The organism is Amycolatopsis sp. NPDC114505, from assembly GCF_055633615.1.
Genome location: NZ_JBVKDV010000002.1, coordinates 2,271,793 through 2,327,377, shown reverse-complemented (window position 1 = coordinate 2,327,377; position 55,585 = coordinate 2,271,793). Strand labels below are relative to the sequence as shown.

At 71.3% G+C, this 55,585-nt stretch carries 54 protein-coding genes (2 of these 54 running past the window's edge); 25 read left to right on the top strand and 29 right to left on the bottom strand.

What is annotated here, in order from left to right; translation table 11 throughout:
- A protein-coding gene (locus ACZ7OU_RS28840; protein WP_470257540.1) for an ATP-binding protein crosses the window boundary here: on the top strand, positions 1 to 571 show its 3' end. 4,895 nt of this gene lie to the left of the window's left edge; only the last 571 of its 5,466 coding nucleotides appear in the window; its start codon lies beyond the left edge, outside the window; its stop codon occupies positions 569 to 571.
- A gap of 40 nt (positions 572 to 611) precedes the next feature.
- On the opposite strand, the gene ACZ7OU_RS28835 is transcribed toward ACZ7OU_RS28840, so the two are convergent.
- Both ACZ7OU_RS28835 and folP read right to left on the bottom strand, forming a co-directional pair.
- Positions 612 to 1,361, bottom strand: coding sequence for a dihydrofolate reductase family protein (locus ACZ7OU_RS28835; RefSeq protein ID WP_470257539.1), 750 nt, complete (start codon positions 1,359 to 1,361; stop codon positions 612 to 614).
- Complete coding sequence (gene folP / locus ACZ7OU_RS28830; RefSeq protein WP_470257538.1) at positions 1,358 to 2,227, bottom strand: dihydropteroate synthase; 870 nt, start codon at positions 2,225 to 2,227, stop codon at positions 1,358 to 1,360. Before folP ends, ACZ7OU_RS28835 begins: the two co-directional genes overlap by 4 nt.
- 196 nt (positions 2,228 to 2,423) lie before the next feature.
- Between folP and ACZ7OU_RS28825 the strand changes: the two genes are divergently transcribed.
- Entirely contained in the window at positions 2,424 to 3,743 is a 1,320-nt protein-coding gene (locus tag ACZ7OU_RS28825) for a M14 family zinc carboxypeptidase (RefSeq protein WP_470257537.1), read from the top strand.
- A gap of 1 nt (position 3,744) precedes the next feature.
- On the opposite strand, the gene ACZ7OU_RS28820 is transcribed toward ACZ7OU_RS28825, so the two are convergent.
- Together ACZ7OU_RS28820 and ACZ7OU_RS28815 are read right to left on the bottom strand one after the other, a co-directional pair.
- On the bottom strand, positions 3,745 to 4,776 hold the full coding sequence (locus ACZ7OU_RS28820; protein ID WP_470257536.1) for a class I SAM-dependent methyltransferase: 1,032 nt from the start codon (positions 4,774 to 4,776) through the stop codon (positions 3,745 to 3,747).
- Positions 4,777 to 5,031: 255 nt separating this feature from the next.
- Positions 5,032 to 5,817 (bottom strand): PadR family transcriptional regulator, encoded by a 786-nt coding sequence (locus ACZ7OU_RS28815; RefSeq protein ID WP_470257535.1) that lies wholly within the window; start codon positions 5,815 to 5,817, stop codon positions 5,032 to 5,034.
- A 289-nt stretch (positions 5,818 to 6,106) separates the two neighbouring features.
- On the opposite strand from ACZ7OU_RS28815, the gene ACZ7OU_RS28810 reads away from it, so the two are divergent.
- Positions 6,107 to 7,591 (top strand): sialidase family protein, encoded by a 1,485-nt coding sequence (locus tag ACZ7OU_RS28810; RefSeq protein ID WP_470257534.1) that lies wholly within the window; start codon positions 6,107 to 6,109, stop codon positions 7,589 to 7,591.
- Positions 7,592 to 7,677: 86 nt separating this feature from the next.
- On the opposite strand, the gene ACZ7OU_RS28805 is transcribed toward ACZ7OU_RS28810, so the two are convergent.
- A complete protein-coding gene (locus ACZ7OU_RS28805) occupies positions 7,678 to 8,286 on the bottom strand; it encodes an MmpS family transport accessory protein (RefSeq protein ID WP_470257533.1) in 609 nt (202 codons plus the stop codon).
- Between the two features lie 158 nt (positions 8,287 to 8,444).
- On the opposite strand from ACZ7OU_RS28805, the gene ACZ7OU_RS28800 reads away from it, so the two are divergent.
- From ACZ7OU_RS28800 to ACZ7OU_RS28790, 3 genes are read left to right on the top strand one after another with little or no spacing between them, the layout of a single operon-like run.
- Positions 8,445 to 9,644 (top strand): sensor histidine kinase, encoded by a 1,200-nt coding sequence (locus tag ACZ7OU_RS28800; RefSeq protein ID WP_470236945.1) that lies wholly within the window; start codon positions 8,445 to 8,447, stop codon positions 9,642 to 9,644.
- A 9-nt stretch (positions 9,645 to 9,653) separates the two neighbouring features.
- A complete protein-coding gene (locus tag ACZ7OU_RS28795) occupies positions 9,654 to 10,313 on the top strand; it encodes a response regulator transcription factor (protein WP_470257532.1) in 660 nt (219 codons plus the stop codon).
- Between the two features lie 43 nt (positions 10,314 to 10,356).
- Positions 10,357 to 10,872 carry an STAS domain-containing protein gene (locus tag ACZ7OU_RS28790; RefSeq protein ID WP_470257531.1) on the top strand — a complete coding sequence of 172 codons (516 nt, stop codon included), beginning with the start codon at positions 10,357 to 10,359 and terminating at the stop codon, positions 10,870 to 10,872.
- A 4-nt stretch (positions 10,873 to 10,876) separates the two neighbouring features.
- On the opposite strand, the gene ACZ7OU_RS28785 is transcribed toward ACZ7OU_RS28790, so the two are convergent.
- From ACZ7OU_RS28785 to ACZ7OU_RS28775, 3 genes are all read right to left on the bottom strand, one after another.
- Complete coding sequence (locus ACZ7OU_RS28785; protein ID WP_470257530.1) at positions 10,877 to 12,172, bottom strand: MFS transporter; 1,296 nt, start codon at positions 12,170 to 12,172, stop codon at positions 10,877 to 10,879.
- A gap of 77 nt (positions 12,173 to 12,249) precedes the next feature.
- Complete coding sequence (locus ACZ7OU_RS28780; protein WP_470236949.1) at positions 12,250 to 12,756, bottom strand: flavodoxin domain-containing protein; 507 nt, start codon at positions 12,754 to 12,756, stop codon at positions 12,250 to 12,252.
- A gap of 109 nt (positions 12,757 to 12,865) precedes the next feature.
- Positions 12,866 to 13,996 (bottom strand): nitric oxide synthase oxygenase, encoded by a 1,131-nt coding sequence (locus tag ACZ7OU_RS28775; RefSeq protein ID WP_470238972.1) that lies wholly within the window; start codon positions 13,994 to 13,996, stop codon positions 12,866 to 12,868.
- Between the two features lie 438 nt (positions 13,997 to 14,434).
- Here ACZ7OU_RS28775 and ACZ7OU_RS28770 point away from each other — a divergent pair, with 438 nt between their 5' ends.
- On the top strand, positions 14,435 to 15,439 hold the full coding sequence (locus ACZ7OU_RS28770; protein WP_470257529.1) for a CobW family GTP-binding protein: 1,005 nt from the start codon (positions 14,435 to 14,437) through the stop codon (positions 15,437 to 15,439).
- 70 nt (positions 15,440 to 15,509) lie between these two features.
- The gene (locus ACZ7OU_RS28765) at positions 15,510 to 15,791 is read left to right on the top strand and encodes a hypothetical protein (RefSeq protein ID WP_470257528.1); all 282 of its coding nucleotides are present in this window, start codon (positions 15,510 to 15,512) and stop codon (positions 15,789 to 15,791) included.
- Between the two features lie 5 nt (positions 15,792 to 15,796).
- Here the strand turns inward: ACZ7OU_RS28765 and ACZ7OU_RS28760 are convergent, their stop codons facing one another.
- From ACZ7OU_RS28760 to ACZ7OU_RS28750, 3 genes are read right to left on the bottom strand one after another with little or no spacing between them, the layout of a single operon-like run.
- Positions 15,797 to 16,252, bottom strand: a complete 456-nt coding sequence (locus ACZ7OU_RS28760) for a GNAT family N-acetyltransferase (RefSeq protein ID WP_470257527.1) — start codon at positions 16,250 to 16,252, stop codon at positions 15,797 to 15,799.
- Between the two features lie 10 nt (positions 16,253 to 16,262).
- On the bottom strand, positions 16,263 to 17,267 hold the full coding sequence (gene ligD, locus ACZ7OU_RS28755; RefSeq protein ID WP_470257526.1) for a non-homologous end-joining DNA ligase: 1,005 nt from the start codon (positions 17,265 to 17,267) through the stop codon (positions 16,263 to 16,265).
- Entirely contained in the window at positions 17,264 to 18,343 is a 1,080-nt protein-coding gene (locus tag ACZ7OU_RS28750; protein WP_470257525.1) for an ATP-dependent DNA ligase, read from the bottom strand. The genes ligD and ACZ7OU_RS28750 overlap by 4 nt, the downstream gene beginning before the upstream one ends.
- 53 nt (positions 18,344 to 18,396) lie before the next feature.
- On the opposite strand from ACZ7OU_RS28750, the gene ACZ7OU_RS28745 reads away from it, so the two are divergent.
- Together ACZ7OU_RS28745 and ACZ7OU_RS28740 are read left to right on the top strand one after the other, a co-directional pair.
- Positions 18,397 to 18,903: a DinB family protein gene (locus tag ACZ7OU_RS28745; protein WP_470257524.1), complete on the top strand. Its 507-nt coding sequence runs from the start codon at positions 18,397 to 18,399 to the stop codon at positions 18,901 to 18,903.
- Positions 18,903 to 19,826, top strand: coding sequence for a squalene cyclase (locus ACZ7OU_RS28740; protein ID WP_470257523.1), 924 nt, complete (start codon positions 18,903 to 18,905; stop codon positions 19,824 to 19,826). The genes ACZ7OU_RS28745 and ACZ7OU_RS28740 overlap by 1 nt, the downstream gene beginning before the upstream one ends.
- Here the strand turns inward: ACZ7OU_RS28740 and ACZ7OU_RS28735 are convergent.
- Positions 19,823 to 20,983: a DUF1015 family protein gene (locus ACZ7OU_RS28735; RefSeq protein WP_470257522.1), complete on the bottom strand. Its 1,161-nt coding sequence runs from the start codon at positions 20,981 to 20,983 to the stop codon at positions 19,823 to 19,825. The two genes, ACZ7OU_RS28740 and ACZ7OU_RS28735, sit on opposite strands and share 4 nt — an antisense overlap.
- A gap of 125 nt (positions 20,984 to 21,108) precedes the next feature.
- Here ACZ7OU_RS28735 and ACZ7OU_RS28730 point away from each other — a divergent pair, with 125 nt between their 5' ends.
- The gene (locus tag ACZ7OU_RS28730) at positions 21,109 to 22,623 is read left to right on the top strand and encodes an MDR family MFS transporter (protein WP_470257521.1); all 1,515 of its coding nucleotides are present in this window, start codon (positions 21,109 to 21,111) and stop codon (positions 22,621 to 22,623) included.
- On the opposite strand, the gene ACZ7OU_RS28725 is transcribed toward ACZ7OU_RS28730, so the two are convergent.
- Entirely contained in the window at positions 22,620 to 23,510 is an 891-nt protein-coding gene (locus ACZ7OU_RS28725; protein ID WP_470257520.1) for a TIGR03854 family LLM class F420-dependent oxidoreductase, read from the bottom strand. The two genes, ACZ7OU_RS28730 and ACZ7OU_RS28725, sit on opposite strands and share 4 nt — an antisense overlap.
- Before the next feature lie 9 nt (positions 23,511 to 23,519).
- The gene (locus ACZ7OU_RS28720; protein WP_470257519.1) at positions 23,520 to 23,957 is read right to left on the bottom strand and encodes a MarR family winged helix-turn-helix transcriptional regulator; all 438 of its coding nucleotides are present in this window, start codon (positions 23,955 to 23,957) and stop codon (positions 23,520 to 23,522) included.
- 64 nt (positions 23,958 to 24,021) lie between these two features.
- Between ACZ7OU_RS28720 and ACZ7OU_RS28715 the strand changes: the two genes are divergently transcribed.
- Positions 24,022 to 24,414 (top strand): DUF5313 domain-containing protein, encoded by a 393-nt coding sequence (locus ACZ7OU_RS28715; protein ID WP_470236960.1) that lies wholly within the window; start codon positions 24,022 to 24,024, stop codon positions 24,412 to 24,414.
- Between the two features lie 16 nt (positions 24,415 to 24,430).
- Positions 24,431 to 25,366, top strand: a complete 936-nt coding sequence (locus ACZ7OU_RS28710; protein WP_470257518.1) for an RluA family pseudouridine synthase — start codon at positions 24,431 to 24,433, stop codon at positions 25,364 to 25,366.
- Between the two features lie 22 nt (positions 25,367 to 25,388).
- Here ACZ7OU_RS28710 and ACZ7OU_RS28705 read toward each other — a convergent pair whose 3' ends face one another.
- Positions 25,389 to 25,967 carry a hypothetical protein gene (locus ACZ7OU_RS28705; protein ID WP_470257667.1) on the bottom strand — a complete coding sequence of 193 codons (579 nt, stop codon included), beginning with the start codon at positions 25,965 to 25,967 and terminating at the stop codon, positions 25,389 to 25,391.
- A gap of 239 nt (positions 25,968 to 26,206) precedes the next feature.
- Between ACZ7OU_RS28705 and ACZ7OU_RS28700 the strand changes: the two genes are divergently transcribed.
- On the top strand, positions 26,207 to 26,782 hold the full coding sequence (locus ACZ7OU_RS28700) for a dihydrofolate reductase family protein (RefSeq protein WP_470236962.1): 576 nt from the start codon (positions 26,207 to 26,209) through the stop codon (positions 26,780 to 26,782).
- A 34-nt stretch (positions 26,783 to 26,816) separates the two neighbouring features.
- Positions 26,817 to 27,443: an alpha-ketoglutarate-dependent dioxygenase AlkB gene (locus tag ACZ7OU_RS28695; protein WP_470257517.1), complete on the top strand. Its 627-nt coding sequence runs from the start codon at positions 26,817 to 26,819 to the stop codon at positions 27,441 to 27,443.
- Positions 27,444 to 27,700: 257 nt separating this feature from the next.
- Here the strand turns inward: ACZ7OU_RS28695 and ACZ7OU_RS28690 are convergent, their stop codons facing one another.
- Both ACZ7OU_RS28690 and ACZ7OU_RS28685 read right to left on the bottom strand, forming a co-directional pair.
- On the bottom strand, positions 27,701 to 28,978 hold the full coding sequence (locus ACZ7OU_RS28690; RefSeq protein WP_470236964.1) for a cytochrome P450: 1,278 nt from the start codon (positions 28,976 to 28,978) through the stop codon (positions 27,701 to 27,703).
- Positions 28,979 to 29,031: 53 nt separating this feature from the next.
- Complete coding sequence (locus ACZ7OU_RS28685) at positions 29,032 to 30,693, bottom strand: peptide-N4-asparagine amidase (RefSeq protein WP_470257516.1); 1,662 nt, start codon at positions 30,691 to 30,693, stop codon at positions 29,032 to 29,034.
- Between the two features lie 131 nt (positions 30,694 to 30,824).
- Between ACZ7OU_RS28685 and ACZ7OU_RS28680 the strand changes: the two genes are divergently transcribed.
- The gene (locus ACZ7OU_RS28680; RefSeq protein WP_470236966.1) at positions 30,825 to 31,820 is read left to right on the top strand and encodes a LacI family DNA-binding transcriptional regulator; all 996 of its coding nucleotides are present in this window, start codon (positions 30,825 to 30,827) and stop codon (positions 31,818 to 31,820) included.
- Between the two features lie 9 nt (positions 31,821 to 31,829).
- On the opposite strand, the gene ACZ7OU_RS28675 is transcribed toward ACZ7OU_RS28680, so the two are convergent.
- Positions 31,830 to 32,447 (bottom strand): hypothetical protein, encoded by a 618-nt coding sequence (locus tag ACZ7OU_RS28675; RefSeq protein ID WP_470257515.1) that lies wholly within the window; start codon positions 32,445 to 32,447, stop codon positions 31,830 to 31,832.
- Positions 32,448 to 32,640: 193 nt separating this feature from the next.
- On the opposite strand from ACZ7OU_RS28675, the gene ACZ7OU_RS28670 reads away from it, so the two are divergent.
- Positions 32,641 to 33,846: an MFS transporter gene (locus ACZ7OU_RS28670; RefSeq protein WP_470257514.1), complete on the top strand. Its 1,206-nt coding sequence runs from the start codon at positions 32,641 to 32,643 to the stop codon at positions 33,844 to 33,846.
- Between the two features lie 2 nt (positions 33,847 to 33,848).
- Complete coding sequence (locus ACZ7OU_RS28665; protein WP_470257513.1) at positions 33,849 to 34,247, top strand: DUF4279 domain-containing protein; 399 nt, start codon at positions 33,849 to 33,851, stop codon at positions 34,245 to 34,247.
- Between the two features lie 86 nt (positions 34,248 to 34,333).
- Here the strand turns inward: ACZ7OU_RS28665 and ACZ7OU_RS28660 are convergent, their stop codons facing one another.
- The 3 genes from ACZ7OU_RS28660 to ACZ7OU_RS28650 are packed head-to-tail and all read right to left on the bottom strand — an operon-like array spanning position 34,334 to position 39,506.
- Entirely contained in the window at positions 34,334 to 35,224 is an 891-nt protein-coding gene (locus ACZ7OU_RS28660) for an ROK family protein (protein WP_470257512.1), read from the bottom strand.
- On the bottom strand, positions 35,221 to 38,079 hold the full coding sequence (locus tag ACZ7OU_RS28655) for a glycoside hydrolase family 2 protein (protein WP_470257511.1): 2,859 nt from the start codon (positions 38,077 to 38,079) through the stop codon (positions 35,221 to 35,223). The genes ACZ7OU_RS28660 and ACZ7OU_RS28655 overlap by 4 nt, the downstream gene beginning before the upstream one ends.
- Positions 38,076 to 39,506 (bottom strand): APC family permease, encoded by a 1,431-nt coding sequence (locus ACZ7OU_RS28650; RefSeq protein ID WP_470257510.1) that lies wholly within the window; start codon positions 39,504 to 39,506, stop codon positions 38,076 to 38,078. Before ACZ7OU_RS28650 ends, ACZ7OU_RS28655 begins: the two co-directional genes overlap by 4 nt.
- A gap of 138 nt (positions 39,507 to 39,644) precedes the next feature.
- Here ACZ7OU_RS28650 and ACZ7OU_RS28645 point away from each other — a divergent pair, with 138 nt between their 5' ends.
- A complete protein-coding gene (locus tag ACZ7OU_RS28645; RefSeq protein WP_470257666.1) occupies positions 39,645 to 40,814 on the top strand; it encodes an ROK family protein in 1,170 nt (389 codons plus the stop codon).
- A gap of 218 nt (positions 40,815 to 41,032) precedes the next feature.
- Here ACZ7OU_RS28645 and ACZ7OU_RS28640 read toward each other — a convergent pair whose 3' ends face one another.
- Positions 41,033 to 41,263, bottom strand: a complete 231-nt coding sequence (locus ACZ7OU_RS28640; RefSeq protein WP_364615465.1) for a hypothetical protein — start codon at positions 41,261 to 41,263, stop codon at positions 41,033 to 41,035.
- A 312-nt stretch (positions 41,264 to 41,575) separates the two neighbouring features.
- Between ACZ7OU_RS28640 and ACZ7OU_RS28635 the strand changes: the two genes are divergently transcribed.
- The 5 genes from ACZ7OU_RS28635 to ACZ7OU_RS28615 all read left to right on the top strand — a co-directional run bounded on the left by ACZ7OU_RS28635 (position 41,576) and on the right by ACZ7OU_RS28615 (position 45,390).
- Positions 41,576 to 41,767 (top strand): hypothetical protein, encoded by a 192-nt coding sequence (locus tag ACZ7OU_RS28635; RefSeq protein ID WP_470236973.1) that lies wholly within the window; start codon positions 41,576 to 41,578, stop codon positions 41,765 to 41,767.
- Positions 41,768 to 41,838: 71 nt separating this feature from the next.
- Positions 41,839 to 43,323, top strand: coding sequence for an MFS transporter (locus ACZ7OU_RS28630; protein WP_470257509.1), 1,485 nt, complete (start codon positions 41,839 to 41,841; stop codon positions 43,321 to 43,323).
- Positions 43,324 to 43,325: 2 nt separating this feature from the next.
- Positions 43,326 to 43,883, top strand: a complete 558-nt coding sequence (locus ACZ7OU_RS28625; RefSeq protein WP_470257508.1) for a TetR/AcrR family transcriptional regulator — start codon at positions 43,326 to 43,328, stop codon at positions 43,881 to 43,883.
- A 156-nt stretch (positions 43,884 to 44,039) separates the two neighbouring features.
- Positions 44,040 to 44,600 (top strand): snapalysin family zinc-dependent metalloprotease, encoded by a 561-nt coding sequence (locus ACZ7OU_RS28620; protein ID WP_470257507.1) that lies wholly within the window; start codon positions 44,040 to 44,042, stop codon positions 44,598 to 44,600.
- A 142-nt stretch (positions 44,601 to 44,742) separates the two neighbouring features.
- Entirely contained in the window at positions 44,743 to 45,390 is a 648-nt protein-coding gene (locus ACZ7OU_RS28615) for a hypothetical protein (protein ID WP_470257506.1), read from the top strand.
- 128 nt (positions 45,391 to 45,518) lie between these two features.
- Here ACZ7OU_RS28615 and ACZ7OU_RS28610 read toward each other — a convergent pair whose 3' ends face one another.
- Genes ACZ7OU_RS28610 through ACZ7OU_RS28590 form a run of 5 tightly spaced genes read right to left on the bottom strand, consistent with a single transcriptional unit; the run spans position 45,519 to position 52,150 of the window.
- The gene (locus ACZ7OU_RS28610) at positions 45,519 to 47,192 is read right to left on the bottom strand and encodes a carbohydrate-binding protein (RefSeq protein ID WP_470257505.1); all 1,674 of its coding nucleotides are present in this window, start codon (positions 47,190 to 47,192) and stop codon (positions 45,519 to 45,521) included.
- Positions 47,193 to 47,221: 29 nt separating this feature from the next.
- Complete coding sequence (locus ACZ7OU_RS28605; protein ID WP_470257504.1) at positions 47,222 to 49,105, bottom strand: glycoside hydrolase family 127 protein; 1,884 nt, start codon at positions 49,103 to 49,105, stop codon at positions 47,222 to 47,224.
- Between the two features lie 29 nt (positions 49,106 to 49,134).
- Positions 49,135 to 49,932, bottom strand: a complete 798-nt coding sequence (locus tag ACZ7OU_RS28600) for a carbohydrate ABC transporter permease (protein WP_470257503.1) — start codon at positions 49,930 to 49,932, stop codon at positions 49,135 to 49,137.
- Positions 49,929 to 50,855 (bottom strand): carbohydrate ABC transporter permease, encoded by a 927-nt coding sequence (locus tag ACZ7OU_RS28595; RefSeq protein ID WP_470257502.1) that lies wholly within the window; start codon positions 50,853 to 50,855, stop codon positions 49,929 to 49,931. The genes ACZ7OU_RS28600 and ACZ7OU_RS28595 overlap by 4 nt, the downstream gene beginning before the upstream one ends.
- Before the next feature lie 2 nt (positions 50,856 to 50,857).
- Entirely contained in the window at positions 50,858 to 52,150 is a 1,293-nt protein-coding gene (locus ACZ7OU_RS28590; protein ID WP_470257501.1) for an ABC transporter substrate-binding protein, read from the bottom strand.
- Positions 52,151 to 52,321: 171 nt separating this feature from the next.
- Here ACZ7OU_RS28590 and ACZ7OU_RS28585 point away from each other — a divergent pair, with 171 nt between their 5' ends.
- Positions 52,322 to 53,317: a LacI family DNA-binding transcriptional regulator gene (locus ACZ7OU_RS28585; RefSeq protein WP_470257500.1), complete on the top strand. Its 996-nt coding sequence runs from the start codon at positions 52,322 to 52,324 to the stop codon at positions 53,315 to 53,317.
- 1 nt (position 53,318) lies between these two features.
- On the opposite strand, the gene ACZ7OU_RS28580 is transcribed toward ACZ7OU_RS28585, so the two are convergent.
- Both ACZ7OU_RS28580 and ACZ7OU_RS28575 read right to left on the bottom strand, forming a co-directional pair.
- Positions 53,319 to 55,184, bottom strand: a complete 1,866-nt coding sequence (locus tag ACZ7OU_RS28580; protein WP_470257499.1) for an RICIN domain-containing protein — start codon at positions 55,182 to 55,184, stop codon at positions 53,319 to 53,321.
- Positions 55,185 to 55,496: 312 nt separating this feature from the next.
- Positions 55,497 to 55,585, bottom strand: the final stretch of a protein-coding gene (locus tag ACZ7OU_RS28575; RefSeq protein WP_470257498.1) for a dihydrofolate reductase. Its footprint extends 370 nt past the window's final position; 89 of the gene's 459 nt are visible here — the last part of the coding sequence; the start codon falls outside the window, past its right edge; the stop codon is at positions 55,497 to 55,499.

Sequence of the window (55,585 nt, the reverse complement as noted above, 5' to 3'; positions counted from 1 at the left end):
GGCGATCAACGCGGCGTCCGGCAACCGGCCGCTGGTCGTGCTGGCGAACCTGTCCGGGTTCGACGGCTCGCCGGAGTCGCTGCGCAAGCTGCAGCTGGAGTACGGCGCGGAGATCGGCCGGGCGATCGTCAACTTCGAGGGCCCGATCGTGTTCACCGTGATCTCGCGCTACCACGGCGGCGCGTTCGTGGTGTTCTCCAAGGCGCTCAACCCGAACATGACGGTGCTGGCCCTGGAGGGTTCGTTCGCCTCGGTGCTGGGCGGCGCCCCGGCGGCGGCGGTGGTGTTCGCGGGCGAGGTGGCCAAGCGCACGGCGAACGACCCGCGGGTGACCGAGCTCCAGGCCCGGGTCGCGGTGGCCGACGCTCCTTCCCGGGCGGCGTTGAACGCCCAGCTCGCCGAGGTCCAGTCGTCGGTCCGCGCGGAGAAGGTCAGCGAGATCGCGGCGGAGTTCGACAAGGTGCACAGCATCCAGCGCGCCGTCGAGGTCGGCTCGGTGGACGCGATCATCAGCACCGCCGAGCTGCGGCCGCGGATCATCGAGGCCATCGAGCACGGCTTGAAGAAGTAGCGTCCCGGGGCCGGTCACCGAGGTGGCCGGCCCCGGCTCGTCACGGCACCAGGTACCGGGTCAGCAGGCTCGCGCCGTCGGTCAGGACCGTGGCCAGCTCCAGCCGAAGCGGGTCGAACGCGCCGCCGACCGCGGCGCGGTCCGCCGTCCCCGCCACCAGGTACGGCGCGACCGTCAGGCGGAACTCGTCGACCAGGCCCGCTTCGGCCAGTGACGCGAACAGCTTCGGCCCGCCTTCGCAGTCGATCCGCCGCAGGCCGCGCTCGGTCAGCGCGGCCACGGCGACGTCGAGTGCCACCGCGTCCTCCCCCGCGACGACCACCTCGGCGCCCGCCCGCCGCCAGGCGGCGCGCAGGTCCTCCGGCGCCCGCTCGCACGTGAGGACGATCGTCGGCACGGCCGCCCGGGTCAGCACCGGCGAGTCCGGCGGCAGGCTGCGCCCCGTGGTGACGACCGCGATCGGCGGGATCGGCTCGAGGCCGTGCCGCCGGCGCCGGTCCGCGGTCTCCGGGTCCGGGTGGACGCCCTCGAACTCCTCGATCACCGCGGTCCCGGCGCCGAGCAGGACGACGTCGGCGAGGTCGCTGCCCAGCTTGAACACGACCCGGTCGGGCTCGGTCGACAGCGGGCGCGAGCGGCCGGCGACCGTGATCGCGCCGTCCGTGCTCGACACGAAGTTGACGACGAGCCACTTCGCGACGTCGGGGAAGCGGTAGAGGGCTTCGAGGTCGCCGGTACCGAGCTCGCGGCCGGCCTCGACCGGCCAGATCTGGCGGATCTGCTGGTTCACAGCCACCGCACCGCGTTCTTCGGCGGGCGGGTGCCGATGATGCTCGCGATCATCTCGACCGTGTGCCGCGTCTCGCGGACCTGGTGCGCGCGGAACATCGCGGCACCTTGCGCGGCGGCGTGCGCGGTGGCGGCGAGGGTGCCGGTGACCCGGTCGTCCATGCCGACGTCGAGCGTCTCGCCCACCACTCCCTTGTTGGACAACGCCATCAGCACCGGCCACCCGGTGGCCACGAGCTTGTCGACGTTCCGCAGGATCGTCAGCGACTGGTAGGTGTTCTTCGAGAAGTCGATGCAGGGGTCGATCATGATCCCCTCGCGCGGGACGCCCTTCGCGACCGCCCGTTCGGCGAGGTCGGTGGTGTCGGCCACGACCGACGCGACGACGTCGTCGTACCGCGGCTTGATCGGGTCGGTGCGCGGGTCGAGCCCGTCGACGTGGGCGCAGATGTACCCGGCGCCGTGCTCGGCGGCGACGTCGAGGATCTCCGGCTCGTAGGCGGCCCAGTTGTCGTTGATCAGGTCCGCGCCGACCCGGCAGACGGCGTCGGCGACCTCGGCGCGGTAGGTGTCGACGCTGATCACGACGTCGGGGAACGCCGCGCGGATCCACTCCACGGTCGGCACGACGCGGCTGATCTCCTCCGCCACGGTCACCTCGGGGCCGGGGCTGGCGGGCACGCCGCCGATGTCGATCACCGCGGCGCCGTCCTCGATCGCCTTGCCGACGGCCGCGCGCGCCCGGTCTTCCTCGTACGTCACCCCGTTGTCGTAGAACGAGTCCGGGGTCCGGTTGACGATCGCCATCACCAGCGCGTGGTCGCTGGTGAGCCGTCTCCCCCGGAAGACGAGGTCGTGGATCGGCATGCGCTCTCCGTTCAAGATCGGGTCTGGGCCCCTTCCGAGCATAGTGAGACGGGTGGCCCGGGGCCCGCCGCGACCGGTTTCGCGACTTTCGGGGGTATGGCGGGTTTGTCCCGGACCGACACACTGTGCGTGCCGGTCCGGTGACCGAGAGCCCCGGGCCGGAACTCCATCCGTGCGGCCGTGAGGAGATCCCCCGATGGCGTCAAGGTCCCTGTCCCGGCTCGCGTGCGCGGCAACCGGGGTCGTGCTGTCCGCGCTGCTCGGCGGCACCGCGGCCGCGCAGCCCGCCGACACCCCCGTGTTCTGGCGCGTCCCGGCGACCGCCACCCAGGCGGCCACGCTGACCGAAGCCGGCTTCGACGTCGAAGAAGGCGACGCCGGAGCGGTGTACGTCGTCGGCGGCAAGGCCGTCGCCGCCCGGCTGCAGGGGCTGGGCTACCGGCCCACCTTCTACGACACCGTCTACAAGGAACTCCCGGCGCAGGCGAACTCCCTGGCGGCCGACACCTTCTACGGCGGGTACCGCACCGTCACCGCGCACGAGAACCACCTCACCGCGGTCGCCGCGGCGCACCCCGACCTGGCCACGAAGTACACGATCGGCCAGTCGTGGAAGAAGACGAAGGGCCAGGGCGGCCACGACATCCAGGCCATCTGCCTGACCAAGAAGCAGACCGGCGACTGCACGCTGTCGACGACGTCGTCGAAGCCGAAGTTCTTCCTGATGGCCCAGATCCACGCGCGCGAGCTGTCGACCGGCGAGCTCGCCTGGCGCTGGATCGACTACCTCGCCGACGGCTACGCCACCGACGCCACCGCGAAGTCCATTTTGGACACGACCGAGGTGTGGGTGGTGCCGATTTCCAACCCCGACGGCGTCGACATCGTCGCCTCGGGCGGCAACTCGCCGAAGCTGCAGCGCAAGAACGCGAACAACACCCGCGGCGGCTGCACCGGCACGAACATCGGCATCGACCTGAACCGCAACTCGACGTTCAAGTGGGGCGGCGACTCCAACTCGGCGTGCGCCGAGACCTACCAGGGTGTGAGCGCCGGCTCCGAGCCCGAGACGCAGGCGCTGGAGAAGCTGGCCCGCGCGATCTTCCCGGACCAGCGCGGCACCGGGAACAACGACCCGGCGCCGTCGACCGCCAAGGGCACGATGATCACGTTGCACAGCTACGGCAACGACATCATCATCCCGTGGGGCTTCACCCAGTCGACCTCGCCGAACGACGCGCAGTACCGCAGGCTCGGCGCGAAGTACTCCGCGTCGAACGGCTACCTCGTCGGCACCAACGAGGAGACCGTCGGCTACGACACGAGCGGCACCACCGACGACTTCACCTACGGCGAGCTCGGCGTCGCCAGCGTGACGTTCGAGGTCGGCGGCTCGAGCGGCACCTGCGGCGGCTTCCTGCCGCGCTACACCTGCGTCGACAGCACGTTCTGGCCGAAGAACAAGGGCGCGCTGGTCACCGCCGCGAAGGCCGCGGCGGCGCCGTACCAGCAGTGAGTCAGGGCCGGCAGGCGTAGATGCAGTTCTGCGGACGCGGGGAACCGAGCACGTCGACGTGCCGGAACCCCGCGTCCGCGAGCATTTCCCTCGCCGTTTCGGTGCCCCACATCGCCCCGAGCGCGGCGCCGCCCTCGGCCAGCGACGTCGTCGTGCAGTACATCAGGCTGATCGAGTAGCAGAGCGCGGCCAGCGGGTTGCCGACGTTGTTCGCGACGTGGCTCGAGAAGTTGGTGTCCACCATGAAGAACAGGCCGTCTTCGGCGAGGGCGCCGTGGATCCGCCGCAGTACGACGTCCGGGCGGTCCTGGTCGTGGATGGCGTCGAAGGCGGTGATGACGTCGAACTCGCCGGTCAGCTCGGCGGCGTCCCCGACGGCGAACTCGGTGTTCGGCAGCCCGTCCGCGGTCTCGCGCGCCTGCTCGACGACGTTCGCGTTGATGTCGACGCCGGTGAACCGCGAGGCGGGGAACGCGCGGGCGGCCACGGCGATGGCGTTGCCGGTACCGCAGCCCAGGTCGAGCACGCGCACCCCGGCGGTGAGCCGCTCCTTCAGGCCGGGGACCGCGCCGAAGAACCCGTCGACGAGGTGTTCGCGGTAGACGTGCTTCCAGCTGTCGCCGGTCTTGGCGCCGAGGGTTTCGAGGTAGGGCCCGTACGCCGCCCTCGGGACGCCGCCGCCGTCGGCGAAGCTGCGTTCGAGGTCGGGCAGGATGCCGGTGAACGCGGTCAGGGTCAGCAGCGACGGCATGAGGTTCGCCGACGTCTCGCCGAGCAGGAACTTCGCGTGCTCGGGCGGGAAGGTGTAGCACCCGGCATCGAGGGTGAAGATGCCGCCGGTGACCATGGCGCCGAGCCACTCGCGGACGTACCGCTCCCGAAGCCCGGCACGCTCGGCGAGCTCACCGCTGGTGGCGGGCCCTGCGGCGGCGGCTTCGAAGAGCCCGGTGCGGTGGCCGACGCCGATGAGCATGGTGAGCGCGCTGCCGGTCATGGTCGCGGTGAGGTGCGCCGCGAAGTCCGTTTCCTCCATGCGGCCCGAGCTTACCCGCCGGGCGTACCGTCCGATGTGGACGGTCATCCCGCGGGCCATGCGTGCCGGCACCGATCGGCCCACCGCCGGTAGACCGAACCGGCCGGACCAGGTACCGGCCGGCCAGCGCGAGCGGTCACCGGCAGACCTCGCCCCGACAACCGGACCAACCGACCGGCACGGACGGTCACCGGCAGACCCGCCGGACCAGGCTCGGCGAAAGCGAGGCAGGTCCGGCGGGCCGCAAGCGGCCGGTCAGGCGTCCTCGTCCTCCAGGCCCGCGTCCGCGAGGACCGCGTACACCCGCCTGCGGGCGTCGGCGAGGATCTTCTTCACCTCGGCGACCTGGGCCTCCGTTCCGCTGTACCCGACCTGCGCCGCCGCTCCGGACAGCTCCCCCAGCGCGTGCCACAACGCCGCGAACCGGTCGGCGCCCGGCTCCTCCTCGGGCTCCTCCCAGAGCGCCGCGAACTCGGCCTCCCGCCCGGCGACGTGCTCGCGGCCGGCGTCGGTCAGCTCGGCTACCCGCCGCCCGGCCGTCTCGACCGTGTGGACCAGGCCCTCGTCCTCCAGCTGCTGCAGGATCGGGTACACCGAACCGGGGCTCGGCCGCCACCGCTCGTTCGTGCGGCGCCGGATCTCCTGCATCAGCTGGTAACCGTGCCGCGGCTCCTCCGCGAGCAACGCCAGCACCGCCGGCCGCACCGGACGGCTCGGGGCGCGCCCGCCGCCACGGAACTCGCGTACCCGCTGGAACGCGCTGCCCACGCCGTCCCAGCCGCCGGGGCCGCCGAAGGACCCCGGCCCACCGGGGAACCCGGGAAAGCCCGGCGGCTGCGGTGGGTGCGGCGGGTGTGGCGGTGGCGGCGGGAACCCACCCGGAGGGCCGCCGCGCGCCAGGTCGGGGCCGCCGTCCCAGCCCTCGCGCCCCGGCACGTCGTGGTCCGGGTGCCCGAAACCGTGGTGCCCCGCGGGCCCGTGGCCACCGAAACCGCCGCCGAAGCCGCCGAACATCCGTCCCGCTCCCGCGCTCATCTCCATGACCGTCTCCTTCGCTCGCCGTATCGCCGACACTACGACGATATATCGCCGTCCGATCGACGGCAACCCACCAGCGAGCGAGCAGACCTCAAGCCCCGGTTGTCGCGATCGTCGACGCCACCGAACGCACCCGCCGCGCCGGGCTTGTCCCACAGGCCGCGTTCACCTGACGTTTCCCTCCCGGCAAGGTGTAAGTCGTTATACGCCGGGTTGTACGGGTCTTGTACGGGCCGCGTCGACGCTACCGCCGAGACGTAGGACGTAGAACGAATCCGTAGGGAGAAAACCCGTGAAGATCACCCGGATCGCCAGAGGCCTGCTGGCCGGGCTGCTGGGGTGCGCCGCCGTCGCCGTCCCGGCGGCCTTCGGCGCCGCCACCGCGCAGGCCGACGTCGCCAGCACCTTGGTGTTCACCAAGAACACCGAGGGCCACGACTGTTACCGCATCCCCACCATCGTCAAGGCGAACGACGGCGCGCTGCTCGCCTTCGCCGAAGGCCGCAACGACGGCGCCAGCGTCTGCAACGACCTCGGCGCGATCGACCTCGTCATGAAACGCTCCACCGACGGCGGCAAGACGTGGAGCGCGCTGCAGAGCGTCATCAAGGCCAACGGCGACACCAAGGGCAACCCGGCCCCGATCGTCATCCCGGGCAGCAACCGGGTCGTGCTGCTCTCGACGATGCAGTGCTACACGAACCCCGACTGCGGCCGCGTCCCGCGCGTGTCCCTCAGCGAGGACAACGGGAAGACGTGGGGCGCGCCGAAGGTGCTGACCACCGAGCTCGGCTTCGCCGCGGCGCCGAGCTGGCTGGCGACCGGGCCGTCGCACGGGATCGTGCTCACCCGCGGCGCGCACAAGGGACGGCTCGTCGCCGGAATGAGCTACTCGAACATCGGCGCACTGGTCTACAGCGACGACAACGGCTCCACCTGGCATCTCGGGGCCACCGACAAGCCCACCGCGAGCACGATGAACCCGCAGGAGATCAGCGTCACCGAACTGGCGGACGGGCGGGTCTACGCCGCCGCGCGCAACCAGGCGAACGACGGCGACAAGTGCCTGCTGGACGGCACGCACAACCGGGCGTACGCGATCAGCTCGGACGGGGGCGCGTCCTTCAGCACGAAGTTCACCTTCGCCACCGACCTCGTCGCCCCGACCGTGGAGGGGTCGACGGCGCGGATGAGCGCCGCCGACACCGGCGGCAAGTACGACCGGATCGTCTTCGCCGCACCGTCCACTTGCGACCGTCGCAAGGAGCTGCGGATCCACTCCTCGTTCGACGAAGGCGCCAACTGGACCGGCACCGCCGGCAGCCTGCTCGTGTGGGGCCAGGACGCGGCGTACTCCGACATGGTGCAGCTTTCGCAGTCCTCGGTCGGCGTGCTGTTCGAGGCGGGGCCGACGGGGCACGCCAACGACACGATCCGCTACGCCGCGGTGACCGACACGCAGCTGGGCGCCCCCGCCTGCGGTGGCGGCTACAGCGTCATCGACTCGGCGCCGCTCGGCACGGCGGGCACGGTCTACCTGTCCTACAACGCCGCGAACGGCCAGAACTGCGTCGCCGCGATGAAGAGCACGTCCGCCGGGACGGCCACGCAGACGTCGGCCTACCTGGAGGTCCAGGGTTCCGCGCGGGCCACGGACTCCGGCTCGTTCTCCTACTTCGCCGGCCCGGTGTCGGCGGCTGCGGCGGACAAGTGCGTCAAGTGGGGCGGCGCGACCGACGGCCAGGCCTACAACAGCGAGTTCGAGCACTGCGGCTGACCCGCGAAGGGTGGGACCCGCCCCCGGGCCGGGTCCCACCCTCCTCCCGCGCCGCCCGGCCCCCTCGCCCGGGCGGCGCGGGAGGTTCAGAAGCCGGTGCAGCTGGCGACCGCGGCCGGACCGGACGCGGTCGCCGTCTTCGTCTGCTTGCCGTCGACGACGACCTTGCACGTGATCGAGCCGCCCTCGGGACCGGTCGTCGCGGCGAACTGGGCGCCTTCGAGGAACCCGGTCGCCTCGACGGTCTTCGTCCACGGCACCGGCGCCGACGGCTCGGTGTCGATCAGGATGGTGTGCTGGTCGAACGTGCTGTAGACGACGGTGACCGACGGCGCGTCCCCGGTCACCTCGTAGGTGACGGTGTGGTGCTGGATGGCCTGGTCGTTCACATCGCTGATGGCCTTGCCGATGACCACCACCCACAGGATGCTCACCACCAGGCCGAGCACCGAGACGACGACGCCGGCGATCGACAGTCCCTTGTTGGTGGCCTTGCCGGCCCGCACCCGGGCCACGCCGACGGCGGACAGGATCAGGCCGAGCACCACGAGCGGCCAGGCGACGACCCCGACGAACGGGATCGGCGAGAACACCAGCCCGACCAAGCCGAGCACGAAGCCGGCCGTGCCGAGACCGTTGCGCGGCGGCGCGGCCTGCGGAGCCGGGTACTGCTGGATCGGGGTGTAGTCGGTCATCGGGGTTTCCTTTCGCCTCTGCTGACGGCGAGCAGGAAACCAGCGGCGGGGCGGCGCGCGCGTCGTCCGCGGGCCTCGACCCCGTACGACGAAAGTCGTCATCGCGGTTCGCGCGAACCAGCGGAACGGCTGAGGGGGCCGCCCGTAGGCTTTCCCCCATGGGACGGTCCGTGCTGGGCGTGGTGTGCACGGTGCTCGCGGTCGCCGCGAGCCTGGTGAGCGGGATCGCGAACGTGTCGCTGGAGCTCAGCGTCGCCGGCAGCGACGACATCCACCCGACCGCCGGCGCGCTCCTCGGCTGGTTCTTCGGGATCGGCGCGGCGATCATGCTGGTCTGGCGGCACCAGTTTCCCCTGGTCGTCACCGGGATCGCGATCGCGCCCCCGCTGCTGCTGCGCGCGGACTCGCTGGCCGCGCTGATCGCCCTCGCCGCGCTCACGACGTACTTCACGGGCTGGTGGCGCTGGAGCGCGGCGACGCTCGTGTTCGCCGCGACCGGGCTGGCGGTCTGGCGCGACGTCGGCCGCGACGCGGAGCTGTCGCTGTCCGAGGCCTGGATTCCGACCGGGTCGGCCGGTGCCGAGCTGACCGGGATCATCCTGACGGCGGCGGTGTACACGGCGATCCCGCTGACTCTCGGGATCGTCCGGCACAGCATGGCCGAGACGCGGCGGCGCACCACCGAGCAGGCGGCCCTGCGCGACCAGGTGGCGCGCCGCGAGGAGCAGGCGCGGATCGCCCGCGAGATGCACGACGTCCTGGGCCACCGGCTGTCGCTGCTTTCGCTGCAGGCGGGCGCGCTCGAGGTCACCAGCGGCACCGCCCCGGACACGGCGGAGGCGGCCAAGACCGTGCGGACCACCGCGCGGCAGTCGCTCGACGACCTGCGCCAGGTCATCGGCGTGCTGCGCGGACCGGGTTTCGCCGACCGGCCCGGCGGCGGACCGGCGGAGCCGCCCCAGCCGACGCTCGCGGACATCCCCGACCTCGTCACCGGCGCCCGGCAGGCCGGGCTCGCGGTCAACCTCACCGTCCTGCTCGACCAGGCCGCCACGGCACCGGCCCCGCTCGGCACGGCCGCCTACCGGATCCTCCAGGAGGCGCTGACCAACGTCCTGCGGCACGCGCCGGGAGCGCCCGCGGAGGTGTCGGTGCGCGGCGGCCCGGGTGCCGGGCTGCTGATCGAAGTCGTCAACGCGCTGCCGCCGCACCCGGTGCCCTCGCCCGGATCGGGCACCGGGCTCACCGGCGTCAACGAGCGGATCACCTTGCTCGGCGGCACTCTGGCCGCGGGACCGGTCGACCAGCGGACCTTCGCGCTGAGGGCCTCGCTGCCGTGGGTACCGGCCGCGCCCTAGGATCGGCGGGTGAGCGTGCGCGTACTGCTCGTCGACGACGACCCGCTGGTCCGCACCGGGCTGTCCATGATCCTGGGCAGCGCCCCCGATCTGGAGGTCGTCGCGCAGGCCGGCGACGGTGACGAAGCCGTCCAGCAGGTCGCGCGGCACGCGCCGGACGTCGTGATCATGGACATCCGGATGCGGCGGATGAACGGTCTCACCGCGACGGCGGCGGTGCTCGCCCAGCCGCGGGCGCCGAAGGTGTTGATCCTGACGACCTTCGACCTCGACGAGTACGTTTTCGAAGCGCTCGCGGCCGGTGCCAGCGGATTCCTGCTCAAGGAAGGCTCGCCGCAGGAGATCATCGAGGCCGTCCGGGTCGTGGCGAACGGCGACGCGATGCTGTCGCCGCGCACGACGAAGCAGCTGATCGGCCAGTTCGTGGCGGCGCGGGCCAACCCGCGGCGCGCCAAGGCCCAGGCGAAGCTCGAACTGCTCAGCAACCGCGAACGGGAAATCGTCACGGCGGTCGCCCGCGGCAAGCCGAACGCGGACATCGCGGCGGAGCTGTTCCTCAGCGAGGCGACGGTCAAGACGCACATCACCCGGACGTTCGCCAAGCTCGACGTGAGCAACCGCGTGCAGTTGACGATCTTCGCCTACGAAGCGGGTCTCGTCACACCCTGACCGCGGCTGTTGCGCCCGGGGCCCCTCGAGCGATGTAACCGGTATGGACTGGCGCGAAGACGACGCACGGCACCGCGAGGTGCTGGCGGCGTTGCGCGCGTGGGCGCGGGAAATCGACGCCGTGCCCTACCCGCCCGGCCTGGACATCGACGCGCTGATGGCCCGCCACTACGAGAGCCGGCGCGACGAGCCGGTGATGGAGCTGGTGGTGACGACGACCGCCGCCGTCAGCGTCCTGGCCGTCGGCGGCGAGCTCGACCTGACCGGCAGCCGCCGGCTGCGCTCCCGGCTCACCGAGGAGATCGACCTGGCGCCGCGGGCCCTCGTCCTCGACCTGACCGGCGCGGCCCACTGCTCCGCCCGAGGCCTGGCGGTGCTCCTCGAAGCGACCGGGGACGCCCGCGCGGCCGGCGTCCCGTTCGCGATCGTCGGGTGCGTGCCGGTGGTGCGCCGGGCGATCGACGCGCTGGGACTGGGCGAAGCGCTGCAGTTGCACGCCACGACGGCCGACGCGGTCGAGTGGCTCGATCTCCTGGACCGGCTCAAGACGCTCCGCTGACGACCTACTTCGAGCCCGCCGGTGCCGTCGCCACCGCCGACTCGCCGAACCGGATCCCCTTGGCCTCCTTGCCGATCGCGGTGAGGACGGCGACGGCGATCAGGCCGGGTACGACCGTCCACAAGAGAGCGGAGCTGTACCCGTGCGACTCCGCGATCGCCTGCTGGATCGGCAGGTTCAGCGCCGCCAGCAGGTTGCCCAGCTGGTACGTCACGCCGGGGTAGAAGCCGCGGATCGCGTCCGGCGACATCTCCGTGAGGTGCGCGGGGATCACGCCCCACGCGCCCTGCACCATGATCTGCATCAGGAACGAGCCCAGCGCCAGCATCCCGGCGCCGTGGTCGAAGGCGAAGATCGGGATCACCGGCAGGCCGAGCACCGCGGCCGTCACGATGGTCCGGCGGCGGCCCAGGCGTTCCGACAGCGTGCCGAACGTCAGGCCGCCGATGATCGCGCCGACGTTGTACAGCACCGCGATCCACGTGCTCGTCGCCGCGCTCAGGCCGGCGCCGCCGTTGTCGTGGGCCTTGAGGAAGCTCGGGTAGACGTCCTGGGTGCCGTGGCTCATCCAGTTGAACGCCGTCATCAGCAGGATCAGGTACCCGAACCGGCGGATCACCTTCCCGCTCAGCAGGACGTCCTTGACCGACGTCCGCGTCACGCGCAGCTTCTCCCGCGTGGTCTCCCAGACCTCCGACTCCCGCACGCGCGCGCGGATCAGCAGGGTGATCAGCGCCGGGAAGATGCTCAGCACGAAGATCCAGCGCCATTCGAGGCCGAGGGCCGAATGGAACAGCAGGTACGCGAGCGCGGCGAGCAGGTACCCGATCGAATAGCCGACCTGCAGCAGCCCGGAGAAGAACCCGCGTCGCGCCACCGGGATCTTCTCCATCGCCAGCGCCGCGCCGAGGCCCCACTCGCCGCCCATGCCGACGCCGTAGACGAACCGCAGGATCAGCAGCACGGTGAAGTTCGGCGCGAACGCGCACAGCAGGCCGGCCAGCGAGTACAGCAGGACGTCGGCGATCAGCGGGATCCGCCGCCCGACGCGGTCGGCCCACAGGCCGAACAGGAGCGCGCCGACCGGGCGCATCACGAGGGTCGCGGTGGTGATGAACGCCAGCTGCGTCGCGGTCGCCCCGAACGACTTGTCCTTCGCGATGTCCGCGAGGACGAACACGACGAGGAAGTAGTCGAACGAGTCCATGCTCCAGCCGAGCAGCGCCGCGAGGAACGCGTTGCGCTGATCGGATGTAAGCGCTTTCTTGCCGCTGGCCGGTTGCGCCTGCCGATCCGTCACGTTTGCCCCGTCCCGTCGGTTCTTCACCGGAAGACCTCAGGGCTGGTCTAGCACCCACCACCGGGCGCGGGCAAGAGTCAGAGCGCGACGCGCGTGCGGACGCGGCGGCCGACGTCGCGGGCCCACGCCTTGATCCGGTCCCAGTCGCGGAAGTCGCCCGCGCGCTGCCCCGACGCCATCAGCCGCGGGATCAGGCCGCGCACCGTCGCCGGGTCGAGCCGGCCGCCGAAGGTGGCGGTGCGCTCCGCGTCGATGCGCGCGGCGAGCAGGGCCACGTTCGCCGGCAGGCTGACCTGCTGCGTGGCCGCGCCCGGGCCGCACGGTCCGCTGTGGAACAGCCACACCGGCCGCTCGGCGAGCGCCGGGGCGTTGCGTTCCAGCAACCGGACGGCCTCGGGCCGCCACCGGTGGTAGTACAGGGCGCTGCCGACGACGACCGCGGCGTAGTGGCCGACCCCGCCGACGTCGGCGGCATCGCGCACGTCGACGCTCAGGCCGGCTTCGCCGAGCTCGGCCGCGATGACCTCGGCGATCTGCCGGGTTCCGCCGTGACGCCCGGCGTAGGCGACGAGGACTGCGGTCATGCGTCCCATTGTCGGCCTTGCCGCGCGGTCGTGCGGCGCGGGCCGGTCACGATCCGCCATACGGGCGCTGCCAGGTTGCTCTCCGTGGCATCCGGGGCTCCGCCGTGACTCAGTCCGGTGAGAGGAACGCCGGCCGCTCCTCGGGGTCGGGCGGGTCGTAGTAGCGGTGGAAGACCGGGGTCTGGCCGCCGGACAAGGGCGGGACGATCCAGCTCCAGTCGGCCGGGCACCGGCGGCCGGACCGCTCCTCGCGCGCGAGGTGGTTCAGGAACCGGCGCGACTCGGTGTGGTGGTCGGCCATCGTCACGCCGGCCGCGTCGAACGAGTGCTGCACCGCGAGGGTCAGTTCGACCAGCGCGCGGTCGCGCCACAGCGTCCGCTCCGACGCGGTGTCCAGGCCCATCAGCTCGGCGATGACCGGCAGCAGGTCGTAGCGCTGCTCGTCGGCCAGGTTCCGGGCGCCGATCTCGGAACCGACGTACCAGCCGTTGAACGGCGCGGCGGGGTAGGTGACGCCGCCGATCTCCAGGGGCATGTTGCTGATCGCCGGCACGGCGTGCCAGCGCAGCCCGAGCCCGGCGAACCAGCGGTGGTCGGGGTGGGTCAGCGGGACCTCCAGGACGGCGTCCGCGGGCAGCGTGAACAGCCGCGGATCGCCGGGGTCCGCCTCGACCAGCAGCGGGAGGACGTCGAAGGAGCCTCTTCGCTCCGGTGGCCGCCACCCCAGTCTTCGCACCTGCTCGGTGAACTCCGCGTAGCGCGGGTCGCCGAGCACCGAACCGTCTTCGAGGCGGTAGCCCGCGTACCGGATCAGCTGCTCGTTGTGGATGCGCGGCCCGGGCGCGGCGGGCGCGTCCGGGGCGAACACCGTGATCGTCGGCCGGATCCGGCCGCCCCGGGTGGCCTGGCGGAGGTGGGCGACGCACTCACCGGCGATCGCGGCGGGGTCGGTGACCCGGCGCCGGTCGCGGATCCGCAGGCTGTGCCAGTACAACCGGCCGATGCAGCGGGCGGAGTTGCGCCACGCGACGCGCGCGCCGTAGGCCAGTTCGGCCGCGGTGTGCCGGTAGGTGCCCGTTTCGGCGATTTCCGCGCGGACCTCCGCCAGCCGGGTCTCGAAGCGGTCGCCTTCTTCGGCGGCGCCTTCGGCGAACATCCGGTCCAGGAATTCTTCCGCTTCCGCGGAATTCACGCTCTGCTCTTCCGAGACACGCTGGTAGATCGGCAGCGTGGGCGTCACCCGCTCGGGTGTAACCGTCACGACGTGACCCCACTCTCCGAAATCGTGATCTGCATCCCGACGGAAAGGTTCACCGTTCCTCCGATGGTCGCCGGCAACGGGCCTGGCCGGAAGTCACTGCGGCAGCAGCACCTCCGGCCAGGCCGGGGAGAGTACCCCACGTTCCTGCCGGCGCAATCCACCGGACGTGAACGACGTCTCCCCCATCCCCGCAATTCCGTCTCCACCTGGGAAAACACCACGAAAATAGCTGCTACCAAGCGTTATCCGGACATGTCGGTGCGCATTTTCCGTCAATCGATCACTGTGGACGGTGAAAACGGTGTGATTGTTTTCCCGCGGGCCACCTGCGTCTTTTCGAGCGTATTCGGCGAACGGCCTAGTCCGGCCACACTCCCCCGTGTATCGACGCGCCCGCGCGCGACGTAGAGTCGTTTCGTGCGCAAGATCCCCGTGGTCCTCGTCGCCGGGTTCCTCGGCGCGGGCAAGACGACGCTGCTCAACCACCTGCTCGCCAACCGCGAGGGCGCCCGGGTCGGCGTCGTGGTCAACGACTTCGGCAGCGTGAACGTCGACGCGCTCGCCGTCGCCGGCCAGGTCGACACGATGGTCTCGCTCGGCAACGGCTGCCTGTGCTGCGCGGTCGACACGAGCGGCCTCGACGCGATGCTCGGGCGGCTCTCGAGCGCCGAGGCCGGGATCGACGTCATCGTCGTCGAGGCCAGCGGCATCGCCGAGCCGCGCGACCTGATCCGGCTGATGATCGCCAGCGAGAACCCGGACATCCGCTACGGCGGGCTCGCGGAGGTCGTGGACGCCGCCGAATTCGAAGCCGCGCGCGAGCGGCACCCCGAACTGGCCGACCACCTGCGCCTGGCCGACCTGGTGGTGCTGAACAAGGCCGACCGGGTGCCGGCCGAGGCGCTGGCCAAGGTCACCGCGACGGTCGAGGAGCTCGCGCCGGGCCGTCCGCTGCTGGTCACCGCGCACGGGCGCGTCGACCCGAGGCTGTTCTTCGACCCCGAGCCCCGCGGCGAACGCGCCGGCCAGCTGTCCTTCGACGACCTGCGCGAGGACGACCACGACCACTCGCAACACCTGCACGCGCGCTACGAGACGGTCACCTTCACCGCCGAAACCCCGCTCGCGCCGAAGGCGTTCGTCGACTTCCTCGAGCGGCGGCCGGCCGGGCTCTACCGGATGAAGGGCCAGGCGGACTTCGCCGCGGACGCGCGCTTCCAGCTCCACACGGTCGGCGGGTTCGTGCAGCTGGAGCGGTCGGCGTGGCCGTCCGGCGCACCGCGGCGCACGGAGCTGGTGCTGATCGGCGCGGGTCTCGACACCGACGCGGTGCTGGCGGACCTGCGCGCCTGCGTGGCACCCGACCCGTCGGCGGTCGACGAGCGCGGGCTGATGTACATCACCCGGTACCTGCCGGCCTGACTCCGCCTCGCCACGCCGAAGATCGGCAAATGCACGCGGGCGCCGAGGGCCGCGACGGAGACTGGCGGCCATGACGACCACCGCGGTGAGCGCACCACGCTGGTACCTGGTCGGCGTGCTGCCCGAAGAAGTACCGTCGGCGCACCTGATGACCCGCTCCGGCGACCTCCGCTACCGCCGTTCCGCGTGCGGCGCGAAGGAGTCCCGCAGCTGGAAACCGGTGGACCTGACGACGTCGGAGGTGGCGCCGTGCGCGGCCTGCGTGGCGACGCTGCCCGCACCACCGGCCGGCCTCCGCCTCGCCCCCGCCGGCGACGACCTCGGCCAGCTGTCCCTGAACCTGGACCTCTGAACCGGCTACCCCAGCACCTTTTCGTAGCAGACCGACTCGGGATCGGCCTCGTGCGGCGGGAAGTTCGGCACCCGCCGGTACCCCGCCCGCTCGTACAGCCGCATCGCCGCCGGCTGGCGCACGCCCGTCTCCAGCCGCAGCCGCACTCCGCCGCCGCTGCGGGCCAGCCGCTCGGACTCCGCCACCAGCTCGCTCGAGACTCCCGTCCCGCGCGCGTCCGGGGCGACGAACATCCGCTTCAGCTCGTACACGCCCGGCCCGACCGGCTCCACCGCGCAACATCCGATCGCCCGCGAGCCCTCTCGGGCCAGCAAGTACCGGCTCGCCGGGTCCAGTGGCCGCGGGCGCGTATCCGGCGGCAGGTCGTAGACGACGACCAGCTCGGCCGTCATCGCCGTCATCAGCGCCAGCAGGAAACCGTCGTCGGCCGGGCATTCGGCGACCGTAGACACTTCGGACACCGCAGCCACCTCACGCCTTCTTCGCCCGGCTCGGCGCGACCCGGGGCGGCTCGTTCGGCATCTTCGGGTACACCGGCGGCCACGGCGCGTCCATCAACCCGTTCGCCAGGTCGCGTTCGGACATTTCCAGCAGCGGCGCGATCGACTGCGGCCGCTCCCCCGCCCCGGCCCACGGGTCGCCGCGCTCGGCGACCCGGGCCGGCACCGTGCTGAGCGTGAACGCGTCGGGCTCGACGCCGTCCAGCTCGTCCCACGCGATCGGCGTGGACACCTGCCCGCCGACCCGCGGCCGCACGCACCACGTGCCGAACACGGTCTTGTGCGGCGCGTTCTGGTTGAAGTCGACGAACACGCGCGAGCCGCGTTCTTCCTTCCACCACTGCGCGGTGATCTTCTCCGGGTGCCGCCGCTCCAGGGCCCGCGCCAGCGCGACCGCCGCGGCCCGCACCTGGAAGCTGTCCCAGCGCGGCTCGAGCATCACGTACAGGTGCAGCCCCCGCGAACCGGACGTCTTCAGGTGGCCTTCGATGCCGTGCCCGGCCAGGAACTCCCGGGTCAGCAGCGCGGCCTCGCGCAGGTCGTCGAACCCGATCCCGGGCGACGGGTCGAGGTCGACGCGCAGCTCGTCGGTCACCTCCGGCGTGTCGGCGAGGTAGGGCCAGACGTGGAAGCCGAGGCAGCCCAGGTTCACCGCCCACAGGATGTGGGCCAGGTCCTTCGCGACCAGCGCGTCGCTCGTCGTGCCGTTCGGCGTCGAGACGACGGTGGTGCTCAGCCACGGCGGCGCGCCCTTGGGGACGCGTTTCTGGAACCAGTTCTTGCCGCCGGCGCCGTCCGGGTAGCGCTCCAGCAGCAGCGGGCGCCCGCCGAGCCGGGCGAGCAGCGGACCCGAGACGGCCCGGTAGTACTCGACGAGGTCGAGCTTCGTCTGCCCCCGGTCCGGGAAGTAGACCTTGTCCGGGCTGCTGATCTTGACCTCGACGCCGTCGACGTCGAGCAGCATCGCCTCGCTCATCTCGCCTCCCCGAACAGTCTCGCGAGCTCGGCGGGCGGCGCCTCGTCGAGCTGGGCGTACGTGCACGACTCCGGGGTGCGGTCGGGCCGGAACCGGACCAGCCGCCCGCCGTGGCGGAACCGGCCGCCCTGCAGGTGCTCGTAGCGGACCTCCGCCACCCACTCGGTCCGCAGCGGCTCCCAGGTCAGCTCCTTCTGCGGCGCCCACCGGCTGTTCGCGCCCGGCCGGCGCCCCGGCTCCGGTTCGTACTCGGCCCACGACCGCCACGGGTGGTTCTCGAGCGCGTTCTCGCGCAGCGGCGCCAGCTCGTCGACCAGCTCGGCCCGCCGCGCCTTGGTGAAGCTGCTCGCCACGCCGACGTGGTGCAGCACGCCGTCGTCGTCGAACAACCCCAGGAGCAGCGAGCCGATGCCGGCGCCGTCCTTGTGCCAGCGGAACCCGGTGACGACGCAGTCGGCCGTGCGCTCGTGCTTGACCTTCAGCATGACGCGCTTGTCCTGCTCGTACGGCAGGTCGGCGGGCTTGGCCATGACGCCGTCGAAGCCCGCGCCCTCGAACCGGGTGAACCAGTCTTCGGCCTGGGCGGGGTCGTCGCTCAGCGGAGTCAGGTGGACGCGCTGGAGGCCTTCGGCGTCGGTCCGGAGGATGCTTTCGAGCTTCTCGCGCCGCTCGCGGAACGGCGCTTCGGTGAGGTCGGTGTCGCCGAGGGCGAGCAGGTCGAAGGCGATGAAGCTGGCCGGTGTCTCCTCCGCGAGCTTGCGCACGCGCGAGGCCGCCGGGTGCAGCCGCAGCTGCAGCACCTCGAAGTCGAGGCCCTGGGGCGTGACCAGCACGATCTCGCCGTCCACGACGCAGCGGGGCGGCAGCGCGGCGGCCAGCAGCTCCACCAGCTCCGGGAAGTAGCGGGTCAGCGGGCGGTCGTTGCGGGAGCCGAGCTCGATCTCGTCGCCGTCGCGGAACACGATGCAGCGGAACCCGTCCCACTTGGGCTCGTAGAGCAGCCCCGGGTCACGAGGCACCTCGTGCACGGCTTTCGCGAGCATCGGCCGCACAGGCGGCATGACGGGCAAGTCCACCGCGTGAGCTTAAATCACCGGTACGACATTTCCAGGCGTGATACACACTGTCGGTGACCACCGAACGCCCTGAACCGCCCCTGGTCGGGGGCGAGCGCGAAATGCTGCGCACGTTCCTCGACTTCCACCGCGCCACCCTCGCCATGAAGTGCGACGGACTGTCCGACGAGGACCTCCGCCGGGCGCCGAGCCCGCCGTCGACGCTGACCTTGCTCGGCCTGGTCAAGCACATGGCCGAGGTCGAGCGCACCTGGTTCCGGCGGGTGATCAACGCCGAGGACATCCCGCTGCGGTGGTCGGCCGAGGGCGACTTCCAGGCCGCCTACGACGCGAGCACCTCGACGCGCGCGGAGGCGTTCGAAGCGTGGCAGACCGAAGTGGAGCAATCCCGCAAGATCGAAGAGGCCGCCGAGTCCCTGGACGTCACGGGACACCAGGCGCGCTGGGGCGAGGACGTCTCGCTGCGGCTGGTGATGCTGCACATGATCCACGAGTACGCACGGCACAACGGCCACGCCGACTTCCTGCGCGAAGCGATCGACGGCGTCACGGGGGCCTGATGGACGTGCTCGCCTGGCTGCTCGACTCCGACCCGGCCCTGCGCTGGCAGGTGGAGCGCGATCTGGCGGGCGAGCCACCGTCCGTTTGGGACGCGACGCGGGCGCGGATCGCCACGGAGGGGTTCGGCGCGCGGTTGCTGGCGCTGCAGGACCCCGACGGCCAGTGGGCGGGCGGCGCGTTCTTCCCGGCGGGCTTCCAGGGCGGCGAAGCCCAGCCCTGGACGGCGACGACGTGGACGTTGAACTCGTTGCGCGAGTGGGGCCTCGACGCCTCGGCGCTGCGGGGAACCGCGGCCTTGCTGGCCGAGAACAGCCGGTGGGAGTACGAAAACCTGCCCTACTGGGACGGCGAAGTCGACTGCTGCATCAACGCCTGGACGCTGGCGAACGGCGTCTGGCTCGGCGCGGACGTCTCCGGGATCGCCGACTGGTTCGTCGCGCACCGGCTGCCGGACGGCGGCTGGAACTGCGAGTGGATCGAGGGGTCGACGCGCTCGTCGGTCCACTCGACACTCAACGCGCTGAAGGGCCTGCTCGCGTTCGAACGCGCGACCGGCGGCACTCCCGCTTCCCGGGAGGCCCGCCTCGCCGGTGAGGAGTACCTGCTGGAACGCGGCCTCTTCCGGCGGCTTTCGACCGGTGCGCCGATCGCGCCGTGGATGGGCGAGTTCTCGTACCCGATCCGCTGGCACTACGACGTGCTCAACGCGGCTTCGTACTTCCGGGACGCGGACCGGCCGGACCCGCGCATAGCGGAAGCGATCGAGCTGATCCGCGCAGCGCGGCAGCCGGACGGGACGTGGCTCCGGACCGAGCGGCACACCGGCCGGGTGTGGTTCGAGGTCGACGTCCCGCCGGGCGAGCCGTCGAAGTGGCTGACGCTCCTGGCGACCCGGGTCCTGACCTGGTGGGACGCGCGCTAGAGCTCCGCCAGCACCAGCCCGCTGCGCGGCTTCGGCGTGAAGTAGGTGGCCTTGCGCGGCATCCGGCGGCCGGCCGCGTGCACCGCGAGCACGTCCGAATACCGCACCGGTGCCAGCAGGACCACGGCGTCCGCGTCGGCCGGCAGCGGGCGGCCCGCGGGCAACGGCAGCACGCACGGCCCGTCGGGATCCACCCCGAGCGCCTCGGCGAACAGGACCCGCTCGACGATCTCGTGGTCGATCACCGGCGCCGCCCCCGGCAGCTCCGGGAGCGGGATCCGCAGCACCGCCGAGCCAGCGCGGACGACCACTTCGCCCGGCACGGGCACCGCGTGCTCGTCGTACCGGACGTCCAGGCCGGCCGCGCACCAGCGGGACACCAGGTCTTCCGGCCCGAGCCCGGTGCCGGTCAGAACCCGGTTGATCGCGCCGATCCGCAGCTGCGGACCCGCCGTGACCAGGGCGAGCAGCGCGCTGTGCCCGGCCGCCGTCGCGGCGGCGACCCGGTGGTTGCCGTCGGCGACCAGCAACTCGGCCGCGGCGACGGTGGCCAGCAGCCGGCTCTGCAACGGCCCCGCCGGCACCACCCACAGCTCGTGCCGCCGCCCGGCCGCGTCCGAAGTGGACAGATCGGGCAGGCCGAGGCCGGCGCAGGCCCGTTCGATCTGCTCGGTCAGCAGGTCGCCGTCGGCCGCCGGGACGAGCATCGCCGCGCTCGTCGCGCAGCCCAGCCCCGCCAGCACGGCCGCGCGTTCGGCCACGACGTCGGCGTAGACGTCCTCGGTGTGCCGGACGCGCGCGGCGCCGTCGTCGGTCACCGCCGCCGGGTCGACCAGGCACAGCAGGCCGAGCGCCACGCCGTCCGGCCCTTCGATCCGGTAGGGCGCGACGATCTCGCGCACCGGCCGGTAGAACCGCTTGCGGAGCCGTTCGAGCACGGCCCGCGCGACCGGGACCGCGGCGGTCAGGTCGAGCCCGCGCGCCAGCGCCGCGGGCGTGCGGGCCGGGTGCTGCACGGCCAGCAGGCTGTCCGCGGCGCCGGGCGCGGCCAGCGCCGCGACCACGCGCTCGGGTTCGGCGAACTCGTCGACGTCGGGGCCGGGCACCGCGTCGCGGACCACCCACCCCTGCCCGATCGGCCTGATCCAGTCGCTCATCCGACCCATCTTCCGGGATGCGCACTGTGACGGAAATTCACTGGGGTACCCGGCCCCCGGATGGAATGCTTAGGATTGCAAAGTAGTTGACCCCAGTCGTGACCGCCCCGAGGAGCAGCCCGCCGATGACGAGCACCCCCGCCACCAGCGTGAAGGGGGTCGGTTTCCGGTCGGAGCGCGGCCCGGTGCTGATCGCGGTCATGCTGAGCACCGCCCTGGTCGCCCTGGACAGCACGATCATCGCGACCGCCGTCCCGTCGGTGGTGCGCGACCTCGGCGGGTTTTCGCAGTTCCCGTGGCTGTTCTCGGTCTACCTGCTGACCCAGGCGGTCACCGTCCCGCTGTACGGCAAGTTCGCCGACGTGCTCGGCCGCCGTCCGGTGATGTTCTTCGGCATCGCGGCGTTCCTGGTGGGCTCGGTGCTGTGCGGCGCCGCGTGGAGCATGCCCGTGCTGATCGCGGCGCGCGCGGTGCAGGGCATCGGCGCGGGCGCGATCCAGCCGATGTCGATGACGATCATCGGCGACCTCTACACGGTCGAGGAGCGCGCCCGGGTGCAGGGCTACGTCGCGAGCGTCTGGGGCATCGCGTCGGTGGTCGGCCCGACGATCGGCGGCGTGTTCGCGGAGTACCTGGACTGGCGGTGGATCTTCTTCATCAACCTGCCGCTGGGCGCGATCGCGGCGCTGATGCTGGTCCGCAACTTCGCCGAGCGGGTGGAGCGCAAGCCCCACAAGGTCGACTACACGGGCGCGGCGCTGCTCACGATCGGCTGTTCGCTGGTGATCCTGGGCCTGCTCGAAGGCGGCGTGGCGTGGGCGTGGGGCTCACTGCCGAGCGTGGCGATCTTCGTCACGGGCGTGGTCCTGCTGGTGGCGTTCGTGCTGGTGGAGAAGCGGGCGGCCGAGCCGGTGCTGCCGCTGTGGGTGTTCACCCGCCGGATCCTGGTGGGCGGCAACCTGCTGGCGGTGGTGGTGGGCGCGGTCCTGATGGGGCTGACGTCGTACCTGCCGACGTACGCGCAGGGGGTGCTCGGCGCGGGCGCGCTGGTCGCGGGCTTCGCGGTGGCGGCGTTGACGGTCGGCTGGCCGATTTCGGCATCGTTGGCGGGCAAGATCTACCTGCGCATCGGCTTCCGCGACACGGCCCTGATCGGCACGGTGTTCGTGGTCGGCGGCGCGGTACTGGTGGCCCTGCTGGACGCGACGTCGTCCCTCTGGGCGGCGGCGCTGGCGGCGTTCGTCCTGGGTCTGGGCCTGGGGCTGACGTCGAGCCCGACCCTGGTGGCGATCCAGTCGGTGGTGGGCTGGGACCGCCGAGGCGTGGTGACGGCGACGAACCTGTTCAGCAGGTCCCTGGGCAGCGCGGTGGGAGCGGCGGTGTTCGGCGCGATCGCGAACGCGACGTTGGCTTCGAGGTTCGCTTCGCCGCCGGCGGAGGTGGCGGGCAAGCTGCCACCATCGGTGGACGCGACTTCGCTGGTGCTGGGCGACCATTCCGCGTCGCCGGTGGCGACGTTCGTCCGGGGGGCTTTGGCGGAGGCTACGCATTACGTGTTCGTCGGGTTGCTGGTGGTGGCGGCGGTTTCCGTGGTTGCGCTGCTGCTGATGCCGCGGAAGGCGGAGCAGCTGGAGTTCTAGCGGCCGTAGTTCTGCAGCGGCACCAGCTCGGCCTGGAACTTCTCCAGGAACCCGTCGAAATCCCCGTGCCCGGGCCGGATCACGAACTTCGACAGCCCCGCCTCGATGTACTCCTCCACCAGCCGCCGGGCTTCGGGCCAGCTCGTCGCCACCAGCTCCGAAACCGGCACCCCCGGACTACGCCGAGCCGCCACCGCGGCCAGCTCCGCAGGCACCCCACGATCCGCCACCACCAGGCTCAGCCCGAAGTGGTCCTCCTCGATCTCCCGCCCCGCCTCCGCGGCAGCGGCCTGGATCGCGACAACAGCCGCCCGCGCCTGCGACGGCGTATGGAAACTCCCGAGCCACCCATCGGCCAGCCGTCCCGTGCGACGCAACGCGGCCGGAGCCGACCCACCCAGCCAGACGTCCAGGCGCTTCGCCGGCCGCGGCCCCAGCGAAACATCGGAAACTTCGAAGAACGAACCCGAGAACGACACCGAGTCCTCCTCGAGCAGTCTCCGCAAAAGCACCAGCGACTCGTCGAACACCGCCGCCCGACGACCCGCCGGCACCGGGAACAGGTCATGCTCCGTCGCACGCGCAGGGCGCAATCCGAACACCGGCAGCACCCGTTTCGGCGCCAGCCCCGCCAGCGTCAGCAGCTGCTTCGCCACCAGCACCGGATGCCGCCCCGGCAGGATCGCGACGCCCGTGCCGACCTTGAGCTTCGACGTCCGGGCCAGCGCGTGCGCCATGCCGATCATCGGGTCGACCTCGGGCGAGTACACCAGCTCGGACAGCCACAGCGAGTCGACGCCGGCGCTCTCGAGCCGTTCCGCCAGCCCGGCGAACTCCGCCGGTCCGGTCCCCGCCGCCGGGGCGACGCCCAGCCTGATCTTCAGCACACTGCCCCCTCAGGCCGTCGCCGCGATGACCCGGGACAGCACGCCGTGCAGCGCCTCCAGCTCGGAGACCTCCATCCCCAGCGCCTCCACCACGCGGTACGGGATCTTCTCCGCCTCGGCCCGCAACGCGCGCCCGGACTCCGTCAGCTCGACGATCAGCTGGCGTTCGTCCGCCCGGCTCCGGCTGCGCGTGACGTACCCCAGCGCCTCCAGCCGCTTGAGCAGCGGCGACAGCGTCGCCGGCTCGTGCCGCAGCGACGTGCCCAGGTCCTTCACCGACCGCGGCGAGCGCTCCCACAGCGCGAGCATCACCAGGTACTGCGGATGGGTCAGGCCGTACGGCTCCAGCAGCGGCCGGTAGATCGCGATCACGCTGCGCGAAGCCACCGACAGCGCGAAACACACCTGCCGGTCGAGCTTCAGGGGGTCCTCACCCAGGTCGATCATGGCGCGATCCTAACGTGGCCCACGAGACAATTAGTACACTAACTATTAGTGTACACTGGAACCCATGGAACGACCTGGTGCACTCCGCTGGCTCGGTTACGCCATCGGCGTCAAACTTCCGGACCGCTACAAGGACTGGGCCCTGCACGACGCGACGTCGAAGCACTGGCGAGCCCGGTACGTGTCCCAGCGGTCGGTCGGCATCGTGCCCCTCTGCGCGGTGTGGCTGCTGCTGCCCGGCTCGATCTGGCTGCGCCTCTCGCTGGTCCTCATGGCCGCGCTCGTCGCGTACTTCTACTCCTGCGCCTACATGGAGGAGAGCATCGAGCACCGGCTCGGCCGGCAGGGCTTCCCGCACCACACCGGCCGCCACGTCCGGGCCGCGGCGGCCGAGGCGAAGAACGCCGAGGCGACGGCCCGCTACATCGCGCGCTACCGGACGCCGTCGGAGGGTTAGCTACAGTCGGGGGACGATGAGACGCAAGCTCCGGCCCCCGATCCCGCCCCGCCACGGGCTGGAGCCCGCCCGGCTGAAACTGCCCGACGGCGAGTGGCCGACCCTGCTGGCGCACCTCGTCGACCGCCTGCCGCGCGTGACGCCGGACCGGATCGAGCAGATGCTGCGCGAGGAGCGCATCCACGGCACCGACGGCCCGCTCGGCGTCGACGAGCCGTACGCGCCCGGCTCGTTCATCTGGTTCCACCGCGACCTGCCGGACGAGGTGCCGGTGCCGTTCGACATCCGCGTCGTGCATCGCGACGAGCACCTGCTGGTCGTCGACAAGCCGCACTTCCTGGCGACCATCCCGCGCGGGCAGCACATCCTCGAGACGGCGCTCGTGCGGTTGCGCCGCGACCTCGACCTGCCGCACCTCTCCCCCGCGCACCGCCTCGACCGCGTCACCGCCGGGCTGGTGATGTTCGTGATCACGCCGGAGCTGCGCGGGAAGTACCAGACGCTCTTCCGCGACCGGAAGGTCCACAAGGAGTACGAGGCGATCGCGCCGTACGACCCGGCGCTGGAGCTGCCGCGGACCGTGCGCAGCCGGATCGTCAAGGAACGCGGCGTGCTGGCGGCACAGGAGGTGCCGGGCGAACCGAACGCCGAGACCTACGTCGAGCTGGCCGGGCACCGCGACGGACTCGGCCACTACCGGCTGGTGCCCTCGACCGGGCGGACTCACCAGCTGCGCGTGCACCTGAGCGGCCTCGGCGTCCCGATCCTCGGCGACGACTTCTACCCCGAACTGCGGGACAAACCCCTCGGGGACTTCACGAAACCCCTCCAGCTGCTGGCCAAGGTCCTCGCCTTCGACGACCCGCTCACCGGGACGCACCGCCGGTTCACCAGCGGGCTGCGGCTGGCCGCCCGCGACGGCCTCGACGCGTGGGCGGCGTCCCCGGCCTGACCCCGGGGACGCCGCGTCCGCGTCACCGGTGCCAGAACTTGATCCCGCTCCAGGTGACCGTGATCGGCCCCGCGCCGCTGGCGGTGCGGTAGCTGCCGAACTTGTCGTAGTAGCTGCCGCTCGGGCTCGAGATCGTCTGCTTCAGCGAGCCGTTGATGTACACCTTGTGCGAGCTGCCGACCTGGTTGATCGTGTTGACCCGCACCGACGTCCCGACGGTCGCGCCGCTGCCCAGCGTCGCCCCGCCTTCGACGGCGTACATCCGGCCGCCCTTCTCGACGGCCAGCAGGAAGTACGGGCCGGCGCTCGATCCGTCCCGGAACGTCTGCTTGAGACTGATCCGGGAGCCGGTCATGCTGGTGATCTTGAAGGAGCCCTCGAACTGGTGGGTGCCACCGGAGTAGGTGGCGTAGCGGCGTTCCGCCCGCTGTTCACCGCTGCCCGTCGAGCAGGTCAGCTTGAAGGTGAGGCCGGAGACGGCGCCGCACCCTTTTTCCTGTGTGTTGAAGCTCGGCGAGTCCGAAATCCAGGACCCGCCACCGACCTGGGCGTCCGCGTTCGGGACCAGGACCGCGAGTCCCGTCACGACCGCCGCGAGCACGCCCGCGCCGCGAAGTCTGCGCACCGTCGACCTCCTGTGTCACTCGAGGCGGCGGTGCCCGGACACAGGTTCAGACCTTTGTCCGGCGTGGGTGTGACTGTACGAGCCGGGGCGGCCGCGGACAAGACCCACTTCGGCGCCGGGAAGTGCGTCGGAAGTTTTCCGCGCGGCGTTGTCGAATCCGGCCGCCGCCGTTCGACACACTGGTGAACGCACCCAAGATCGACCTAGGAGCACCCATGCGCACCCTGATCTCCACCTCGTTCGTCTCGCTCGACGGCGTCGTCGAAGGGCCCGGCGGAGAGCCGGGCTACCGCAACTCGGGCTGGACCTTCAAGGACATCGAGTTCGACCCGGCCGCCTACGCCATGAAGGGCACCGAGCAGGAGGAAGCGACGGCGCTGCTGCTGGGCCGGGTCAGCTACGAGGCGTTCGCGCCGGTGTGGCCGGGCATGACGGTCGAGTTCGCGGCCTACAACGCGATGCCGAAGTACGTCGTGTCGACCACGCTCCAGGAGTCCGACCTGGTGACGAACTGGGGCGAGACGACGATCCTCCGCTCGCTGGACGACGTCGCGGCGCTGAAGGAGACCGAAGGCGGGCCGATCATCGTCAACGGCAGCGCCGCGCTGAACCGCGCGCTCGCCGACGCCGGCCTGGTCGACCGCTACCACCTGCTGGTGTTCCCGGTGCTGCTCGGCGCGGGGAAGCGGCTGTTCAGCGAGACCGACAAGGACAAGCAGGCCCTGAAGCTCGTCGAGAGCGAGTCCTACGGCAACGGGATCCAGAAGCTCGTCTACGCCGTGATTCACTAGAACAGGTGTTCGATCTTGGTGTAGGCTGGGGACCATGAACGCGGGTCTCCAGTCTTCCCTGTTCGGCACCGAGGGCGCGATCGCGCTGCGCCCGCTCGCGCCCGAGCGGACCGACCTCGGCTCGGGCGCGTGGGTGGACGTCCAGCCGGGCTGGCTCGAAGGCGCCGACGAGCTGTTCGCTGCGCTGGTCGAGGGCGTGCCGTGGCAGGCGGAGAAGCGGAAGATGTACGACCGCGTCGTCGCCGTGCCGCGGCTGCTGAGCTATTACCGCGAGAGCGCACCGCTCCCCCACCCGGCTCTGGTGGCAGCGCGGGACGCGCTGAGCAAGCACTACCTGCGGGAGCTGCGCGAGCCGTTCCGCACGGCGGGCCTGTGCTACTACCGCGACGGCCGCGACAGCGTGGCCTGGCACGGCGACCGCATCGGCCGCGGTGCCCGCGAGGACACGATGATCGCGATCCTCTCGGTCGGCGCGGCCCGCAACCTGGCGCTGCGACCTCGCGGCGGCGGCGGGAAGACGCTGGGGCGGCCGTTGGGGCACGGCGATTTGCTGGTGATGGGCGGGAGTTGCCAGCGGACTTGGGAGCACTCGGTTCCGAAGACCGCGAAGCCTGTCGGGCCGCGGATCAGCATTCAGTTTCGGCCCCGTGGGGTGAACTGAGGTAGTTCGCCCGCCGGGGGCCGGGGCGGGCGGGCAGGGTCTCGCCGGCGAACCGGCGCTCTCGGTCCACTTAGGACCACCCCCGCCCCCGCGGGATGGCCGGGTGCACAGCCTCGCCGGACCGCCCCGAGTGCTCCCGAAGAGGACATTGTCAGCCTCGCCGCCGCGCTGCGGGGGTGAGTTCGGGAAGGCCCAGTTCACCACATGCACCGCCGGCAGCGAGCTGTTCGTGAACCCGCTGGTGGGTGTCTACAACGTCAGTCCACCAGGACGGGCAGCTCGTCCAGTCCGTACACAATGGACACCTTGCGGAACGAAAGCTCCTCCGCCGGCACCGCGAGCCGCAGGTTCGGGAAGCGGCGGACCAGGGCCGGGTACGCCGTGCGCAGCTCCATGCGGGCCAGCTCCGCGCCGATGCAGCGGTGGATTCCGTAGCTGAACGCCAAGTGTGACGTCGGCTCGCGGGTGGCGTCGAACTTCTCCATGTCCGCGCCCAGCTTCGCGTCGCGGTCGGCCGCCGACAGCGACACCAGCACGATGTCGCCCTCGGAGATCCGCTCGCCGCCGATCTCCATGTCCTCCTTGGCGAACCGGGGGAACGCCATCTGCACCACCGTCAGGTAGCGCAGCAGCTCCTCGACGAACTTGTGCACGGACTGCTCGTCGCCGCGGACCGCGTCGAACGCCTTCTCGTCGCGCAGCAGCACCAGTGCGCCGAGGGCGAGCATGCTGGCCGTCGTCTCCAGGCCGCCGGTCAGGACGCCGTCGGCGAGGCCGGCCAGCTCGCGGTCCGAGATCTCGTCGCCGTGTTCCTTGATCAGCATGCCGAGCAGGCCGTCGCCGGGCTCTTCCCGCTGCTTCTTCACGATGTCGAGCAGGTACGTCAGCGACTCCGACATCGCGCCGAGCGATGCGCTCGCGCCCCCGAAGAGGTCGAAGCGCGCGGTGCCCAGCCGCTGGAAGTCCTCGCGGTCCTCGTAGGACACGCCGAGCAGCTCGCAGATCGTCAGCGACGGGATCGGCAGCGCGAACGCCCGCCACAGGTCGACCGGGCCCTCGGTCTTGGCCATCGCGTCGAGCTGCTCGGTGACGATCTCGTCGATGCGCGGGGTCAGCCGGTTGAGCCGGCGCATGGTGAACTCCGGCGTGAGCAGCTTGCGCAGCCGCGTGTGCACCGGCGGGTCCGCGAACCCGAGCCCGCCCGGGTTCTGGTCCTCGGTGACCCCGGCGCTGCCCACCAGGTTGGTGAAGTCCGTGGAGAACTCCGTCACCTTGCCCAGCACGGCCTTCGCCTCGTCGTAGCCCGTGACCAGCCAGGCGTTCATCCCGAACGGCAGGTCGAGCTTGCTGATCGGCGCCTCGGCCCGGATCGCGCCGATCTCGGCGACCGGGTCGAGCCCGTCACGCCGGAGCGGCCGCAGGGCCGCCTCGGGCAGGAAGGACGACATCTTTTCGAGGTCGAAGCCCTTTTTCGACTGCCGCGCGAGATACCGACGCCCGACCCAGCCCAGGACCCGTGAGCGGAGACTCCCCATGGAAACGACACTACCGCACTAGCCCGATCGGGTGAGGTACCGCGAGAGCTGTTTCACCTCCTGGGCGGGAGCTCCCGGTTCTCGGTGATCAGCCCGTGCTCGCTCGCGACGTAGTGGAAGTACGGCCGGCCGGCGTCGTCGGAGCCGGCGAACGACGTGCGCGAACGCCCGTCGGCCTCGGTGTTGACGCCGTTCGTGCGGGCCAGCACACCCGAGGAGCTCAGCCACTCGCTCGACGCGCGGACCGGGCGCCACCCCCGCCCGTCGCCGGTGAGGTCGGCGAGGGTCTGCGTCATCTCGGCCGAGCCGGAGATCCGCAGGTTCTGGTCGTCGGTGATGGCCGCGGTCGCGTCGGTGGTCAGCGGGTAGGACCAGGTGTGCCGCGCCGCCGAGCGCACCCGGCCGTCCACAGTGGACGTCGACGTCTGCTGTCCCGAGTCGCCCTGCACGACGTGCTGGGTGAAGCCGCCGCCGGTGACGTCGTCGCTGTTGCGGTAGTCGCGGGTGCGCTCGACGCGGGAGTACACGCGGCCCGCGGAGGTGTCGACGTAGCCCGCGGTGACGTCGTGGCGCTTCGCCGTCACCGTCACGTTCACGCCGTCCTTGATGTCCTTGACCGTTTCGTGCCGCACCGGCGCCGCCGCGACGTCGTGCTGGGTCAGGGCGCCGGACGTCCGCGCGGCGTTTTTGTCGGTGTAGAGCAGTAGCGTCGGGACGACGGTGAACTCACCGCCGATGTCCGGGAAGGAGAAGGAGAGATCGTGCGCACCGCCGTCCACGAGCCGGCCCGCGAACGGCGTGATGTCGTAGGTCTCGGCCTGCAGGCTGAAGGTGTCGATCGCGACGATCGGCCGCCACAGCTGCGGCACGATCCCGCCGGAGTAGATGTGCGGGAAGGTGAACGCGCTGCCGGCGGGCGTCCCGTCGAGCGCGAAGTTCGCTTCGCGGTAGGGGCCCTTGCCGCAGAGCCCGGCCGCCGGGTACTTCGCCGACACCGCGTCCGGGACGTCGTCGAACCACTGCTCGTCGCACGCGTGGCCTTCGAGGGTGACCTCGAGGTAGGCGCGGGTGATGTTGCGCGGCAGGTCCTTCGCGCTGAAGTGCACCGTCGGCGCCGCGGGCGTCGCGTCGACGTGCCCGAACCCGGCGACGTGGTCGGAGGTCTCGGGCGCGGGGTGCCGCCGGTCGGCCTGGTAGTAGGTGAGCGTCACGGTCTGGGCGTACACACCGGTGTAGATCGGCGAGTTGTAGTTCTCGATGCCGCCGTGGAAGGGCTGCGGCGTGCGCAGCAACGCGCTGTAGGGCGTGAGGTCCTTGTCGAAGTGGTACGTGATCGCCCGGTTGCCCTCGCCGCTGGGCTCCTCGGTCGTGCCCCACCAGACTTCGGTGGTGCCGATCCGCAGGTCGCCGATCCGGTCGTACTGCCGGCCGCTGACGGTCACGGTCTGGTCCAGCACGACCTTCGCCCACGGGCCGGGGCAGGCCTTGGGCGGCGCGAGCGTGCCCTCGTAGAACTGCGGGGTGCCGTCGGCGGTGTTGGAGCGGAAGGCGTCGGCGAGCGTGACGCTGCAGTGCGCGGTGTCCGGCCGGGTGACGGCCGGCGCGGCCGGCACCGGGTCGTCGGTGTCGTGCTCCAGGACGGGATCGGCCGCGGCGACCGCCCCGGAGAGCACCCACGCCAGCACCAGCGACAGGACGATCGTGAAGATCCGCACCCGGACTCCTCCCAGTGGCACGCACACCGCCCGCGAAGCCTAGTGCCGCGATCATCCGACGAAGGGCGGGAATCAGCGTCTGAAACGTTTCAGATCGTGATAGGCTCACGCTTTCTCTGCGAGGGGGTGCTTTGGTCGGCATCAAGGACGTCGCCAAGCGGGCCGGTGTCTCGATCGGCACGGTGTCCAATGTGGTCAACCGGCCGCACGTGGTCGCGGTGGCGACCCGGAACCGCGTGCTGTCGGTGATCGAAGAGCTCGGCTACGTCCGCGACGAGTCGGCGCGGCAGCTGCGCGCCGGCCGCAGCCGGATCATGGGGCTGCTCGTGCTCGACCTCGGCAACCCGTTCTTCGTCGACGTCGCCCGCGGCGCCGAGCAGGCCGCGCACGCCGAGGGCCTCAACATCATCACCTGCAACAGCGGCCAGCGGTCCGACCTCGAAGCGTCCTACCTGGCGATGTTCGCCGAACAGCGGGTCCGCGGCGTGCTGCTGAGCCCGGTCGGGACCTCCGGCGAGGCCCTGCGCGCGTTCCGCCGCAGCGGCACGCCGTACGTGTTCGTCGACCGCAAAGCGCCGACGACCGAGGCGAGCTCGGTCGCGGTGGACGACATCGCGGGCGGCGCCCTCGCGGCGCGCCACCTCCTGGAGACCGGCCACCGGCGCATCGCGTTCGTCAACGGCCCCGCGATCCTCGCCCAGTGCCGCGACCGCGAACAGGGCGTCCGCACGGCGCTGGAGAACTCCGGAGTGGAGCTGACGGTCCTGGAGGCGATCGGCCTCGACGTCTCCAGCGGCCGCGACGCGGGTGCCCGCCTGCTCGGCACGAGCCCCCGCCCGACGGCGGTGTTCTGCGCCAACGACCTGCTCGCGCTGGGAGTGCTGCAGGCCATGGTCGGCGCCGGCGTCCGCATCCCGGAGGAGATGGCGATCGTCGGCTACGACGACATCGAGTTCGCGGGCGCGGCGGCGGTCCCGCTGACGTCGGTCCGCCAGCCCGCCCAGCGCCTCGGCCGCACGGCGGCGGAGCTCCTGCTGAACGAGACGGCGGACACGACGGTGGAGCACCAGGCCGTGGTGTTCACGCCGGAGCTGGTCGTGCGCGAGTCGACCCGGGTGCGTCGCTGAACCCGCGGCTCACGTCGTGGCGAACAGCCGGTAGTTCAAGACCAGGTACCCGGTGTGGTCGCTGGACGTCTTCACGTCGTTGCAGCTGACCCAGCCCACCTGGCCTTCGGAGGTCCGCACGCAGAACTGGCTCCCGGCCGACAGCACGACCTGGCCGCCCGGGGCCGGCTTGTCGTTGGCCACGGCTTTGGGACAGGCGACGCTCGCTGTGTTCTCGCCGCCGTTGTAGTAGTACATCGCCGAGCGGCTGACCAGGAGCCCCGGATCGGCGAAGTACAGGTCGAAGTCCCCGTTCGGGCCGCTGGTCTCCACGGCCCGGGCATCCGTCGCGTCGATGTCGACCCCGGTGCCGGATTCGAGCCGCACCTGGGCGGACACGTCGCTCGCCTGCGCCGCGCCGGTGGACGCGGGCGGCGGCGCGGTCCCGGGCTTCGTGGCCGTGACGGTGACCGTCCGCGGCGGGGCGCTGGCCACGCCCTGGTCGTTGCCGACCTTGTAGGCCGCGAAGAGGCCCCCGATCAACGCGGCGATGACCGTGGCCATGGCGGTGATCAGCGTGCCACGACGGTTGATGCGCGCTGCCTGGACGGTCGGATCGACGTGCTCGCGTTCAGTTCGCCTGCGCAACTTCTCCCCTTCGGATCCGGACCGGCCGCGCCCGGCGACCGGGGAACTACCGGGGTGAGTCTCGAATTCGCGGCCCGCCGTTACGGCACCGCGACTCGGCCCGGGTGCGTCGCGGAGCGTGATCGACGCCTCCGGAAAATAGTTTGGCTTGCTTACGACTTTTCGGCACACTGCCGATCATGGGGCGGCACGCGTGACGAACAGGTGGGTGCGGCTGCAGGCCGTCGCGGTGTCCGGTTCGTCCGCCGAAGGGCTGATGCTCGCGGCACTTCCGCTGCTCGCCGTGTCGATCACCACCGACCCGCGGGAGATCTCGCTCGTCGGCATCGCCGGGCAGGCGCCGTGGCTGCTGCTGTCCCTCTTCGCCGGGGTGCTCATCGACCGCGTGCGGCGGACCGCCGTGCTCGCCTGGGCCTACGCCGTGCAGGTCGGGGCCGCGCTCGTGCTCGCCGCCGTCGCGTCGGCCGGGCTGCTCAGCCTGCCCGTGCTGCTCGTCGTCGCCTTCGTCGTCACCACCGCGCAGGTGCTCGGGGACGGCGCCAGCGGAGCGCTCGTGCCCGAGCTCGTCGAGCCGGACCGGCTCGCCCACGCCAACGCGCGCCTCACCGTGATCGACCGGGGTGTCGTGCAGTTCGTCGTGCCGCCGCTGACCGGGTTCCTGATCGCCGTCAGTGCCGGCGCTCCCGCGTGGCTGGCCGCCGGCTGCGCGCTGGCCGCGCTCCTCATGGCGCGGCGCATCCCGTCCGAGTCGCGGACCATGGCGCGGACCCATCCGCTGCGGGACCTCTCGGCCGGGCTCACGCACCTGGTCCGGACGCCGCTGCTACGGTCGATCACGATCAACGTCGCGCTCGGCTCGTTCGCCGCCAGCGCCGGCAACTCGATGATGGTGCTCTACGCGACGCAGGTGCTGCACGTCGGTTCGGTCGGCTACGGCTTGCTGCTCGCCTGCCTGGCGGTCGGCTGGGTGGCGTCGTCGTTCTTCGTGCAGAAGATCGTCGACCGGTTCGGGTACTCGTGGTCGATGCGGGGCGCGCAGAGCCTCGGCGCGGTGGCGCCGCTGCTGCTGGCCGTGCTGCCGCCGTGGCCGCCGCTGATCGGCGCGGTGCTGGTCTTCCTGACCTCGACGGTGCTGGTCTGGAACGTCTGCTCGCAGTCCAGCCGCCAGCGCTTCACCCCGGCGCCGCTGCTCGGCCGGGTGCTGACCAGCCACCGCGCGCTGGCCTGGGGCCTGACGCCGCTGGGCGCGCTGACCGGCGGCCTGGTCGCGGCGCACTGGAGCCTGCGGGGTGTGTGGGTGGTGGTGGCCGCGATCCAGGCGGTCAGCGCGGTGCTGGTGTGGTTCCAGCTCTCCCCCGAAGCGTTCCGCCGCACCGAACTCGCCACGGCCGGCGCTTAGCCGTGCGCACCGCGGCGACCTACCGGATCTTCGGCGGACCCGGGCTGACGGCCGCCGAGGTCACCCGGCGGCTCGGCGTCCGCCCGACGACCGCGGCCGAAGCCGGGACGCCGGTGAGCCGGCGATCGAGCGCGGTCCGCGCGGAATCGCTGTGGCGCCTCTCGACGTCCACCGCGGACGCCGAGCCGGCCGCGCACCTCAGGCAGGTGCTGGACGTCCTCGAGCCGCGCCGGGCCGAGCTGTGGGCGCTGGCCGAGGCCGGCTACCGGGCCGGCTGGTTCTGCCTGGTCGCGTCCCACGCCACCGAGCACGCGGTCGAGCTGGACCGCGGGCTGCTCGCGCGGATCCTCTCGCTGCCCGGCGAGCTGCTGCTCGACGTCTGCGGCGACGACACGGGGTGAAGACGCGGGGTGAAGACGCGGGGTGAAGACGCGGAGTGAAACCGGGTGGCGCACCGGGTCGGGGCACCGGCACGCCACCCGGAGGACTATCCGCCCAGTGCCAGCGCCACCGCGCCCAGCAGCGCCGCGTCCTGGTCGAACCGGGCCGACACCAGCTCCGGCGGGAACGGCACCGCGTGCGCCAGCCGGTCCGCCAGCGCCGGCAGCAGGACGTCGGCCGACCGGACCAGCCCGCCGCCGACGGCGATGCGTTGCGGGTCCAGCATGATCGCCAGGTTGGCCACGTGCATCGACAGCTCGTCGAGCGCCGCCGTCACCAGTTCCTTGGCCTCGACGTTCTCCTTGGCCAGTGCGAACAGCTCGCCCGCGGTGACCGGGCGGCCGAGCAGATCACTCGCCCGGCCGCCCAGCCCACGCCCACCGACGGCTTCCTCGAGCGGCGCCGCTCCGCTTGCGAAACCCTCGGTGTCCTGCGGCGAGAGCAGGTTGTACCCGATCTCGCCCGCAGCTCCGTTGGCGCCGGTCAGCAACCGCCCGCCGACCAGCACCGCCGCCGCGATGCCCGTGCCCAACGACAGGAACACCGCCGGGTCGGCCCCGGCCAGCGCGCCCCAGCGCCACTCCGCCAGCGCCGCCGCCTTCGCGTCGGTCCCCACCGAAATCGGCACGCCGGGGAACTCGGCGGCCACCAGCTCCGCCAGGTGCAGCTCCTCCCAGCCCGGCACGTTCGGTGCCAGCAGGATCCGGTCCGGCAGCACGATCCCCGGGCTGACGACACCGATCGCGGCCGGCGTCACGCCCGCGTCGGCCAAGAGCGCCTTGGCCCCGGCGAGCGCCCGCACCACCACCTGATCGGCCCCCGCCTGCGCGTCGGTGTCCAGCCGGCACGTGGCCAGCAGGTTCCCGTCGCGGTCGGCGAGCCCCAGCGCCACCTTCGTGCCGCCGAAGTCGATGCCGAGAATCCGTTCCTCTGTCACTCCCGAGTCCCCTCGATCCGCGGCGCGACGGCCGCTTCCCCGTGGTGGCCGTACCCGCCGGCCGCCCGCACCACGATCCGGCCGGTGTTGAAGCCGTCGACGCTGATCACCGGCACCGCGCCCCGCAGGTCGGACGCCTTGTAGGTGACGGTCAGCGTCTGCGACTGGCCCGGCCACAGCGTGATGTCGTTGTCGTCCCAGGTCGCGTTCGCGAGCTGGTTGTCGCCCGGTCCCTCGTGCCCGTCCGGCGTGCCGCGGCGGACGTCGGCCCGCAGGAAGAACGCCGCCCCCGGCGTCTTCGACGTGTTGGTCACGGTCACCGTGGAGACGAGGTCGCCGCCGTTCGCGCGCGTCGACGCCACCGCGCCGACCTGCGACTTCGGCAGGTTCTGCAGGGCCTGCAGGTTGCTGTACTGCGACAGCGTCGCCTGCGGGTTGCCCAGCGTCTTGCCCCAGTCGACGAGGTCCTTCTGCGTCGAGAGCCAGTAGACGTTCCGGTCGACGACCTTCCCGCCCTGCTTGACCTGCAGCTCGACGAAGTAGACCTGCGCAGGCGCCGGCGCCTTCGTCTCGGCGGGCACCTTCGGCTTGAGGACACCGGTCTTCACCCCCTGCGAGCCCAGCGAGAGCCCGGACGCCGTCTGGTCGTCGAGGACCTTGCCCGCGGTGTCGAGGACGCGCGCCTGCACCGAAAGCCCGGACTGCGTCGAAGCGCCGAGGTTGTCCAGGGTCACGGAACCGTTGTCGTAGCCGTAGATCGCGTGCAGCGGCTTGTTCGCCTTCTTGGCGCCGAAGAACGCGCCCGCCTGGTCGCCGTCGTCGTTGTAGAGCGACCACAGCAGCGTCGGCCAGCCCTTGTTCAGTTGCCAGTAGACGACGCCGGTCGACGGGTTCGCCTGGTCCGTCGAGTGGTGCAGGAACGCCTCGAACTGCGAGCGGGTGTTCTCGTAGTTCGCGATGTTCGCGAGGTCCACATAGGACTTCAGCGAGTTCCACTTCCCGTACCGCTGGGTGATGGACTGGTCCAGCGTGTACAGCGTGCCGAACGCGTAGCCGCCGTGGTCGGGCTCGAAGTTGGCGTGGTACTGGTTGTAGGCCGGGTCCTGCCAGAGCTTCGCCTGTTCGGCCGGCGAGAGGAACCGCTTGATCGAGTCGAGCGTCGGCACGGTGTGCCCGGCGCTCTGCTCGCTCGCGAAGCCCCAGGAGCCACCGGCGTTGGTCCGCGACGAGTCCTCGGCGTCGAAGTGCGAGGTGTCGTACCAGTAGGACGGCGGGACCCAGTCGTACGGGCCCTCCTTCTCCCCCGAGTTGCCCAGCGTCGGCGTGCTCTTGTACTCCGCCGAGGCGATCACCGGAACCTGGAAGTCGGCTTCCTTGAACGCCTTCAGCGTCTCGGACTCCTGGCGCGGCACCGGCTCGTTGTCGCTCCAGCCGTAGTTGAAGACGCTCGGGTGGTTCCGCTCCATCTGCGCGATCGTGTAGGCCGAGTCGTGCATGATCCGGTAGTCGCGCTCGGTCAGCGTCGAGGCGTCCTCGGGCTGCCAGGCGTCACAGCACAGGAACCCGCCGATGACGAGCAGCCCGGCGCGGTCGGCCTGGTCGTAGAAGTCCTGCGGCATGTCGTGGCCCTCGAGCCGGACGCCGGAGAGGCCCATGTTCTTGATCAGCGCGATCTGGTGCGCAGTGTCGGCGGAGTCGTAGCGCAGGAACAGGTCCGGCGCGAAGCCGCCGCCGCGGAACACGAAGTCCTTGCCGTTGATCGTGAACTGGCGCGCGCCCTCGGGCAGCGGCACGGACTTCCCGACCAGGCGCGAGGTCACCGTGCGGATGCCGAAGGTGCTCTTGGACGACGTCGACAGCACGCCGTCCTGCGAGACCGCGGTGCTCAGCGTGTACAGCGGCTGGTCGCCCATCGAGTACGGCCACCAGACCTGCGGCTTGCTGATCTTGATCGGCGCGAAGGTCACGGTCCGCTTGGTGTTCGCCGGGATCGTGACGCGTTGCTTGACCACAATCGGCGTGCCCGAGGGCGAGGTGACGGTCGCGGCGACGTCGCCGGTCTGCGCGGCCGGCGCGTCGTTGGTGACGTCGACCTTCACGGTCAGCTTCGAGCTGGACAGGTCGGCGGCGTTGTCCTGCACGACGTGCGCGTTGTCGCCGGTCAGCGCGTCGCTCACCTGCAGCGTCGGCGGGAACTGGATGCCGGTGTTGTTGTCCGGCGGGATCTGGCCCCAGTCGACCTGGTCGAGCGTGTACATCTTCAGCGGGTCGTTCGGGTAGACCTTGATCGCCAGGGCGTTCTTGCCCGGCTTGACGAGCTTCGAGACGTCGAACGTGTGCCCGGCGAACGCACCGCTGACGATGTCCTTCGTGGCGACGAGCTTGCCGTTCACCCACACGTCGCCCTCGCCGTCGATGCCCGGGATGGTCAGCTTCGCGTGCTGGCCCGCCTTGATGTCCGGGGTGAAGTCAGTGCGGTACCACCACGGGTCGGAGAACGGCTTCGTGACGACCGGGCCGACCTTGTCGACGTACCCGAAGCACTTGCGCATGTTGTCGGAGTAGAAGACGTCGGGGCACTTGCCGTTCTGCACCAGGGCGTTGATCTCGGTGCCGGGCGCGCCCGCGTCGTCCGGCTTCACCGGCAGCCAGCCGCGGGTGGCGTACCCGGGCGTCGAGACCTTGTCGCCGCCGTCCTTGACGTTCGCGGTGGTGAGCACCTGCCAGCCCTGCGCACCGATCGTGCTGAGGCCGTGCGGCCGGGCGGTTTCCGGTTGCGCCGACGCCGGCGGGGCGACACTCAGCACCCCCGGCACCAGGAGCAGCGCGGCCAGCGCCGCGAGCTTCTTCGTCATGCCTGAGCCCCTTCGGTCTCGGTGGAGGCGAAGGCCTCCTTGATCTCCTTGGGTCCGAACGGCCAGGTGTTCTCGGCCTTGGCGTAGACCAGGTACGCGATCGCGCCGACGGCGATCCAGCCCAGTGACAGCCCGATCGAGAGCCAGGTCGCGGAGACGTAGATGTAGACCCAGCCGACCAGCGCGACGATCGTCGGCACCGGGTAGAGCCACTGCCGGTACGGCCGCTTCAGGTTCGGCTGGCGGCGGCGCAGTGTCACGATCGCGGCGACCTGCGCCAGCGACTGGATGATCACCAGGGTCGCGACGGCGGCGTTGATGACGTCGGTCAGCGTGAACAGCGAGCCGATGATGGTGATCGCGCCCATGGTGAGCACGCCGGCGGTCGGCAGGTTCAGCTTCGGGTGCAGCTTGCCGAACATCGACAGGAAGACCTTGTCCCGCGCGGCTTCGAAGGGGACGCGCGAGCCGCCGAGCAGCCCGGCGAACACCGAGCCGATGGCCGCGACGACGATCAAGACCGTGACGACCTTCGCCGTCGCGGTGCCCCACGCCTGCTCGAGGACGGTCGAGGCGACGGAGGTGGCGGTCTTCAGCTCCTCCAGCGGGACCGAGCCGAGCACGCCGACCTGCAGCAGGAAGTAGAGGCTCATGATGCCGACGATCGAGAAGAGGATCGACCGCGGGATCGTCCGGCCCGGCTTCTGCACCTCACCGCCGAGGTAGGCCGTCGTGTTGTAGCCGAGGTAGTCGTAGATCGCGATGATCAGGCCGGCGCCGAGGCCGCCCCAGAACGTGCCTTCGCCGGCGGAGCTGAACGCGCCCGGGGTGAAGGCGAACGCCTGCGCGCCGCTGAAGTGCGAGAACGCCGCGACGATCGTGGTGAGCACCGCGACCAGCATGACCACGAACAGCACCGTCGTCAGCTTGCCGATCTGGCCGATCTTGCGGAACAGCGCGGCCACGATGACGAGCGTGATGCCGACGCCGATGATCTTGCCGAGCGGCGTCGTGCCCGCGTCGTCGGTGACGCCGGGGATCAGGTAGCCGAGGTACTGGACGAGGCCGATGATGCCGGTGGACATGATCAGCGGGATGAACAGCACCGCGCTCCAGACGAACAGGAACGGCATCAGCCGTCCCGTGCGGTACTGGAACGCTTCGCGCAGGTACAGGTAGGTGCCGCCGGCGCCCGGCATCGCGGCGCCGAGTTCGGCCCAGATGAGCCCGTCGGCCAGCGCGACGATCGCCCCGATGATCCAGCCGAACATCGCCTGCGGGCCGCCCATCGTGGCGACCATGGCGGGAATCGTGACGAACGGGCCGATACCGCACATCTGGGTCATGTTGATCGCGGTGGCCTGCACCGGGCCGATCTTGCGCTCAAGGGCGGGTTGCGGCTCCCCTGGGCGAGTGGGTGAACTCACGACGTGCCTCCGTCTAGTAGTTAGTAAAGTTTCTTAACATAGAACGTGCGGAGCCGGAAGAGTTCCGTGGATAAACTTGCGGCAACACAGGAGGATCTGGTGGGGCAAATCGGGCCGCAGGTCGGAACTCCGGCGAGCATGCGGGCGCTGAACCAACGGCTGGTGCTGGAGCGGCTGCGCGGGCAGGGCGAAGCGACGCGCCCGCAGATCGCGGCCGCGACGGGACTGTCGAAACCCACGGTGGGACAGGCGCTCCTCGATCTCGAGCAGCACGGACTGGTCCGGACCACTGGCCACAGCCTGGCCGGCCCGGGCCGCGCGGCGGTCGTCTACCGGGCGGCACCGGACGCGGGCCACGTCGTCGGCGTCGACATCGGACGGCGGGCGATCCGCATCGCCGTGGCCGACCTGGAAGGCAGCATCGTCGCCCGGCTCGACGCACCCAACCGGTGCCGCTCCGCGAGCGCTTTGGTGCGCACCGTAAGCGAATCCGTCGAAGAGGCGGTGGTATCGGCCGGACTGACCCCGCACGATGTGGTGTCGATGGTGGTCGGCACCCCGGGCGTCCCCGACCCGGCGACCGGGACGGTCCACCGCGCACCGAACCTCCCGGGCTGGGAGCGGCGCGGGGTGCTGCACGAGCTGGTCGCGGCCCTGGCCGGCGCGGGTTCGGACGTGGTGGTGGAGAACGACGCGAACCTGTGCGCGGTGGGCGAGCACGCGCTCGGGGCGGCGCTGGGCGTGGACGTGCTGGTGTGCCTGACGGTCGGCACGGGGATCGGCATGGGCGTACTGGTGGACGGCCGTCTGTTCCGCGGCGCCCATGGGGCGGCGGGCGAGATCGCGGACTTGCCGTTCGGCCCCCTGCCACCTGGCGCGGGCGCTCGGCGGCCGGGCCCGATGGAGACGGCGGCGGCGGGCCAAGCCGTGATGGAGGCGGCCCGTTCGCTGGGATTGGCGGCGCGGTCGGCGAAGGAGGTGTTCCAGTCGGCCCGGGGCGGCGATCCGGTCGCACTGCGGGTGGTGAAGGAGGAGGCGGAGAAGCTCGCTTACGTGGTGGCGGCGGTGACCGCGGTGCTCGACCCACGGCTGATCGTGCTCGGCGGCGGGATCGGGAGTAATGCGGATTTGCTGGCGTCGCCGATGCGTGCGGCGTTGGCCGCGACGGTGCCGGTGGTGCCGGAGATCGTGGCCGGGCAGCTGGGCGAGGACGCGGTGCTGGCGGGGGCGATCGCGACGGCGTTGGGGACGGCCCGGGAGCTGGTGTTCGACCGCCGCGGGTTGCGGCGGGCCGCGGGTGGGGCTTAGGAGAACGACCGGTCACCCGGCCGGCTACGGCGATGCGGCATGGCTGGGGCTGGGCAGAATGACCGGCCACCCACCGCCGCCGGGGCTATCGCCGGGCCAGACCCGAGTCGAACGACCGGTCACCCCACCGCTGCACTGCCTCGGCCGGCGGAATGACTGGTCAGCGACCCCGCGAGTCCCAGCGAGCGGCAACCTGCCCAGCAGCACAGCCCCGCGAGCTAGTCCGAAGGCCCACGCAACGTGAGCACCACCCGCAGCACGTGCTCGACCGCCGCCGGGAACAGGGCTCCGCGCAGCTCCCCTCGCTCCGCCAAGTTCTCCGACGCGAACTCCAGCACCCGCTCCGGCCCGCCCCGACGCACCACCAGCGCCGCCAGGTCCTCGAGGTCCAGGTCGGGGTGGTCCAGGCGCGTCAAGGCGAACTCGATCATCAGCTCCTCCGACGTCATGTCCACCTCCTCCCTCCATCCTAAGCGCCTCCGGCTAACACTTGATCCACCAGACTTCGAGCCCCGATGTGGTGATGTCCACGTCCCGCCCGGACACCGACCGCACACGCCATTGGGCCGTTAGACGGAGATTTCGGGCGATCGTGTACGGAACGCGAATACCCGGTAACCCGGACGAGCCGGGTCAGTCATGATGTTGAGCCCACCCGACGGCGGAGCGGAGGCGACATGGCCCTGCATCGGCAGCGCACGCGAGCCGGGTCACGGCGTCCGCGGCACGCAGTCCCCGCCCCGTGGTGGCCGCCCGTTCTCGTGGCCGCCTCCGTCGCCGCCGTGATTCCCGGCGACACCGTCGGAGGCCTGCTCGTCGGGACGAGCGTGCTCGTCACCCTGACCGCGCTCGCCGCCGCGCGGCGCGTGCTGGGACACGCCTCGGTGCACGTCAACCTCATCCTCGCAGAAGAGCTCGCGCGGCGCGGACCGGCCCTCCAGCAAGACAGCTGACGCGACACCCCTCCGTGGACTGGCTCACTTCAAGCTGCTTACTGTACCGTCCAGACGGTATAGTAACTCGCATGAGCGTCCATCCCCCGACCCTGGAAAGCCCCCTCCGCCACCGGTGGGCCGCGCTGAGCGTGCTCGTCGGCGCCGTGCTCCTGCTCGCGGTCGACGGCACCGTGCTCTACCTCGCCGTCCCCTCGCTCACCCGCGAGCTCGCGCCGACCGCGATCGAGATCCTCTGGATCGGCGACATCTACTCCCTCGCCCTGGCCGGCCTGCTGGTCACCGCCGGGAACCTCGCCGACCGGTTCGGCCGCAAGCGGGTGCTGCTCATCGGCACCGCGGCCTTCGGGCTCGCGTCCGCGCTGGCGGCCTTCTCCCCCACCGCGGGCGTGCTCGTCGTCGCCCGGCTGCTGCTCGGGGTCGCGGGCGCGACGATCATGCCGTCCACGCTGTCGCTCATCCGCACGATGTTCCCCGACCCGCGCGAGCGCACCCGCGCCATCGCGGTCTGGTCGGCCGGCTCCGGCGGCGGCATCGCGCTGGGCCCGCTCGTCGGCGGCACCCTCCTCGGGCACTACTGGTGGGGCTCGGTGTTCCTGATCAACGTGCCGATCGTCCTCGTCTTCCTGGTCGCGGGCGCGTTCCTGCTGCCGGAGTCGCGCGACCCGAACCCCGGCCGTTTCGACGTGCTCTCGGCCGGGCTGTCGATGGCCGCGATCGTCCCGCTGGTCTACGCGGTCAAGCACGCCGTCGGCTCGGGGATCGACGTGCGGGTGGCCGTCGCGGCCGCCGTCGGCGTCGTCTCGGGCGTCCTGTTCGTCCGCCGGCAGCGGCGGGCGGCCGCTCCGCTGATCGACGTCACGCTGTTCCGCAACGGGGCTTTCACCGGTGCCGTCCTGGCGAGCTTCATCGCCGTCTTCGCCTTGATGGGCCTGCTGTTCTTCTTCTCCCAGTACCTGCAGCTCGTCCGCGGCTTCTCGCCGTTGCGGGCCGGGTTCGCGGAGATGCCGGCGACGCTCGCGTCGATCGTCGTCGTGGCCGCCGTCGGCGTGGTCGTCCGGCGGCTCGGCCGGGGACGGGCCGTCGCCACGGCGCTCGCCGTCGCCGCGGTGGGCCTCGCGCTGGTCGCCGTCGCCGAGCCGCTCCCCCAGTACTGGTGGCTGGGCCTGACGCTGGTCCCGGTCGGGCTCGGGGTGGGACTCGCGCTGACGCTCACCGTCGACTCGGTGTTGTCGGCCGTCCCGCGGGACAAGGCCGGGTCGGCGTCGGCGATCTCCGAGACGGCGTACGAACTCGGCGCGGCGCTGGGCATCGCGATCCTCGGGTCGCTGGTCACGGTGGTCTACCGCGCTTCCCTGCCCGCCGGCCCGATCCCGGCGCAGGCGCGCGACTCCCTGGCGTCCGCGGCGACGGTGCTCGACCCGGGGTCGGAGCTCGCGCACGCCGCCCGGGAGGCCTTCACCGGCGCCATGCAGGTGACGTCGCTCGCGGCCGCCGGTGTCACCGCCGTCGCCGCGGTGATCGCCTGGCGTACCATTCCGTCCGGAAAGGACTGAGCATGCCTCGAAAAGCCGGGCGCAGCCCCGAAGAGACGCGCCGGGCACTGCTCGACGCGGCCGGGACGGCCATCCGCACACGGGGTGTTTCGGCGTCGCTCGACGACATCGCCAGGGCCGCCGGCGTGTCGAAAGGCGGGCTCCTGTACCACTTCCCGGCGAAGGACGCGCTCGTGCGCGCCCTCGCGCAGGACATCCTCGACACCTACCGCGCCGAGGTGCTGGCGGCCCTCGACCCCGAGGACACCCGCCCGGGCCGGCTGACGCGCGCCTACATCCGGGCGTCGCTGGACACGTCGTACGACGAGATCGCCATCCGCGAGAACATCGCGCTGATCGCGCAGTTGATCTCGATCCCCGAAATCGCGGAGCTCGCCCGCGCGGACGCCGAGCGCTGGGAACGCGACCTCCACGACGACGGCCTCCCCGGCCACGTCGTCACGCTGGTGGTCGCCGCGGCCGACGGGGCGAGCACCGCGCCGCTGTGGGGCGTCGGCCTCGAGGTGGCCGCGGCGCGGAAGCTGGAACAGCAGCTCATCGACCTGACGCTGGACGCCTGAACCGCGCACCGGCGTTTGTCAACCCGCAGTGAGTATTGGGAAATCACCACTCGCACCGCCCTACGGAAGTCGGCTCCGGTGAAGGCGAACAACCGGTAAATTTTCGACAGCGCGCGCAAATCCGGCAAATCCCCGTCCCCCACGAGGAGTCTTCCGATGTCGAGGAAGTTCGCCCTGGCCGGCGCTGTCGCCATGGCCTTGGCCGTGACGCCGATCGCCGCGGGCACCGCGTCCGCCGCTCCGGCCTCCACCCAGCAGGAAGCCGCCGTCACGACGGTCTACTACAGCACCGCCAGCGCACCGTCGTTCCGCTCGGTGATCAACGCCGGTGCCGCCAACTGGAACCGCAGCGTCACCAACGTCAGACTGGTCGAGCGCAACTCCGGCGCGAGCCTGCGCTACACCGAGGGCAACGACCCCCGCGGGTCCTACGCCTCGACCAACGGGCACGGCAGCGGCACCATCTTCATCGACTACACCCAGGCCCGCCAGTACAACCCGACCCGCATCGCGGCGCACGAGACCGGGCACGCGCTCGGGCTGCCCGACCACTACTCGGGCCCGTGCTCGGAACTGATGTCCGGCGGCGGCCCCGGCCCGTCCTGCACCAACGCGGTGCCGAACTCGGCCGAGCGCAGCCGGGTGAACTCGCTGTGGGCCAACGGCCTCGCGGCGACGAACCAGCAGCAGGTCTACGAAACGATCTACGGCTTCTGATCCGAAGCTGAGCGCGGCCCCGGGGACGACCTCCCCCCGGGGCCGCCTCGCGTCGCCCCTACCCTGACCGGGACGAAATCGGTGATCGTCCCGATGCACTCCGGCCCGGCTCGGCCTTCCGGCACCGACCGGGCCGTACGCCGTGGGCAGCACCGAACTCCACCTCGTCGACCCCGCGCGGCCGGACCCGTGGGTCGCGGGCACGACGCGGGAGCTGATGGTGACCGTCCGGTACCCGGCGCGGCCCGGTAGCGGCCCGAAAGCGCCTTACCTGCGGACAGGTGCCGCGAAGCTCGTGTCCGAAGAGGACGCCGCGCAGCTCGGCATCGCCGCGGACCGCCTCGATTACACGTTCCCCACCCACGCCCGCACCGGCGCACCCGCGGCCGGTGGACGGCGGCCCGTCGTGCTCTACTCCCCCAGCGCGAAGTACCCGCGCTCGGTCGGCACCGCGCAGCTGGAGCAGCTCTCGAGCGAGGGCTACGTGACGGTGGCCGTCGACCACACGCACGAACCGGCCGCGGTGGAGTTCCCCGGCGGCCGCGTCGAACGGCGGACGCTGCCGCCGGGCACCGACGGCAGGAAGCTGATCGCCACGCGGGTGGCGGACATCCGGTTCGTCCTCGACCAGCTGGACTCCTTGTCCCGGAAGGGAATCTCCCCGCCGGACTGTCCCTCGACCTGGCCCGGATCGGCATGTTCGGCCATTCCGCGGGCGGGTTCACCACCGCCGAGACGATGGTGTCCGACCCGCGCGTCGCTCGGTTCCTTCTTCCGATGCTATTTGTGAGCTGGCCACGACGACGTAGAACGCGACGATCACCATGCGCAAGTCCCGGCACCCTCGGCGGCCTGGCTTCCGCCGGACACCGTCGTGTTCACCCCGAGCCGGCCGAATGGCGCCGGGACGATGTGGGGTCAGGTGAGCTGGAGGTAGTCGAGCTCGGCGTAACCGGTGCCGCCGGCGAAGAACGGCGCGCCCTTGGCCAGCCGGATCGTGTTGTAGCCCGCGTGCAGGCTCACCGACGTCGAAACCGTGCCGAACTGGCCCCAGCCCGCCGTCGGCGGGTAGCTGACCGTCGACCAGCCGCCGCCGTTGTAGGCCAGCCCCTGGGTCGACGTCGCTCCGGTGCCGTTCGCGTACCCGAGGGTCATCGTGTACGCACGCGCGCTCGGGACGTTCACCACGAAGTCGACGTAGCTGTCGCTGCGCGGGTCACCGGAGTTGTCGATGCGGCCGACGTAACCGCCGTTGGACGCGCTGCCGCTCGACAGCCGTTGCGCGCGGAACACCGACGCGTTCTCGGCTTCGTAGCGCTGCTGATAAGTACCGCTGGTCGACTCGACCACCAGGTGGTACGCGCTGGTCGCGGACATGTTCGCCACCGGCACGGTGATCTGTCCACCTGAGACGGTGTAGGTCGACGTCGAGATCGTGGTCGGCGCGGGCACCGCTGTGAACCGCCCCGACGACGGCGTCGACTCCAGCGTGACGCGCACGGTGCCGCTGAGCCCGGTCACCCGCACCGAGTTGGTGCCCGACTCGTCGCCGAAGACGACGTCGACCCGCTTGCGCGTCGAGTCATAGGAGGCGAATCCGTCCAACCCGGACTGACCGGGCGGGGTCGTGCTCACCATCGACCCGGCCATGTCGCCGTACCACTTGTAGAGCCACCACGTCCCGGTCGGCTGGGTGTTGTTCACGACCAGCCCGTTCACGGTCCCGTACTCGTACCAGAACGCCCGGTCGGCGGCCGCCACCCCGGCGCGTTCGAGCTTCGAGACGTAGTTGGCGACGCGCCCGGGCACGTCGACCTCGTCGGTCCACGCGTACTCGTTGATGAAGATCGGCCGCGCGCTGATGCCGAGCGACGATTCCAGCGACCGGTACGCGGCGACGTTGGCCGCGATCGACGCGCTGCTGTGGCCCAGCTCGTGCCAGACGACGACGTCCGGGACGGTGTTGGTGCTCTTCGCGGCGGTCAGGAACGTCCGCATCCGGTCGGTGTTCCAGGACGAGTACCCGGGCCCGGCGACGGGCGTGACGGTGTCGCGGGTCCGGATCCGCTGGACCGTCCGCGCCCAGCCGGCGTTGAAGTCCCCGGCCGCAGCGGTGTTCCAGGTTCCGTCGGGCTCGTTCCAGATCTCCCACGCGGCGACGTTGCTCACCGCCGTGGCGGCGGGCCGCTTCGAGACCATCGTGTCCACTTTGGACAGCCAGTCGTCCCAGCTCACCCACTTGTACGGGAAGTCCGGGTAGATGTCCGGCATCCGGATGACCTGCGCGGCACCGACGCGGTCCGCCTGCGGCGCGATCTTCAGCGCGTCGCCGCCGGGCGGCTGGCCGTTCGGTTTCTGGCCGACGTCCGGCGGCGGCTGGGTGAGGGTGTTCAGCTTGAGGGGCAGCAGGGTCGCGTCGGCGGGCCGGCTGTTCTCGGCCAGCGCGTAGAGGCCGCCGGCGGCGGCGTGCGTGACCGGCCGGAACGGCGCGGCCGCGTTCACCACCAGGGTGTGCCCGGCGGCTTGGGCCGGCGCCACCACCGTGAGGGCGGTGAGCAGGGCGATCGGCAGTGCGAGAGTGCGTCGTGACATCGGGTACCTCGATCTTGTCGGGGACGGGGTCACTCCGTGGTGGCGACCGGGATCCAGACCCGCATCGGGCCGGGAGTCCGGTTGCCCCACAGGAAGTACGGGATCGCGGTCAGCTCGACCGGCTCGCCGGGGCCGCTGGCACCCGCGCCGTACAGCTCGTCGGACGCGGGTGCCTCGACGGAGCCTCGCGCGGTGAGGGTCACCGGCACGTCCGGCAGCCGGCCCTCGGCGAGCCGCGCGGCGGGGTCGATCCGGACGTCTTCGAGCGTGACGTCGTCGGGGAGGTCGGCCTGCTCCAGGCAGTAGACGAGCGGCCCGCGCGTCACGGCGACGCAGCCGCGCACGGCGTCGATCCGCGGGTGCGGCCGGACGACGCGGGCGGGCATCGGCAGGTCCAGGGTCACCGTGGCGCCGTCGGACCAGTCGCGGCGGACCTCGGCGTAGCCGTCGCGGACGTCGGCCGGCGCGCCGTCGACCAGCGCGCCGGACGCCCAACCCGGGATGCGCAGGGCCAGCGTGAGCGGAACGTCCGTCGTCACGGTCAGCTCGATCCGGCCGTCCCAGGGGTACTCCGTACGCGTCACGATCTGGACGTCGGCACCGTCCACAGTGGTCCGCAGCGTCCCGGCGGCGTAGAGGTGCACCTGCAGGCCGCCGTGGTCGGTGGTCGCCACGTACCCGGACAGCGACGCGACCAGCCGCGCGAGGTTGGGCGGGCAGCAGGCGCACGAGTACCACGGCAGCCGCCGCGACGGCGCGTCCTCGTGCGAACCGTCGTGGCCGGTGCGCAGGTGCAGCGGGTTGGAGTAGAAGAAGTGCGTGCCGTCCAGCGCGGTCGAGCCGGCGATCACGTTGTACAGCGCGCGTTCCATCTCGTCGGCGTACCGGCGCTCGCCGGTCGCCAGCAGCAGCCGCCAGTTCGCCTGGAAGCTCGCGATCGCGGCGCAGGTCTCGCCGTACGCGCGGTCGGGCGGCAGCTCGTACGGGTCGCCGAACGCCTCGTCGCGGTGCCGGGAACCCTGCGCGCCGGTGAGGTAGGTCTTCGCGCCGAACGCGTCGGCCCAGACGCGGCGGGCGGCGTCGAGCAGCTCGTCGTCGCGGGTCTCGACGGCGACGTCGACGACGCCGGCGAGCAGGTACAGCTGGCGCACGACGTGCCCGGCGACCTCGTCGGCTTCCCGGACGGGCACGTGGTCCTGCAGGTACCGCGGGCCGAACCGCTCGCCGTCGATCAGGCCGTGCCCGCGCAGGTCGAGGAACCGTTTCGCCAGGTCCAGGTACGGCCGGTGCCCGGTCACCCGGTACAGCTCGGCCAGCGCGGTCTCGATCTCCGGGTGCCCGTCGACGTCATCGACGGTCGAGAACCGTTCGACGATCAGATCCGCGAAGCGCCGGGCGACCGTGACGAGCTGGGCGCCCACCCCGGCCCGCGCGGCGGCGACGGCGGCCTGGATCAGGTGGCCCGCACAGTACAGCTCGTGGCTCCAGTGCAGCTCCCGCCACCGCAGCTCGGGCTTGTCGACGGCGAAGTACGAGTTCAGGTAGCCGTCCTCGCCCTGCGCCTTCGCGACCAGCGCGGCGGTGGTGTCGAGGAACGCGCGCAGCTCGGCGTCGTCCGGGGTCCGGCCGAGCTGCCAGGCGGCGGCTTCGAGGGTCTTGTAGACGTCGGAATCGGAGAACCACATGTTCCGGCGGCCGGCCTCGACCTCGCCGGTGACGCGCCGGAGGTTGTCCAGCGCGCCGGCGGAGTCGAGCTGCTCGACGCAGTGCGGCAGCGTCCGGCTCGCGTTGCGCTCCTGCCACGCGCCGAAGAGGCTGTCCGGCGCGAAGGTGACGGCACCGAGGAACAGGGGCCGCAGGGCCGACGTCGCGGCGGACGTGGGGTGGGCGGGGCCGAGGATGCGTTCGGTCATCGAGTGCTCCTGTCGCGCCGGTGGAGGGTTCAGCCCTTGAGGGCTCCCGAGGTGAAGCCGCGGACGTAGTACCGCTGCAGGACGAGGAAGACCGCCACGCACGGGAGGGCGGAGACCACCACTCCCGCTTGCAGGGCCCCGAAGTCGACCGAGCCGAGGCTGCCGGACTGCAGGTTGAACAGGGCGACGGGCAGCGTGAACTTCTCGCCGTCGGTGAGGAAGATCAGCGGCGCGACGAACTCGTTCCACGCCGCCAGGAACGAGAACAGCGCGATGGTGACGACGCCGGGGAGCACCCCGCGCAGCAGCACCCGGCGCAGCGCGCCGCCGACCGAGCAGCCGTCGATCAGCGCCGCCTCTTCGAGCTCGATCGGCAGCGCTTCGAAGGAGTTGCGCATCATGAACAGCCCGAACGGCAGCTGCAGCACGGCCATCACGAGACCGAGCCCGATCAGCGAGTTCTGCAGGCCGAGCCAGCCGAGGAGAATGTAGAGCGGCACCAGGATCGTCGTGTACGGCACCATCAGGATGGCCAGCGTGACCAGGAACAGCAGGTTGCGCCCGGGGAAGGCGAGCCGGGCCATGGCGTAGCCGCCGAGCGTGGTCGTCACGACGGTGACGCTCACCGCGACCAGCGCGACGACGGTCGTGTTGAGCAGGTACGTGCCGAGGCCGATGCCGTAGCCGGCGAGCCGCCGGTAGTTGTCGGTCCCGGAGTCGCCGGCCTCCCGCCCGGTCAGCGACGAGTAGAGCGTCCACAACAGCGGCAGCAGGAACAGCACGGCCAGCGCCGCGCTCGTGACGTAGCGGCCCGCGTTCCGGATCACCGTCCCTCCCGGCGGATCAGACGCAGCTGCGCGACGTTGAGGACGATGAGCACTGCGAGCGTCGCCACTGAAACCGCGGCGGCCCGGCCCAGGTCCTGCGACAGGAACGCCTCGCGGTAGATGTCGATGACGACCGTGGCGGTGTCGTGCCGGCCGCCGGTGAGGATGAAGAACTGGTCGAACGCCAGCAGCGAGCCGGTCAGCGACAGCACCGCCGCGAGCGCGAGCGTCGGGCGCAGCAGCGGGAGCGTGACCCGCCAGAGGATCTGCCACCGGGTCGCGCCGTCGATGCGCGCGGCCTCGTACAGCTCCGGGTCGATGCTCTGCAGGCCGGTCATCAGGATGAGCATGTAGAACCCGGCGAACCGCCAGGTGATCATCCCGACGGTCGAGCCGAGCGCGCCGCCGCCCGAGCCGAGCCAGTCCACGCGGCCGAAGCCGAGGGCGTCGACGAGGTGGTTGAGCGCCGACGAGTCGGTGTTGAACAGGCCGTAGAACAGCAGGCTGGTCGACGCGAGCCCGACCGCGCTGGGCAGGAAGAACACCGTGCGGGCCACGCTGGTGCCGGGCCGGTCGTGCTGGACCAGCAGCGCCAGCCCGAACGCGACGATCCCGAGCACCACGGTCGTGACCAGCGTGTACTTCACCGTGAACCCGACCGCCCGCAGGAACAGCGGGTCGGACAGCGCGTCGTAGTTCTTGACGCCGTTCGGCGCCGAGACGCCGACCAGCGGCCAGTGGTTGACCGACATCCACAGCATCAGCCCGAGCGGGACGACGAAGAAGACGACGACCAGCACCGCCATCGGGGCGGCGTAGGCGATCCCCAGCCTGCGCCGGTTCCGGGCGATCGAGCCGCGGCGGCGGGGTGCCGGCGCCGGGGTCTCCGGCGCCGGTGCCCGCGAGGACAACAGCGACACCATCGTCAGCTGCCGCCGGCGAGGGATTCGGTGACGGCCGCGTTGTGCTGCTTCAGGATCGAGCCGACGTCACCACCGCCGAACACCGCGTCGATCACCGTCTGCGTCCAGGGACCGTTGGTGTCGTTGAACGTCTTGCCGAAGTTGACCGAGATCGGCGTCTGGCCCTGGCCGGCGAGCCGGTTGAACACGCCGAGCCGCGGGTCCTGCTTCGCGTAGGTGTTGTCGGCGAGGTCGGAGCGGACGGTGATGTTCTTGCTCTTCGCCACGACGTCGACCTGGGCCTGGTCGGACAGCGTCCAGGCGATGAAGTCCCACGCGGCCGCGGCGTGCGCGCTGTTGCTGCCGATCCCGACGACGTCCCCGCCGACGAACGACGAGCTGCCGCCGGTCAGGCCGGGGATCGGGGCGACGCCGACCTGCAGGCCGGGTCCTTCCTTGATGCCCTGCAGCGCGGTCGCGCCCATCGGCTGGATGCCGATCTTGCCATCGAGGAACGGCTGGGTCCACGTCGGCCCGGACTCGTTCTTCGCCGAGGTGGGCACGATCCCGTCGGTGTAGAGCTGCCGCTGCCACGAGTAGACCTGCGCGGCCTGCGGGCTGTCGAGCGTCGCCGCGGTGCCCTGGTCGTTGAGCACCGTGCCGCCGGAGGCCCAGATCATCGGCCAGGTGGTGAACAGCTGGCAGCCCGGGCAGGCGCCGCCGAAGAAGTAGCCCTTGACGTCCCCGCCGAGCGCGGCGATCTTGCGGGCGGCCGCGGCGAGCTCGTCCAGCGTGGCCGGTGGCTTCGCGGGGTCGAGCCCGGCGCGGGTGAAGAGGACCTTGTTGTAGAACACCGCGGACAGGTCGATGTCGTGCGGCACCGCGTAGTGCTTGCCCTCGAAGGTCGCCGCCTTCATGTGCGCCGGGGCGAGGGAACCCTTGAACTGCAGCTGGTTCACGCGGTCGGTGAGGTCGAGGAACAGGCCTTTGGCCGCGTAGTTCGGCGCGTAGACGACGTCGGCGGCCAGCAGGTCCGGCAGCTGCCGCGCACCGGCCGCCGTACCGACTTTCTGCTGGTAGGAGTCGGCCGGGAAGACGGTCAGCTTGACCTTGTTCTTGTGGCTCGCGTTGTAGGCGTCGATCAGCGTCTGGCTGAAGGTGGCCGTCGGCGACCGGGTCCACATGGTGATCGTGGTGCCGTCGTCGACGCCGGCGGTGTCCCCCGCCGCCGGCCCGGCCGGCCCGCTCTGGCAGGCCGCGAGGACGAGCACGCCCGCGACTGCGGCCACGACCCTGGTTCGGATGTGCGAAGTCATCGACTCTCCTAACGGGAGGCCGCCACCTGTGAACCTGGAAGAGGAAAATTCGGAAACCGGTTGCCGAATCAAGTTATGCTCCTCACACAGGCACGTCAAGCACCCATTTCGCCGCAGGGGAGGTACTGTTCCACCATGCCCCCGAGGAAACTTTCGGAAACTCCCGGAAACGTGACCAAGCCGGCCACGATCAGCGAGGTCGCGCTGCTGGCCGGCGTCTCGGTCGGCACCGCGTCGAAGGCGCTCAACGGCCGCGGGTCGCTGCGCGCGGAGACCCGGCAGCGCGTGCTGTCCGCGGCCGAGCAGCTGGGCTTCCAGCCCAACCGCGCGGCCGTCACGCTCAACTCGGGCCGCACCTACACCGTCGGCATGATCACCACCGACACCATCGGCCGGTTCAGCATCCCGCTGATGATGGGCGCGGAGGACGCGCTGGGCGCCGGCGAGATGTCGGTATTCCTCTGCGACGCCCGCGACGACCCGATCCGCGAGCAGTACTACCTGCGCACGCTGCTGTCGCGCCGCGTCGACGGCATCATCGTCACCGGCCGCCGGACCCAGGCCCGGCCGCCGATCGGCGCGGCCCTGCCCATCCCCGTCGTGTACGCGTTCATCAACTCGGCCGACCCGCACGACTGTTCCGTGGTGCCGGACGAGGCGGGTGGCGCCCGCAAGGCCGTCGAGCACCTCCTGGCCACCGGACGGCGGCGCATCGCCCACGTCACCGGCCCCGAGCACCACAACTCCGCGACCGTGCGCGCCACCGCGGCCGTCGAGCGGCTCGCCTCGGACGGCCTGGAGCTGGTCGCCGCGCCGATGTTCGGCGAGTGGAGCGAGGCGTGGGGCCGCCAGGCGGTGCGGATGCTGCTCGGCGCGGGTTCCCCGTTCGACGCCGTGTTCTGCGGCAGCGACCAGATCGCCCGCGGCGTCGCCGACGCGCTGCAGGCGGCCGGGCGCCGCGTCCCCGACGACGTCGCGCTGGTCGGCTTCGACAACTGGGACGTCATGGCGCTGGCCTGCCAGCCGCCGCTGACGAGCGTCGACATGGAGCTGGAGGCGCTCGGGCGGACCGCCGCCGACCTGCTGCTGGCGGCGATCAACGGCTCGCCGTCACCCGGCCGGCACACGCGGCCGTGCCGGCTGGTGATCCGCGACTCGACCGCGTAGGTCACCGCCGGGTCCACTGCTGGTTGGCCCCGCCGCCACAGGCCCAGAGGATGATCTTCGTGGCGTTCGCGGTGCCGGCGCCGCTCGCGTCCAGGCACAGCCCGGATAGCGCGTTGGTGATGGTGCCGTTCGCGTTCAGGGTCCATTGCTGGTTGCGCTGGCCGTTGCAGTCCCAGATGACGACGGCGGTGCCGTTCGTCGTCCCGTTGTCGTAGGCGTCCAGGCATTTGGTGCCGTTGACGACGAGCTGCCCGCGTGCCGGCGTCCACGTCTGGTTGGGTCCCGCGGCGCAGTCCCACAGCTGGGTCCGGACGCCGTTGGCGATGCTGTTGTCGTCGACGTCGAGGCAGCGGTTCGACTGCGTGCCGGCCACCTGGACGCCGGCGGTCCCGGGCAGGGGCAGGATGGAGACTTTGGTCGGCTGCGGCTGGGCGCCGCCGAACGTCAGGGTGTTCGCGCCTTTGCCCAGCGAGACGACGGCGGAGACGGTCTTGGCCACTCCCCCGGTCGCCGGGAAGGCGACGACGGTGGGCTGCTGGCCGTTCACCGCGAGCGTGGACGTCTGCGAGGTGGTCGCGCTGTAGGTGAAGGTCGCGACGGCCAGCCCCGTGGCGGCCGCGGTGGTCCCGCTCGACTGTGCGACGTCGGTGCCCTGGACGGTCAGCAGCACCGAGTCGTTGGCCGGGACGCTCACGCTGTACCCGGTGGCGTAGCTGCCTTTGTCGGCGGCGGCCCAGAGGTTCCGCACCTTCGCTTCGCTCGGGGTGAGCCCCAGGTCGGTCCAGCGCGCGGTCATCGTCGCCGCCGAAGACGTCCGGTTGAGCAGCAGCACCGCGCGTTTGCCGGCGCCGCTCAAAACCTTGCCGTAGACCTGGAGCCCGGCGGCGTCTTCGGCGACCTTGACGCCTTGCAACCCGCGTGCGTCCTGGTCGACGGCGATGACCTCCCGGTTCTTCAGGATGTTCGCCGTTTCCGCGGTCATCGTCGCGAGGTTGTTGCCGGCGAGCAGCGGCGCGCCGGAGACCGCCCACATGCCCATTTCGGTCCGGCCCTGCGCGGCGGTCAGCCCGGGCATGCCGACGGTGAGCATGTCGGGGTCGTTGACGTACCCGGTGTGCTGCGAGACGGGGTGCTGAGCCTGGTCGAAGTTGGTCAGCGCCTGCGGGAGGGTCGCGGTCTGGCCGTAGTAGATGATGTCCGTACTGGTACGCCACATCGGAGCGGTGCCGGCGCCCCAGTTCCACGGGTTCTTCTTGCCCCAGTCACAGATCGACAGCGTGAGCGTGCGCCCGGTCTGCGCGGTAGCGGCCTTGTTGGCGTCGCTGATCGCGCGGTAGGTGCTCGCCGGGTCGAGGCCTTCGGCGTCACCACCGCACCAGTCGACCTTGACGAAGTCGAAGCCCCAGCGCTGGAACTGCACCATGTCCTGCAGGTAGTGGCCTTCACTCCCGGAGCCGGGCGCCGCGGGGCGGCCGGTCGGGAAGTAGTAGCCGCAGCCGTCCCGTCCGGCGTCGGTGTAGATGCCGGCTTTCAGGCCTTTGCCGTGCAGGTAGTCCGCGATCGCCTGCATGCCGCCGGGCCATTCGGTCTCGTCGACGGTGATGTTCCCGGCGCTGTCGCGGGTGCCCTGCCACCAGCCTTCGTCGATGTTGACGTAGGTGTAGCCGGCGTCTTTCAGGCCGTTCGACACCAGGGCGTCGGCTTGGGTTTTGATGACGTTGTAGTCGATCTTGGCGGCGAAGGAGTTCCAGGAGGCCCAGCCCATGGCGGGGGGTGTCGTCGGGGCTTCGGCTGCGTTTGCGGTGCTGGTTCCCAGGAGCGTTCCGGCTAGTAGCAGGAGCACCGGCATCGCTTGGCGCAGCTTCATGGCATCGCTCCGACTTCGTCGTCGAGTGTGTTAGCGTTAACATTCTGTGGTACGGGTGAATTGTTGACCTCCTGGGGTTGGGCGTCAAGGGAGGAAAGTCGGTTGGCGCCTGGTTCGCGGCTGGTCGAGATCGAGTCGCGCGGTGTCATGGGGTTGTTCGGATACCGTTCTGCCGCAAGGCTTTTCGAGCACCTCGCCGACGTCCCGAAGTCCGCCGCCGAGACGGTGGTCAAACGAGCCCGCGCCCTCTCTTGTGGCCGAACCCTCGACGGCACCCCGCCCAGTCACCGCGTCAGCAGTCCCGAGCCAGGCTCAACCCCAGCTCAGAAACCGATAGTGCAGCCCACCCGAAGACTCCTGCCACTCCCCCACGGAGTCCGGCACACGACCCACCTCAGGCG

Bases quoted from the DNA above. Each gene is read 5' to 3' on its own strand.
- folP (WP_470257538.1), bottom strand. From the start codon at position 2,227: ATGCCGATCCACGACCTCGTCTTCCGGGGGAGACGGCTCACCAGCGAC.
- ACZ7OU_RS28825 (WP_470257537.1), top strand. From the start codon at position 2,424: ATGGCGTCAAGGTCCCTGTCCCGGCTCGCGTGCGCGGCAACCGGGGTC.
- ACZ7OU_RS28820 (WP_470257536.1), bottom strand. From the start codon at position 4,776: ATGGAGGAAACGGACTTCGCGGCGCACCTCACCGCGACCATGACCGGC.
- ACZ7OU_RS28815 (WP_470257535.1), bottom strand. From the start codon at position 5,817: ATGGAGATGAGCGCGGGAGCGGGACGGATGTTCGGCGGCTTCGGCGGC.
- ACZ7OU_RS28805 (WP_470257533.1), bottom strand. From the start codon at position 8,286: ATGACCGACTACACCCCGATCCAGCAGTACCCGGCTCCGCAGGCCGCG.
- ACZ7OU_RS28800 (WP_470236945.1), top strand. From the start codon at position 8,445: ATGGGACGGTCCGTGCTGGGCGTGGTGTGCACGGTGCTCGCGGTCGCC.
- ACZ7OU_RS28790 (WP_470257531.1), top strand. From the start codon at position 10,357: ATGGACTGGCGCGAAGACGACGCACGGCACCGCGAGGTGCTGGCGGCG.
- ACZ7OU_RS28780 (WP_470236949.1), bottom strand. From the start codon at position 12,756: ATGACCGCAGTCCTCGTCGCCTACGCCGGGCGTCACGGCGGAACCCGG.
- ACZ7OU_RS28765 (WP_470257528.1), top strand. From the start codon at position 15,510: ATGACGACCACCGCGGTGAGCGCACCACGCTGGTACCTGGTCGGCGTG.
- ligD (WP_470257526.1), bottom strand. From the start codon at position 17,267: ATGAGCGAGGCGATGCTGCTCGACGTCGACGGCGTCGAGGTCAAGATC.
- ACZ7OU_RS28740 (WP_470257523.1), top strand. From the start codon at position 18,903: ATGGACGTGCTCGCCTGGCTGCTCGACTCCGACCCGGCCCTGCGCTGG.
- ACZ7OU_RS28735 (WP_470257522.1), bottom strand. From the start codon at position 20,983: ATGAGCGACTGGATCAGGCCGATCGGGCAGGGGTGGGTGGTCCGCGAC.
- ACZ7OU_RS28730 (WP_470257521.1), top strand. From the start codon at position 21,109: ATGACGAGCACCCCCGCCACCAGCGTGAAGGGGGTCGGTTTCCGGTCG.
- ACZ7OU_RS28720 (WP_470257519.1), bottom strand. From the start codon at position 23,957: ATGATCGACCTGGGTGAGGACCCCCTGAAGCTCGACCGGCAGGTGTGT.
- ACZ7OU_RS28715 (WP_470236960.1), top strand. From the start codon at position 24,022: ATGGAACGACCTGGTGCACTCCGCTGGCTCGGTTACGCCATCGGCGTC.
- ACZ7OU_RS28710 (WP_470257518.1), top strand. From the start codon at position 24,431: ATGAGACGCAAGCTCCGGCCCCCGATCCCGCCCCGCCACGGGCTGGAG.
- ACZ7OU_RS28700 (WP_470236962.1), top strand. From the start codon at position 26,207: ATGCGCACCCTGATCTCCACCTCGTTCGTCTCGCTCGACGGCGTCGTC.
- ACZ7OU_RS28695 (WP_470257517.1), top strand. From the start codon at position 26,817: ATGAACGCGGGTCTCCAGTCTTCCCTGTTCGGCACCGAGGGCGCGATC.
- ACZ7OU_RS28690 (WP_470236964.1), bottom strand. From the start codon at position 28,978: ATGGGGAGTCTCCGCTCACGGGTCCTGGGCTGGGTCGGGCGTCGGTAT.
- ACZ7OU_RS28655 (WP_470257511.1), bottom strand. From the start codon at position 38,079: ATGACGAAGAAGCTCGCGGCGCTGGCCGCGCTGCTCCTGGTGCCGGGG.
- ACZ7OU_RS28645 (WP_470257666.1), top strand. From the start codon at position 39,645: ATGCGGGCGCTGAACCAACGGCTGGTGCTGGAGCGGCTGCGCGGGCAG.
- ACZ7OU_RS28640 (WP_364615465.1), bottom strand. From the start codon at position 41,263: ATGACGTCGGAGGAGCTGATGATCGAGTTCGCCTTGACGCGCCTGGAC.
- ACZ7OU_RS28630 (WP_470257509.1), top strand. From the start codon at position 41,839: ATGAGCGTCCATCCCCCGACCCTGGAAAGCCCCCTCCGCCACCGGTGG.
- ACZ7OU_RS28625 (WP_470257508.1), top strand. From the start codon at position 43,326: ATGCCTCGAAAAGCCGGGCGCAGCCCCGAAGAGACGCGCCGGGCACTG.
- ACZ7OU_RS28620 (WP_470257507.1), top strand. From the start codon at position 44,040: ATGTCGAGGAAGTTCGCCCTGGCCGGCGCTGTCGCCATGGCCTTGGCC.
- ACZ7OU_RS28610 (WP_470257505.1), bottom strand. From the start codon at position 47,192: ATGTCACGACGCACTCTCGCACTGCCGATCGCCCTGCTCACCGCCCTC.
- ACZ7OU_RS28605 (WP_470257504.1), bottom strand. From the start codon at position 49,105: ATGACCGAACGCATCCTCGGCCCCGCCCACCCCACGTCCGCCGCGACG.
- ACZ7OU_RS28595 (WP_470257502.1), bottom strand. From the start codon at position 50,855: ATGGTGTCGCTGTTGTCCTCGCGGGCACCGGCGCCGGAGACCCCGGCG.
- ACZ7OU_RS28590 (WP_470257501.1), bottom strand. From the start codon at position 52,150: ATGACTTCGCACATCCGAACCAGGGTCGTGGCCGCAGTCGCGGGCGTG.
- ACZ7OU_RS28580 (WP_470257499.1), bottom strand. From the start codon at position 55,184: ATGAAGCTGCGCCAAGCGATGCCGGTGCTCCTGCTACTAGCCGGAACG.